Origin of the sequence: Streptomyces sp. NPDC006711, assembly GCF_042869775.1 — a bacterium.
GTDB lineage: Bacteria > Actinomycetota > Actinomycetes > Streptomycetales > Streptomycetaceae > Streptomyces.
On the sequence record NZ_JBIAGO010000034.1, the window covers coordinates 1 to 42,839 of the forward strand.

Annotated in this window: 29 protein-coding genes; 16 read left to right on the forward strand and 13 right to left on the reverse strand. The window is 69.1% G+C overall.

Annotation, left to right across the window (positions count from 1 at the left end; all coding sequences use genetic code 11):
- The 5 genes from ACFYM2_RS34150 to ACFYM2_RS34170 form a co-directional block, all read right to left on the reverse strand.
- Positions 1-2,901, reverse strand: a 2,901-nt coding sequence (locus ACFYM2_RS34150) for a hypothetical protein (protein ID WP_388841668.1), incomplete at its 3' end; no start/stop codon positions are given.
- A complete protein-coding gene (locus tag ACFYM2_RS34155; protein WP_388841671.1) occupies positions 2,898-4,175 on the reverse strand; it encodes a hypothetical protein in 1,278 nt (425 codons plus the stop codon). The genes ACFYM2_RS34155 and ACFYM2_RS34150, both read right to left, overlap by 4 nt.
- The gene (locus ACFYM2_RS34160) at positions 4,165-5,445 is read right to left on the reverse strand and encodes a hypothetical protein (protein WP_388841674.1); all 1,281 of its coding nucleotides are present in this window, start codon (positions 5,443-5,445) and stop codon (positions 4,165-4,167) included. Before ACFYM2_RS34160 ends, ACFYM2_RS34155 begins: the two co-directional genes overlap by 11 nt.
- Positions 5,438-6,808, reverse strand: coding sequence for a Wadjet anti-phage system protein JetD domain-containing protein (locus tag ACFYM2_RS34165; protein WP_388841677.1), 1,371 nt, complete (start codon positions 6,806-6,808; stop codon positions 5,438-5,440). The genes ACFYM2_RS34160 and ACFYM2_RS34165 overlap by 8 nt, the downstream gene beginning before the upstream one ends.
- A 648-nt stretch (positions 6,809-7,456) precedes the next feature.
- Positions 7,457-8,272, reverse strand: a complete 816-nt coding sequence (locus tag ACFYM2_RS34170; RefSeq protein ID WP_388841680.1) for an SAVMC3_10250 family protein — start codon at positions 8,270-8,272, stop codon at positions 7,457-7,459.
- An 81-nt stretch (positions 8,273-8,353) separates the two neighbouring features.
- Between ACFYM2_RS34170 and ACFYM2_RS34175 the strand changes: the two genes are divergently transcribed.
- Positions 8,354-8,728 (forward strand): hypothetical protein, encoded by a 375-nt coding sequence (locus tag ACFYM2_RS34175; RefSeq protein WP_388841684.1) that lies wholly within the window; start codon positions 8,354-8,356, stop codon positions 8,726-8,728.
- Between the two features lie 68 nt (positions 8,729-8,796).
- Here the strand turns inward: ACFYM2_RS34175 and ACFYM2_RS34180 are convergent, their stop codons facing one another.
- The 4 genes from ACFYM2_RS34180 to ACFYM2_RS34195 form a co-directional block, all read right to left on the reverse strand.
- Positions 8,797-9,948, reverse strand: coding sequence for an AAA family ATPase (locus ACFYM2_RS34180; RefSeq protein ID WP_388841687.1), 1,152 nt, complete (start codon positions 9,946-9,948; stop codon positions 8,797-8,799).
- A gap of 125 nt (positions 9,949-10,073) precedes the next feature.
- Positions 10,074-12,434, reverse strand: coding sequence for a transposase (locus ACFYM2_RS34185; RefSeq protein ID WP_388841690.1), 2,361 nt, complete (start codon positions 12,432-12,434; stop codon positions 10,074-10,076).
- Positions 12,435-12,452: 18 nt separating this feature from the next.
- Positions 12,453-13,211, reverse strand: a complete 759-nt coding sequence (locus ACFYM2_RS34190; protein WP_388841693.1) for a TnsA-like heteromeric transposase endonuclease subunit — start codon at positions 13,209-13,211, stop codon at positions 12,453-12,455.
- 408 nt (positions 13,212-13,619) lie between these two features.
- Complete coding sequence (locus ACFYM2_RS34195; RefSeq protein WP_388841696.1) at positions 13,620-14,630, reverse strand: hypothetical protein; 1,011 nt, start codon at positions 14,628-14,630, stop codon at positions 13,620-13,622.
- Between the two features lie 192 nt (positions 14,631-14,822).
- Here ACFYM2_RS34195 and ACFYM2_RS34200 point away from each other — a divergent pair, with 192 nt between their 5' ends.
- The 4 genes from ACFYM2_RS34200 (at position 14,823) to ACFYM2_RS34215 (ending at position 18,055) form a co-directional block, all read left to right on the forward strand.
- Entirely contained in the window at positions 14,823-15,086 is a 264-nt protein-coding gene (locus ACFYM2_RS34200) for a helix-turn-helix transcriptional regulator (protein ID WP_014043978.1), read from the forward strand.
- Between the two features lie 229 nt (positions 15,087-15,315).
- Positions 15,316-16,116, forward strand: coding sequence for a DUF6083 domain-containing protein (locus ACFYM2_RS34205; protein ID WP_388841700.1), 801 nt, complete (start codon positions 15,316-15,318; stop codon positions 16,114-16,116).
- Positions 16,113-16,568: a hypothetical protein gene (locus ACFYM2_RS34210; protein WP_388841703.1), complete on the forward strand. Its 456-nt coding sequence runs from the start codon at positions 16,113-16,115 to the stop codon at positions 16,566-16,568. The genes ACFYM2_RS34205 and ACFYM2_RS34210 overlap by 4 nt, the downstream gene beginning before the upstream one ends.
- Positions 16,565-18,055 carry a UvrD-helicase domain-containing protein gene (locus ACFYM2_RS34215; protein WP_388841706.1) on the forward strand — a complete coding sequence of 497 codons (1,491 nt, stop codon included), beginning with the start codon at positions 16,565-16,567 and terminating at the stop codon, positions 18,053-18,055. Before ACFYM2_RS34210 ends, ACFYM2_RS34215 begins: the two co-directional genes overlap by 4 nt.
- 110 nt (positions 18,056-18,165) lie before the next feature.
- Here ACFYM2_RS34215 and ACFYM2_RS34220 read toward each other — a convergent pair whose 3' ends face one another.
- Positions 18,166-22,068 (reverse strand): hypothetical protein, encoded by a 3,903-nt coding sequence (locus ACFYM2_RS34220; protein WP_388841709.1) that lies wholly within the window; start codon positions 22,066-22,068, stop codon positions 18,166-18,168.
- A 234-nt stretch (positions 22,069-22,302) separates the two neighbouring features.
- On the opposite strand from ACFYM2_RS34220, the gene ACFYM2_RS34225 reads away from it, so the two are divergent.
- The 5 genes from ACFYM2_RS34225 to ACFYM2_RS34245 all read left to right on the forward strand — a co-directional run bounded on the left by ACFYM2_RS34225 (position 22,303) and on the right by ACFYM2_RS34245 (position 26,378).
- On the forward strand, positions 22,303-22,704 hold the full coding sequence (locus ACFYM2_RS34225; RefSeq protein ID WP_388841712.1) for a hypothetical protein: 402 nt from the start codon (positions 22,303-22,305) through the stop codon (positions 22,702-22,704).
- A gap of 128 nt (positions 22,705-22,832) precedes the next feature.
- Positions 22,833-23,120 (forward strand): helix-turn-helix domain-containing protein, encoded by a 288-nt coding sequence (locus ACFYM2_RS34230; RefSeq protein WP_356865570.1) that lies wholly within the window; start codon positions 22,833-22,835, stop codon positions 23,118-23,120.
- Positions 23,117-24,673 (forward strand): helix-turn-helix domain-containing protein, encoded by a 1,557-nt coding sequence (locus ACFYM2_RS34235; RefSeq protein ID WP_388841715.1) that lies wholly within the window; start codon positions 23,117-23,119, stop codon positions 24,671-24,673. The genes ACFYM2_RS34230 and ACFYM2_RS34235 overlap by 4 nt, the downstream gene beginning before the upstream one ends.
- Positions 24,674-25,249 (forward strand): transcriptional regulator, encoded by a 576-nt coding sequence (locus tag ACFYM2_RS34240; RefSeq protein WP_388841718.1) that lies wholly within the window; start codon positions 24,674-24,676, stop codon positions 25,247-25,249.
- Positions 25,250-25,547: 298 nt separating this feature from the next.
- Entirely contained in the window at positions 25,548-26,378 is an 831-nt protein-coding gene (locus ACFYM2_RS34245) for a hypothetical protein (protein ID WP_388841721.1), read from the forward strand.
- Between the two features lie 41 nt (positions 26,379-26,419).
- Here ACFYM2_RS34245 and ACFYM2_RS34250 read toward each other — a convergent pair whose 3' ends face one another.
- Complete coding sequence (locus tag ACFYM2_RS34250; RefSeq protein ID WP_388841724.1) at positions 26,420-27,457, reverse strand: TniQ family protein; 1,038 nt, start codon at positions 27,455-27,457, stop codon at positions 26,420-26,422.
- A 176-nt stretch (positions 27,458-27,633) separates the two neighbouring features.
- Between ACFYM2_RS34250 and ACFYM2_RS34255 the strand changes: the two genes are divergently transcribed.
- From ACFYM2_RS34255 to ACFYM2_RS34265, 3 genes are all read left to right on the forward strand, one after another.
- The gene (locus tag ACFYM2_RS34255; protein ID WP_388841727.1) at positions 27,634-30,009 is read left to right on the forward strand and encodes a Helicase associated domain protein; all 2,376 of its coding nucleotides are present in this window, start codon (positions 27,634-27,636) and stop codon (positions 30,007-30,009) included.
- 48 nt (positions 30,010-30,057) lie between these two features.
- Positions 30,058-30,702 carry a hypothetical protein gene (locus ACFYM2_RS34260; protein ID WP_388841730.1) on the forward strand — a complete coding sequence of 215 codons (645 nt, stop codon included), beginning with the start codon at positions 30,058-30,060 and terminating at the stop codon, positions 30,700-30,702.
- Positions 30,703-30,858: 156 nt separating this feature from the next.
- On the forward strand, positions 30,859-33,297 hold the full coding sequence (locus ACFYM2_RS34265) for a Helicase associated domain protein (RefSeq protein ID WP_388841733.1): 2,439 nt from the start codon (positions 30,859-30,861) through the stop codon (positions 33,295-33,297).
- 303 nt (positions 33,298-33,600) lie between these two features.
- On the opposite strand, the gene ACFYM2_RS34270 is transcribed toward ACFYM2_RS34265, so the two are convergent.
- Positions 33,601-34,587, reverse strand: a complete 987-nt coding sequence (locus tag ACFYM2_RS34270) for a PIN domain-containing protein (protein ID WP_388841736.1) — start codon at positions 34,585-34,587, stop codon at positions 33,601-33,603.
- Positions 34,588-34,960: 373 nt separating this feature from the next.
- Between ACFYM2_RS34270 and ACFYM2_RS34275 the strand changes: the two genes are divergently transcribed.
- Both ACFYM2_RS34275 and ACFYM2_RS34280 read left to right on the forward strand, forming a co-directional pair.
- On the forward strand, positions 34,961-35,146 hold the full coding sequence (locus tag ACFYM2_RS34275) for a hypothetical protein (RefSeq protein WP_388841739.1): 186 nt from the start codon (positions 34,961-34,963) through the stop codon (positions 35,144-35,146).
- Between the two features lie 181 nt (positions 35,147-35,327).
- A complete protein-coding gene (locus ACFYM2_RS34280; RefSeq protein WP_388841742.1) occupies positions 35,328-39,593 on the forward strand; it encodes a hypothetical protein in 4,266 nt (1,421 codons plus the stop codon).
- A 69-nt stretch (positions 39,594-39,662) separates the two neighbouring features.
- Here ACFYM2_RS34280 and ACFYM2_RS34285 read toward each other — a convergent pair whose 3' ends face one another.
- Positions 39,663-39,833: a hypothetical protein gene (locus tag ACFYM2_RS34285; RefSeq protein WP_388841745.1), complete on the reverse strand. Its 171-nt coding sequence runs from the start codon at positions 39,831-39,833 to the stop codon at positions 39,663-39,665.
- 186 nt (positions 39,834-40,019) lie between these two features.
- On the opposite strand from ACFYM2_RS34285, the gene ACFYM2_RS34290 reads away from it, so the two are divergent.
- Entirely contained in the window at positions 40,020-42,251 is a 2,232-nt protein-coding gene (locus tag ACFYM2_RS34290; RefSeq protein WP_388841748.1) for a hypothetical protein, read from the forward strand.
- The last annotated feature ends 588 nt before the right edge of the window (positions 42,252-42,839 follow it).

The following is a 42,839-nucleotide window of genomic DNA, read 5'->3' on the forward strand; positions in this document are numbered from 1 at the left end:
TGAGTCTCCGAGTTCGTCGAGGATGAGGACGCGGCCCCGCGCGTCGGGTGCGGCCAGCAAGGCGGCCAGGACGAGATGGATGGAGAACAGCTTCTCCTGGGCGGTGTTGGTGGGCGCATCGTAGGCCAGCAAGGAGCCGCCGGGGTTGCGCTGCCACCGGGGCACGACATGGCAGATCCACTGGCCCTCGGCGCTCTCCGGCGCGCTTACGTTGTAGAGCAGGTCGGCTGCGTACCCATCTTTTTTGTGCAGCAGGTTGAGCTGGTTGCTGATGCGCTCCAGCGAACTGTGCACGCGTTCCTTGATGGACTCCTGGGTTTCTTCGAGGGCCTGGCGTGACTCCTCGACGAGGTCGTGGAGGTAGCTCTGTTCGTCCTCCCGCTCCCGTCTTTTCACCTCCACCTGCTCCCGAGCTCCTGCGTCCCGCTCCTCGTACTCATCCAGCCACGTCTTCAGCGCGGTCAGCGAGCCACGGAAGATGGTGTCGTGCGGATCGTGGGTGTGCGCCTCGTGATGGTGCAGGGCGTCGGCGATCTCCACGGTGGCCACACCGGTGGTTGCCGTGTCTGCGGCGAGCCTCGTCAGCGCCGCCGTCAGCCGGGACCGGCTCTCGCTGCGAAGGTCCGCACAGGTGCGGACCTCGGGCGGGCGCTCGGTGTCCCGCGGTACGACGGCGTAGGAGTTGATGCCGTCGGTCGGCTCCGCGCCGGGCTCATCCTCGGGCAGGCAGCTCCAGTTGAGCTCCTCCAAAGCCTCCTCCTCAGAGCCCGTCCAGATCATCCGTGCCCGGTCGGTGCTTGACCCTCTGCGGAGCTCCTCCAGCTTCTCCTTCCTCCGCGTCGCCTGCGCCCTGTCGTCCTTCAGCTTCCGCAGTTCGCCCTCGAGCTTGTCAGCGCGCTCCTTCGCGGTGAGGAACGCCGTCTGAGCCTCATGCGCTGTCTCGCTTGCCTCTTTGGCCAACGTACGCAGCCCGGGCAGCGCGGCAACGCACTGGGCGTGGGTGTCCTCGAGGTCGCGGATCTTGGGAACGAGCCGCTGTGCGAGCTCTTGGGCCTCGGCCCGTTTGATGTCCCGGCGCAGTTCGGCGATCCGGCGACGGTGCAGGTCGGCTGCGGTCTCCAGCGCAGCGCACTGGGCCCGGGCCTGGTCCCGCCGCCCTTCAAGGTGGGCGCAGATGTCCTTCTGGCCAGCGATCGGCTTCTCGAAGCCTCCGATGATGCGGACCCCCAGCCCAGACAGCCAGGCATGCGGAGGAACCGTCACCTCGGTGGCATCGGCCAGGGCATGCAGGAACGGCACCGCCAGGGGATCGGCGTCCAGGATGCCCTCGGGCAAGCCATCCGGGGCGCCGGAACCTGCCGCTTCCGGTTCGCTCGACGGCCCGCAGATGAGGATGGTCCCGGGCAGAGTGCTCACCGCACGGCTGGCATCCTCCAGGGCATCGGAGGCGACACACACCGCCTCCCTCCACGGCGCCAGGCGGGCCTCCCACTGAGACCGCGCCTCAGGACGGACGCGAGTGGTGGCCATCAGCCCCACCCTCCGGTGGGACGTTGCCCCCTCCAGGGCCCGCAACGCCGCCCCCGCCTGGCCGGTGCGCCCCTCCCGGGCCTCGGCGAGCTCTCCCTCCAGCACCCTGACACGTTCCTCGGCCAGCAGGAGTTCCGCCTTCACCTCGAGCTGACGTGCCTCCTGGCCGCTGACGTGCTGGGCGAGCTCGGTGGGGGAGGGGCCGGCGTAGTCCTCGGCCTGCTGCCGCGCCTGGCGGTGATCCTGCTGCGCCCGCTTCAAGTCGCCTCGAAGCAGTCCCACCTTCTCGTTGGCCTCCTCCACCTCCCGCTGATGCTCGTCGCTGCGCACCTGTGCGGAACGGGCCGATTGCCGGAGCTGGCCGATGTCGCGGGCTTTGGTGAGCTGGCCCTGCACTGCACCATGCCGCGCAGCCAGAGCTGCCAGATCATCCTCGACACGGGCGAGGCTGCTGCCGATCCGGCGCTCGTAGACAACGGCATCAAGGGTGGCGCGTGCCGATCCCAGGCGCCAGAAGCGGTGAGCCCGGCCGGCCTCCACCCGGGCCCGCTGCCGGGTTTCGACAGAGTGAAGGATGATTTCCTCTTCGTGCCAGGACTTCTCGGCGTCGGCCAGTTTGTCGGCCAGGTTCTTCTGCGTCCTAGCCAGATTCTTGCGGGCCTGTACGTCCGTGGCGAGCATGCCGGCCTTGCCGGTGAGATCGAGCAGCGCCTCCCCGATCTGCACGGGCGTGAAGGTGCCCGCATCCAGCTTCAGCAAAGAGGGCCGCGACCGCATACCGCCGCGGCTGATGATGTAGGCCAGCAGACGCGGGGCGCGGCCGTAGAGGACCTCCGCGTAGTCCGTGGCCCCCAGGGCTTTACCACCGAGCGCGCGGAAGAACCCTGGAGCCAGCTCGTGCTGGCTGCGATCGTCTCCGCCGAGTAGAAGGTGCACCCCTTCCTTGTGCCGTACCTCGATGTGCGGTGACTTGGCCGATACCTGCAGCCACACGGTGTGCGCGCTGCCCAGCGGATCCTCGGGTTCGGCGAAGACGCCCACCACATAGCCGATCGAAGCGGCCTCGTTCACCTCTGGCGATGCGCCGGCGGTGACGGGCTCGAACAGCAGCTTGGGTGCGTGCACGGAGCCACCGCCCGTCATGCGCCATTCCGGGTCTCCCAGCAAGAGGGCCAGGGCAGACAGGAAGCTGGTCTTTCCCGACTCATTGGAGTCCTTCGGCCCCCGCCCGGTCACCGCGACGAAGGTGCCGGGGACGATCGCCACCGGGTGGGAGGTCAAACGGGCAATGGAGAACGTCTGGACAGCGATCAGCTGACGGGTACCGATCACTCCCCGCTTGCCACGTGCACTAGGGATCTGCTGACTCACATGCGGTCCGTCTCTGTCGGGATCTCAGATAACTCGCCGTGAGACGCGGGGACTTCGAGGCCACGCCGCCGACGGATGGCGGCGGCCAGCTGCCCGCTGGGCCGACCGACCAGGATCAGGTCCTCCCAGAGCAGGTTGCTGCGGGCCTCGCTCATGCGCTCCAGCGCGGGGCCGGGCAGGTAACGGCCCGTGGTGGTCTCCGCGACCATGCCCGCCGCCCGCAGCCTGCGCAGCGCCGTCCTCATCGCGGCCTTGGAGATCCGCCGGTTGGAGGCGAGCTCCGCCAGGGTGACGGTGTGGGCTTCCCCCGTCCAACGGCTGTGCCGGTGCCGCCCCCGAGCTCTCGGAATCGCCACCGTGTGCAACAGGACCAGGGCCAGCACGGCCCGGTCCACCGCGGCGAGGGTCCCGACCTCCTCGGCCACCAGGGCATCGGCGAGCGGGTCACGAAACGCGGTGACCCAGTTGCCCTCCGCCGTCTGCAGCAGTTGCCGCCCGCACGGCAGCAAGGCCTGATCCACGGCGGCCCGTATCGCCGGATCAGCCAGCATCGGCAGCTCAGCCCGGGGCACCGGCCGACGAGCCGTCTCCAGTGTGGCGATCACTGACCGCACTACATATCCCTCGGACATCTCAAGCGCCGTTTCGGCGTCGGCCCGGACTTCATGCGCCGGCACCGCCGAATCCGGTCCCCCGCTCGCCTGCTCATCCGCCACGGGAGCTGGCAGCAGATGGTGTCCGCGACGCAGGCCCTCCACCACCACAGCAGGAAACGCCGCAACGGCTGCCCCCAGCCGTAGTTCGTCCCCGTCCACGGAGATCAGGCCGGCCTCCGGCAAGGTCCGCTCGAGTGCCCGCTCCACCGCTTCGCGGTCCGCGCCCAGTTGAGAACACAACGCCACAATGGCGGCACGCCTAAACGGCCCGCCCGGAAACGGCGCGCGCTCAGGCCGTGGCCACGCCGCGCGCAGGCACGCCGCCCACACCAGGGTCGGCACCGGCGACAAACCAATCCGAAACGCCGGCGACAGGCCGGCAGCCGGTGCTGTCTCACCGTCCCACCCCAAGACCAGCACATCGGCCAGCCGGCCCACCCCGTGCACGCGGATCACCCGGCGTCCGATCCGGGCGGCCGCTGCCGCGGCGGCAAACACCACGGGACCGGTCGTCTCGGCCGACGTCACTCCGGCGGCCCGCAACCGCCCCAGAAGCAACGCTGCTTGAAACGCTCTGTCCTCATCCGCCGCACGGATGGCGTCCTGTTCAGGAGCCATCCGAACCCCCATCGGACCTCTGAGCCACATTCTGACGCCGAAGATGCAGGGGATGCAGATAGGTGACGGAGGCCTCCGGATCGGCTAGCAAACCGTCCTCCACCACGACCGTATAGGGCTCGCCAGGATCGTCACTCAGCGCCAGCACATCAGTGATGATCGACGCAGCCGCAGGCCATCCCGCTTCGTACAGCGCCTGAGTGAGATCGACTTCCTCGTCTGCCGCCAACAACTCATCGGCCCGCAGCCGACGCCGCTCCCGTAGATGCGCGTGTGCATCCTCGGCCCACTGCAAAGGATCGTCCTCATCCTCGTCGTCGCCCTCGACCACGAGAGGCCGCACGCGTGCCCGCGAGCGCGGGGCGAACCCCTCCACTGTCTCCAGAAGCTGAGCCGGCTCGATCCACACTGCCGGCACGTCGGCGACCAGTGCCGTACCTACCTGCGACAGCAGCCCGACGTCACCCTGGACCGCGGCGTGGTCGTACTCCTTCACGGTCAGCACGTCAAAGTTCAGACTGCCGCCGCCCTGCTCAAGCACTTTGTCCGCGGCGGCCATGACCTGCAGACGGTAGAACTGCTCCGCCTCGATCAGAGCCGAACCAGCTTCCTCCAGCGCCCAGTCACCACTGAACCGGTCCGTGACCAGCTTGTTCAATTCCTTCACCTGGCGCGTGAACCCCTGATGATCATGCTGTCGATGGGACTCCATCAACTCAGCCGTCGTGCCGGTAGCGATCTGCCGCTGCAAATCCAGAGCGAAAACCCGCAGCGCGTTCCGGCACGACACCAGATAGTCCAGAGCCGCCTCGGGGTCGGGATTGCTGCGATCGAACACCGCCCTCGCCCGATCCAACAGCAAGATCAACTCATCAACACCCCCGTGCTCCGCCAGCCGTTCAGCCGCCAGAGCACCCGCCAGCCCTGCAGGCCGCACGACATACCGGTCCTGATGGGACTTCAGAAGATAGGGCTCAAGGAACCCCAGCCGGATCAGGACAGCCAAACGGTGTTCGATCAGCTCCTCCGGCCACCCCGAAGGATTGCCCTTCAATGCCTGCACGACCTCAGCCTTCGACAGCCCGTGCGCCCCGGCATGCTCGGCAAACACTTTCAAGATCGCAAGCGCCACCCGCGCCACCTCCGGATGCTGCGCCACAGCACCAGCATCCTCAGCAACGGGAGCCATGAACGCCCGCCAGTTGGCCAGCTGAACAGCCGCCGCCAGATCCTCCCGATCGCCGTCCCCGAACGCGAGCTGTTCACCCACCGGCCGGCACCGCCTCCAACAGCCCAACCAAGCGAGGCAGCACCTTCCGGTGCAACGGCTCCTGCTCACACGATTCGCCCGAGACCGCGATCTCCGCCGCCAGGGCCCGCAGTTCCACCGGCCCCTCCGCCGCCATCCTCTCCGCCAGCGCGCGCGCTTTCGGATACTGCTCCGGCTCCTGGTCCCGGTAGGGGCCGGCACGCCACATCTCCACTTCCATCCCCACCGGATGCACCTTGCGGTCCAAGCGCCGGGACAGATCATCGATGATGGCAATCCCATCGGCATCCAGGTCTCCCCAGATGGCCATCCGCTCCGGACGCATCCACTCCAGCAAGGCAACCAGCTTGTTGGTGACGTACCCCTTGCCCCAGATGCACAGCCACTGCGACGTGACCTCCGGTATCGCGCACACGCGTTCGAACGTGTCGGAGTTCTCAACCAAGAAGACGCCCCGCCCGCCGTGCTCGACTTCCCCCACCAGCCGCAGAGCGCCAGCAGGCAGAGCGATCCACGGCTTGGCCACCGCAGCGTCGGCAGCCACCGACCCCACCCGCCACCGCAAAGGCCCCCGCACCCGAATATCGACGTCAGCCTCATCGAGCGCCAGGTCAAAGCTCATCCCGACCAGGTTCTCGAAAGCCGCCTGCCGTGGAGGGGTCCACTTCTTCGACCCGCTCAACGCAAGGCCAGCCAACTCCTTGGCGGACAACCGCTCCCCGTCCCGGTACGCCGGCCACCACACAGACGCCGCGCGCACCGCCGCCTCATAGGCAGTCCACGCCTCGGTCGCGACCGCACTGTCCTGCGGCACCCTCAGCGGCGAACCCGCCGGACAGGCCTCCAGCAGCACCTGCTCCCGCTCCAACTCCGGTACCGGCGCCATCAACGCAAGCAGTTCCTTGCGTACCTCATCGGGATCCCGCCATCCGCGCAGCTCCTGCAACAGCTCATCCGCCTGCAATGCCCAGGAATGAGACAGGCGCCATGCCATCGGACCGGCGAGCTCGAGATCGTCATCAACCGCGCAACGCAGAACCACACCTCCGCACCGCACCAGCGCCAGAGCTACATCCCACGCCTTGTCTCCGAAACGGGACTCCACCGTGGCCCAAGAGCGCCGCTGCGCCGAGAGCGCCCACACCAGATGCCGACTATCCAAAGTCTCCGGAGGTTCATAAACCGGCTGCTCCCGCGCAGTCACCAGGTCGACTTCCCGAATGCGCAGCAAGCCCCGGCGATTACGCGGTGCACGGTTCATCCCCTCACGACGTACCGGCACGGACAGAGCATGTGTGCCCTCCGGCACTTCAGCCAGCGATACCCGGATGCGGCCTTCCGCTTCACTGAACAACAGAGCCATAGCGCCCGCCCCGGCACTCACATGCCCTCCCCAGAGACACATCGGATCTTGGACCCAGGCAGATCCACTCTGTCAGGAAGGCATACACAAGGCCTCTTGCGCCCCACAAACAGACAAAGTGAGTTCAATCCAACACCGGCCCAAAGTGGGCACAATGACGTACCGTCACCTGCTATTGGCTCTGCCTCACAGGCGGCCCGCGAGGAGAATCAACGCTGTACCTGTCACGGGCCAGGCACCGTCCGCATGCCGTCCCTCTGATTCCGGCCCTGGGCAGATTTGCATCTGGGAGGGTCGGAGCCAGGTCCGGCTAGCTGCCAGCACCGGGCTGATGTTCGACTGGTCCGACGACGAGGCAGTCCGGAGCACCCTCGATCGGCTCTTGGCGCACATCCGGCAGGACTTCCTCCTCGAACAGACGCCTGCTTCGCTAGTTTGTCATTATTCGCCCAGAGAAGTCGCTGCCCCCGAACCGCGTCACCCCTCACGCGGGAGTAGGCCCCCCCAGCATCTGCTCGATTCCTACCTTGCTGCGTGTCGGGAGCCTGAGCCGGACTGGTCACAGCATCGGGGTCGGGATCCTGGTGGGGGAGGAGTCTCCCTCCCCGCTCCGCGAAGCGGCCAGGGCCCGTTGCGCGCCTACATGAGTCATGCGCGACGGCGGCGCCAGCGTCCGAACCACCCCGTCGTGGGTGGCGCGGCCGAGGTCACCCCCGCTGACGGAGGCTGTAGCCCGGTCTCCACGTACAAGGGGGTCGCGACGATCAGCCGGTGCCGCAGGCGCTCCGGCGGAAAGTTGCACAGTACCCGTGCGTGCCCGCTCAGATAGCCAGCGGTCCGGTGGCTGGAGAGCATGGCGAACGCGGAACGAGCCGCGAACTCCTGGTCATTGATCCCGGTGGAGTCCAGCAGGCTCGGCAGCGACGTATCGTCGCGGGCCTCACGGGCGACCAGATCCGCTGCCAGATCGTGCAGCCAGTCCGAGCCGGACCCCATCCTGCTGGGCGGATGATCACGGTGGTCCCGCACGTGCTGGATCGACCCGCAGAGGAACAGTTGGGTATGGCTGCAGAATTCGTCGTCACGGTGCTGGCAGTGGCCTTCTTCCAGCGACCTCCAGGTGAAAACGCCGTGGTCGCGGAGCCCGAGATCTCTTGCCGCCGCGCCGTAAACGAAGCGTCCGCAGAACTCCAGCCAGGCGCCCGCGCCCAGCTCCTGGCACGTTGCTGGCTCTTGAATGTGCGCCGTGTTCTTCTCCCGAAGATGCCTCAGGACCTTCTCCAGCCGCTTGGCATCTTTCTCGGTGACCGTGGGTTCCACAGCGTTTCCCGGGCCAAGCGCGAGGCGGGCACTGATACCTAGTGCGCCAGCTTCCGCTTCCATGGACCGGCCGACCAGCCCGCTGCGAGGCGGCTCGTAGAAGTCGTCCAGCTTGGCTGCGGACAGATACTGTAGTTCCCGCACGGGCGCCCCACTCTCATGCCGTCCCATCGCTGTAGTGATGCCGGGTCCTTGTACCGGTGGACCGGGCCCAACTCCGGCATCATGCACCCCAAATTCGAGATCGGCATGGAACTGGGAAGCACCCAGGCATCCTCGCTGGTGGACCTGTGTACCCGGCTGCGCCAGGAAGGCTTTTTTGCCCAGGTCACCGTGGGGCCGGGACGCGCACCTGCCTCGCTCGTGCTCGTGGAGACCGCCGACGGGAAACGTCGCTTCGGCGAGCTGCGGTCCTGGCACACCACCAGGGACGGCCGCCGTGAAGCGGACGTGCTGTGCCGCCTCTCGGACGACGCTCCGCGGCTGGCCAGGGTCCGCGTCGATGAGAGCCGCATCCGGCTCCCTCCCGGGGTCGATTACGCCACCGTGCCGGCAGATGGCGCTCGGGCGGGCGGCGACGAAACCGGTTCCACCGGGTAGTGCATGACACGAGACGAACGGCCCGCTGCCTGCCCTGGCTCGTTTCAGGGGTCGAGGTCGGCCCGGGTTCATGGCTGGTTTGCGGCTGGTTGCCAGGGGCCGAGCTGGGCTGTCGCTGCTTTGAGCTCTTTCTCGGTGATGTTCTCGCTGCCGCTGTGGATCGCGATGACGGCGGCGGTGGAGATGACGTAGGTGAGGGCTTTGAAGTAGCCGCCGGTAAACTGGTGCAGTTGGGCGGCGTGCTTACTGAGGGCGTTTTCCTCGAGCCGGTACAGCCTCAAGTCGGCCTCGAAGCTGGCCAGTACGCGCCGGAACATCTCCTGTTCCTCGGCCTTGGGGCCCAGGGGCAGGGGGTGCAGCCAGGTCACGGGCAGCAGCGCGGTGGGGGAGGGCGAGGCGGGATCCGCGGGGCGGCCCGCCTGTTCGAGCCGTACCCGGTTCTCCGCGCTGACCCGGGTCAGGTCCTGGGCCAGGATGCGGGCCTGGTGCAGGAGGTGGCTGGCGCCGGTGCCGCAGAAGATGAGCGAGATGCCCAGCTTGTCGCGCAGGTAGTCGAAGTAGGGCAGCACGTTGGCCAGTTGCTGTGGCGAGGACCGGTCGATGTCGTCGACGAGCAGCAGACGGGTCTGCGCCGTCTCCAGGACGTAGTTGACCGACAGGGTCACGTCCTGGTGCCTGCGCATCTCCAGGACTTCCGTGAGGCTCTTCGGCTCGGGGTTGAGACCCAGGTAGGAGCCGATCTCCCAGATCCAGTTCACCTTCAGCTCCGGGTCCGCGGGGGTGGTGATGTGCACCACCGGGATCGTGTTGGGCTGCCGGCCGTTCGTGGCGACTTCGATCTCCTGCTGGGCGGTGCGTCCGATCGCTCGCAGCAGGCAGGTCTTGCCGGTGCCTGCGGGCCCGTCGATGACATGGTCCATCAGGCCCTCACGGCTCCCGCTGTTGCGGTGGACCGCCTCGACGACCGTCTTCTGCATGTGCGTCATCGCGTCGGTGGGGACCATCCGCAGGTGCCGGTGGTAGGCGATGGCCTGTTCGTCCGTCTTCCTATCCTCGGCGGGACTGTCGCCTGGCGCCAGGACGGGCGGGTTCACCTCCTCGTCGACGAAGTGGGTCCAGCCGGTGAGCTGGAACAGCGGCAGAGGCCGCATCGGGGTGTCCCTGAGCTGCTGGCGCAGGCGGGCTTCACGCTTATCACGCAGTTCGACGGATGCCTTCATCACGCTTCTCCCTCGTCACGGTTCCTGCCTCGACGCCGGCAGACCGGCACCGGGCCGGAGGACGCGTCCGCCCGCACGGGGGCCGGACTGCGGCTGCGTCGTTCACGGCCCCTTCCTCAGGGCGCCTACACATCCCATACGTCGTTCTCGGCCTCGTCATCGTCCGGATCGGAGTCGTCGAGGAGCTCTGCGTCGACGACCTCGTCTACAGATGCCGGTGCTTCGGCCGTGAGGGCCTGCGGCCCGCTGCCGCTGCCGTCGCCGTCGTCGGGGAAGAGCGCTGCGAGCGGATGCGGAGCCAGCCCGCTGCCCGAAGTCGGCCCCACGTCGTCGCTGCCCGCGGGCAGCAACGACGTGGCGGGCGCAGAGGGGGGTGCCGTGGGGGAGATGGGCAGCGCCGGGTAGGGCCGCAGGGTCGACAGGTCGAACTCCTCCAGACCTGCGTACGGGTCCTGGGACGGCTGCTCCGTCTCCAACTCCAGCCCCTGGAAAGGCGGTTCGGCCCCAGTGCGCTTCGGTGGCGGTCTGCGACTGCGACGACGCCGGTCGCGCTGCGCCAGGGACAGGGCGATCGCCTCCTCGTCCTGCTTGCTGCCGCCGGCCGCCAGGTGCTGCTCGGCGTGTTCCTGCCACATGTCCGCGGTCCACGGATCGTGCAGCAGGTGCCGCAGCCGGAAATCGCAGGTCACCCAGGTGTCGGCCGTGTGGTCGTACAGCCACACCCGCTCGGGACGGTAGGGGTTGAAGCGGCATTCCCACTGCTTCTCCCGGCCGGGCAGCTTCGAGTCGCCGCGCAGGACGATCTCCCGGTAGTGGGCGGCGTCCTGCGCGACGGGCTGATAGGTCCGATAGTCGATCATGAATCCGCCCTTGCCGGGGATGACCCACTGCCGCAGCAGGAAGAAGCGGTTCTGGGCGGGGGAGAGCGGCACCGCCCGGTAGCCGCTGCGGGCCACCTGGACCGCATACATCTCGTTGGGCGACAGCACGACGTGGGGACGGAACGGGTCACGCAGCCCCGCGTCGGGGGTCTGCTGGTACTCCAGTGCCACCCACTCCTGGGCCATCTGCTGGAGCTCGGCAATCGTGTACAGCGGCATCCGGTCGATGCCGCGGCCGCGTTTCTTGTGGCTGCGGCCCTGCCAGCCGTGCGTCACGTGCTGACTGAAGCGGTGCGCGAGGGTGACGAAGAAGTGCTCGGGGAGCGGCTTGTCGGTCGGGGTCTTCTTGCGCGCCGGGCGGCGGGCGATGCGCAGCCGGTCGCAGACCTCGGTGAAGTGCTCGCTCACATAGGGGCTGCCCTGATCGTAAATGATCAGCTCGGGGCGGATGACCGGGCGGGCGGCGGCGGCCTCGGTGAACCGCTCGTCCGCCGCCCTAAGCGCCCCGAACGGCAGACTGGAGGCGGCGGCCGCACTCAGCGGGTCCCAGCCGGGCATCACCGGCCAGGGCGCGAGAGCCTGGGCCAGCATCAGGGTCAAGTCGATCGCCCGGGTCGCCTGGCCCGCCTGCCCGCTCTCGGCGTCCCGGGGACGGCTGGGCGTGATCATCAGCGCGCACGCGCTGTGGTTGGCCACATCGATGAGCGTGGTCAGCTCCGTGGCGGTGGGCCGGCCGTCGTCGCCGCGGGCCAGAATCCGCAGCGGCGTGGTGTCTGCCTGGGTCACCTGTCCCGGCCGCAGCACGACTTCGCGCCCGCCATGGGGCAGCGGCGGCGTGGAGGCCAGAGCGGCCCGGGCTCGTGTCGGCTGGCCCAGGGCATCGGCCAGGCCGGACTCCTTCATCCGCAGGTAGAAGGTGGAACGGGAGGGCAGCAGAGCCGCCACGGCAGCCGAGCCGAGTTCCTCGGCGTACCGCGAGTGCAGCAGGTCCTCGACTTCCTCGCGGATCACGTCGATGGTCACGTCCGACGCGTGTGCGCGCCGGGCCACCACCTCCTGCATGGCGGTCAGACACCGCGGGTCGGTGAAGCCCCCCGGGCGTTTGTCCCGCGGCCCGGGCAGCAGGACGACCGGGTTCTCTCCGGCCGCCTTCCACTTGCGCCGCTTGTCGGCGAGGGTGTGGGCGGAGCAGCGGACGCCGTCGGCGGCCAGCCGCGCCGACATCGCGGCGCACCGCTGGGCCAGCGTCGTGCCCGGCCCGAATCCCCGCGCATGCTCGCTTCGGCCCGGCGCCAGACCGGTGTCGATCTCCACCATGCGTGCCTGCCACAGCGCGGCCTCCTCCTCCTGCCCCTCCGGCCGGCCCCACCCGCCGAGAGCCGCCCCACCCGCGGCCGGTGCCGCACCGCCACTGAGGACAGCGAAGTCCTCCGCGCCCACCAGCCACCGGAACGACACCGCCCGGGGCGCCTCGGCGCCGTTCCGAGGCACCAGCGTGACCAGCGGTCCCTGCCACTCCGCCACCTCCCATTCGCGCCTGTGCCAGCGCACCAGCGCCCCGATGGACAGCGACCCCGCAGACCGGCCCTCGTCTGCTCCCGGCATGTGCCCCCTCCTGGTCGTTCAGGCCGTCCAGGCCACGGCGTCGGGCAGCAGCGGATACGCGGCATCGAACAGCAGCCGCCGCTGCCAAAGCATCCGGTAGGCGAGGTCCAGCCCGGTCATCTCGTCCAGCCCGCTGGCCGCCACCCCCGCCCGCAGACCGGACGGCGCCCTGAACGCCTCCAGCAGCGCCCGCCCCAGGCCCTCCTCGTCGCCCACGGCAAACCGGTAACCGGCCAGCCAGCCCAGGTTCCGCGCGCGCAGCCCCGACGGTTCACGCACCTGCCGCACCCGCCACCCGGCCGCCTGCGCCACCTCCTGAAGCACCTCGAGTCTCACCGCGGGCAGGCTCTCCTGTCGGGGCGGCTTCAGCACCAGCACCTCACGCTCGCCCTCGGCCGTGCGCGCCACGAAGTCGGGGCGCCAGCGGCGAAGGCGTCCTCCGGCCCGCCACCGCAGTTCCACCGGGCCGGCGCTGAACGCCGCCCAGGCCGGCTCGAAGTCCAGCTCTATCGCCAGCCGCCACTGCCGCAGGCTGCCGCACACCACGGTCTGCTCCCGGGTCGCCACCGGCCAGTAGGTGATGATGCCCTTGCGGCCCCGGTAGGGCACCGGTTCGCTCACCGGCCCGAACTCCTCCAGTGCCACGCCCCGAAGCCCGGCCGCGCTGCGCAGGCGCACCGGCCCGTAGGGCTCGCGGTACAAAACCACGACACCCTGCCCCGCCTTCGGCACGGCCTCGCCTTCCATCAGGCCGCCGGGACCCTCCGCCGCGTTCACGCTGCCCACCCCTTGCCGTGCCGCCGCAGGGTCCCGCATACCTGTCCGGTCGGCAGCCCCTTTGGGCCCAGTCCCTGACCTACACCGGCCGCCCCACGAAACCCGCCCGCCGTCGACTGCCCCCGCACCGGCACGGGTTGGCAGGAGCCGGACAGCCAAGCTCCCGTCACCTGTTCACCCGCCCCTGCCTCTTTCGGTGATGACTGCTGCCGTAGCCCGGCATGCCCATGCTGCTCCGCTCCGCGCTGCGAGGACTTTCCCGCCTGCCGGATACACCTGAAAGGGTGAACAAGTCGGCGGCAACGAAGGACGCCGGGCGCTGCCCGGTCGCCATCCCGCGCGGCGGCTCGGCTGCTTAACTCGCCTGCCAAGAAGCCGACTTCGGCCCGCTGGACGACTTCTGCCCGATCAGGAGTGCCCGGGCAGCTCCCACCGCACCTCGTCACCGTCGTGATGGAGGCGCCAGGTGGTCACGAGACGGGCGCGGACCAACTGGTCGAGGAGGTCCTCCAACTGCTGAGGCGGCTGCCCGCACTGGCGGGCGAGAGCATCGAGCTCACCCCCGCCCGCCCCAGCGGTGCTGTGGGCGGCCAGTGCCAGTGCGGCCAGCCGTAGAGCGGAGGGCAGGGCGGGCGAGAGGATCAGCGGGGCGGGGCGCAGCGCCCATTGGGCGGCGCGGACGCGCGCGGTGCGTCCGGGATCCTGGTGGAGGACGGGGGCATCGAGCAACTGCGCCTGGATGGGAGAGCATCTGCGTCTGAAGCGGTGCAGCCAGCCGGCGTGTTCCAGCTCCAGCCACAGCTCTGCGCGGCCGTGCAGCCGCATGCCGCGCAGGAAGCCGTGGGGCAGGCGGATCTGCCCCTGGCGGTCAGCACGCAGTGCGCACTGCAGGGCGAGCAGCCGGGCCGCGGGGGAGGAGAAACGCGGCAGTGCTGTGGCGAGGTAGGTGAGCATTTCGCGTACGCGTTGCTGCTCTGCCGGGCCGAATGGCGGTGCGATGCGCGCAGAGCGCGACGTACTGGAGTGCGTCGGGGTGCGGTCGGCGCGGAGCAGGGTGGGCGGTACGACGGCGGTGCGGCTCATCGCCGCCGCGCAGGCGGCGCAGGCATCGGCCAGTCGCCAGGTACGGCCGCCGCGGTCGCAGGTCAGGGCGAGCAGAACGGGCCCCGCACAGCCGCGGTGGCGGGGGTGCCAGCGGCAGCCCAGCGCCCGGCACTGGCAGGTGCGCAGATGCCCGGGCAACGCGTCGGCGCGAGCATGGCGGGCCAGATGAGTGAGGGCGGCCGAGCGGGCGGAGACGGCCTGCAGGACGGGGCTGTGCGTGCAGCGGGGGCAGGCCAGTGCCGGTCCGCCCGTCTGCGGGCGCAGGCGCACGGTCCAGATGCGCTGCACCGTGGCGTGTGTGCTGGCAAGCCGCATCGGCTCGTTGTCCCTCCGCTCTGGTCTGCGCCGGCGTCGCGCGGTGGTCTCCCGGTGCGCACGCGGGAGCCGCCCGCACCGTAGTGCAGATTCCTGCACTCGCGCAGAAGTGGGGGCCCGGTGCGCTCACCTGCACTGATAGTGCAGAAATCCGCACTGACAGGGCAGGTGTCTGCACCGTCGGATGGTGGAGTGACGATCTTGCCCCCCGACCCGGACCGCGACGCCCTGCGTGTGACGCTGGCACGGTTGAGGAATGAGCGCGGGTGGACCTTCGACGAACTCGCCGGCCGCAGCGGCCTGGCCCGGCGCACGCTGATCGACCTCGAACACGGCCGAGCCGCCGGCACCGTCACCACCTGGCATGCCCTCGCGCACGCCTTCGACGTCCCCATCGAGCAGCTGCTCGGCTCACTCTGTGAAGGCCACACCCCGCCCGGATCCAAAGGCGCCTGACTCCGGTCGCGCCAGGCCTGAAGCGCGGCATAAATCACCCGAACCGGCGAGCACGCATAGAACGCACACTCGCAGAACCGCGTCACCGTTCGATACCGCTGGGCCGGCCGGGGGACTGCCGGCCCGCCTGCCCCGCCTCCGGCAGGGGGCGCCTGGCACGGTCCTCGCCATGCGCCCCAACACCGCCCCCACCGGCTGCCACTGAGACGGTAGCCCCCGCACCGCACCGGTGCGCCGTCCGCTGCGGGTGGCCACCACCAGCCCCAGCCGCCTGCTGCGCGCCGGCCAGAGCCGCCGCTGCCACCAATGCGGCAACCGCATCGACCTTTACCCACGTACGGACGGTCGGCCCATCGCCCTGCATCCCGCCGAACTCGCCACTGCCCAGGTCCCCGCCCCCTGCCGCTGGCACCTGAGTTCCGGCATCGCCCACCCGCACGACGACGGCCGTACCTGGTGCCGCATTCCGCACGCCGTGCTCTGCCCGCAGCGCACCCCCATCTGCCGGCTCAGCCGGCCTCTTGAGTCGGCCCGCCGCCAACTCGCCGTACGGACCCGCCGCCTGATCGACACCGGCGCCTTCACGCCCACGGCTTCCCCCACCACAACAGCGCCCACCGGCACCGGCTCCCCCGACCACCCGGTCGTACGCATGCTGCTGTGCCTCTACCTCGCCGACGGCCCCGTGGAGGCCGTCCGCTGCGTAGCCCAGACGAACCACCGCCGCCGCTGCCCCCGCCCCGTCCTCGACCCGGACGGCCCGGCCGGATCCTGGAGCCTGCTGCCTGTCGGCCCCCGGCGCGGCGAGCTTGCTCTGCCCGAACAGACGATGGCCGTCTACGACCTCAGCCGGCTGCCTCACGCCGAACAACGACGCTGGCGCATCCAGCGCTGCTCCGCGCACGCCGTCCCCCACGGCACCGCCGATCTGGCACTGGCTGGATGGCAGGTCTTTGATCCCCTTCTGCACGCCGAGCACGTGCGTACCGATCTGCCCTATCCACCGGCACACGACAGCAGAGAGCGGTGATGATGCCGCACCACGCCCTGGAAGCCGAACTCCGCGAAGCCGTCCGCGTGCTGCCGCTCGCCACCAACCACGACACCACCCGCCTCATGACCCTCGTACGCGCCAAAACCCCCCACCGCGCCGTGCACCGGCTGCGCCAACGCCTCGCCGCACGGCTTCCCGTGGACGTGATCATCACCCACTACCCGGATGCCGCAGGACAGGTCCTGCTCAACCTCGCCTTCCCACCCGCCGTCCATGCTGCGATCTGCCAGGCTGCCCATGAAGCGGGGCAGAGCCCGGAAATCTTCGTGAAGCTGGCCCTGCACCGCGCGCTGGCCCAGCACGCCAGCGACGAGGCCCACCGGCTCGACCGGGCCGTGCAGCAACTGCTCGCCCACACCACGGCCGCACACCTCCTGGCAGCCGTCGGCCACGCCCTGACCCGCACCCCCGGAGCAGCCCCCGCATGAACCCGACCGACGAACAGACGGCAGCGGCCGACGCCTTCCATGCCGGCCAGCACCTCGCCCTGCAGGCCGGCGCCGGCACGGGCAAGACCACCACCCTGGCCCTGCTCGCCCGCACCACTACACGCCGCGGCCGCTACCTCGCCTACAACCGGGCCATCGCCCAGGACGCCCGCACCCGCTTCCCCAACACCGTGCAGTGCAAAACCGCCCACGCCCTGGCCTACGCGGCCGTCGGCCACCGCTACACCCACCGCCTGAACGCACCCCGCCGCCCCGCCTGGCAGACCGGACAGACGCTCGGCATCAACAAAGCCGTCCGCATCGGCGACCGCGAGGTGACGCAACGAGCCCTCTCCAACGCCACCCTGCGCACCGTCGCCCGCTTCTGCCACACCGCCGACGAAGCCATCACCCCCCATCACGTGCCCCGGCTGCGCGGCCTGGACGACACCGACCTCCACACCCAACTCGCCGCCCACATCGTGCCGTTCGCCCACAAGGCGTGGGCCGACCTGCAACACCCCGACGACGGCGCCGTCCGCTTCGACCACGACCACTACCTGAAGATCTGGGCCCTCACCCGGCCGCGCATCTACGCCGACTTCCTGCTGCTGGATGAAGCCCAGGACACCAACCCCGTCGTCGAACAGATCTTCCTCGCCCAGCGCGACCACGCCCAGCTGGTCATGGTCGGCGACTCCGCCCAGGCCATCTACCACTGGCGCGGCGCCAAGGACATCATGACCGGCTTCGACGGCACCCAGCTCGCCCTGTCCCAGTCCTTCCGCTTCGGCCCCGACCTCGCCGCCGAAGCCAACCGCTGGCTGCACCTGGCCGACGCGCCGATCCGCCTCACCGGCACCCCCGCCGTGCCCACCGAACTCGGCCTCGTCACACAGCCGGACGCCGTCCTGTGCCGCACCAACGTGGGCGCCATGGCCCAGGTCATGACCCACATGGCAGCCGGACACCGGGTCGCCCTGGCCGGGGGAGGAGACAGCCTGCACGCCCTGGCCCTCGCGGCCCGCCACCTCAAGGAAGGCCGCCGCACCCACCATCCCGAACTGCTCCTCTTCCCCTGCTGGGGCGACCTGCGGGACTACGCCGCCCACGACCCCGCCGGCCGCGACCTCCAGCCCCTGGTCAACCTCGTCGACACCCACGGCGCCGACGCCATCCTCGCCGCCATCACCCAACTCGCCCCCGAACCGCACGCACACGTCACCGTCTCCACCGCCCACAAGGCCAAGGGACGCGAATGGCCCAGCGTCCTCATCGCCGAGGACTTCGCCCGATCCCCGAACGACACCGCCGACGACCCGGCAGGAAGCACACCGGCGCCCGCCCCCGACCCCGTCGACGACGCCGAAGCCCGCCTCGCCTACGTCGCCGTCACCCGCACCCGCCGACGTCTCGACCTGGGAGGCCTGTCCTGGATCGACGAGCATCCGGAAGGAGTCCTGGCCAGGTCTCGGTCGCTGCAGTGATCACGCCCTGCGGGCTCTGGCGGTCGGTGGTTCGCCTGGAGGAGTGCAGGGCGGAGCGGCGGGCGCGACAACTACAGGCGGGACGCAGGACCGCACCGACCCAGGATGGTTCAGGTGCGGTATCCGCGGTCGAAGTCGGCTTCCCGCCGACGCTCTTCCTCTTCGAGGACGTCGAGGCTGTGCAGGGCGTCGGCGGCGAAAGCGCGGACAGCGGCGGTCGGGTCTGTGCGCAGCGGGGACAATGCCTCCCGGCGGGGCTGAAGTGCATCAGGAAGATCGGTTGTCATACCGGGCAGGACGACACCCGCCAGCAGGGCGTCTTTAGTGGCTGCGTCGACGCCTGCGGACAGAAGCACCGAGATGATCTCTGCCCACAGCGGATCCTGCCATGAGTGCTGGACGGCGGCCGCGGCCTGCCGACGCTGGGCTGGTGCCCCGGACGCCCACTGCCGCAGGATGTCGGCCCAGGCCGAAGTTCCGTTACCGAGCACCGTCAGAACCCCAGCGGCCGTCAGATCGACACGGGCACTGACTCCCGCCGCAGCGCGGGCTTCCCCCATCCTCCGTTGGAAGGCGATGACGAGCCGTTCGCGCGCCGACGGAGGGAGCTTCTCGAGTGACCGCTTCCAAGCGAGCGGGAGGCCGGATCTGCCGTCGACGGCCAGCAGCTGCCCGGATGCGACGGCGGCGAACTCCTCCGGCAGGGAGGAGGCGATCTCGGCGGCACCGTAGGCCGTGTCCTCGTCGAAGTCGACGGTCGCGGCAATCTGATCGGACTCGCTGAACCGACGGCGCAGCCCATCCGCGTACTTCGCGGCGACGGCGGTATCGATGCGAAGGCTGCTTTTGCGCGCCTCCTGGAGCAAGAAACCGATCACCTCGAGCGTGGTGGGAAGAGCCGGGGCAGGGCACTGCTCCGCCAGCAAGGCAAGGACGGCCATGCGTTGGGCGAGCGGCTGATTGCACGCGACCAAATGCCACGTCAGGCTCCCCGCCAAGCGGGCCGCGCCCTCACCCCCTGCCGCCGAGGCAGCCTGCAGGATCAAGTCGAACAGGCGGGGCTCGCGCGCTGGGTGCTCGTGGGCGAAAGACAGCGCCGCAGCGGCCAGACGCGGATCGCCCACCCGTTCCTCCATCCAGGACCACACGGCATCGGGGTGACGCTGTGCGAGTCCCGCCAGCAGAGCATCTTCGCCGGCCATCGGCGCCTGGGCTATCCGCTCGAACGCCGGCTGGGGATCCGGGGCCGCAGCTCCGACCGCCCGAGTGAAGGCAGGAAGCGCGCTGACTGCTACGCCCGTGACATTCGGGCCGGTCTCCTCCAGCAGCCGGAGCGCCTCCGGCAGATCCATCTCGATGCCGAGTTGCTGTGCGGCGCGCTGCTGATCTTCAAGCGCCTCACGCCAGGGAGCGTGGCTGCGCAGTGGCTGCAGCACAAGGAGACGGCCAAGTCGGGTGTCCGCGAGTGCCACGGCTGCCACCCCATCCCCGGCTTCCGCTGCTCCGGCAAGGGAACAAGGCCGGGGGTCAGGTCCCAGCACAGCCTGGGCTGCGCTGCGCCTCACCGCCACAGGAAGCGAGTCCCACCGCGCGGCGATCTGTTCGCCGAACTCTCCCGCCGCGATGTCCAATACGGCGACCGCATGGCTGGCCAGGGGCACGCCGGAGAACGCCATCGGCCGCGCTCCTTCGCCCCGCAACTGACCGGGCAGGGAGACGAGCGTGTGCAGTACGGGCAAGCCTTCACCACTGCGCATTGTGGGTTCGTCCAGCAGCGGGGCGAGCAGCATGAGCGCCTCGCGCAACAGGGTGAGGGTTTCGGGGCGGTCAGGCAGCACAGTGGCGTGCAGGGAGATGGTGCTCGCTGACTCGGGTGTGCCGCCAGTGCTCTCCACAGTCAGGCGCAGCAGCGGCTGGAGGGCTCCCAGAAGCACGCGCGCCAGGCTGAGGGGGCCACGGATGGCGCTCTCCCCAGCGTCCAGCTCCTGCGGAGGGTAGGCAGCCCGGTCCCGGTGCCACCGGGCGATGACCCGCAGGACCTCGCGACGCCGCTCAAACAGTGCGTCAAACTGCTGCGGCAGGGCGTGGGTCGGCGCGGAGCACCACTGCCCGATGGCACGCAGAACCCCCTCGCGCCGGTCAGAGTTTTCCACGTGGAGGGCCGGTTCCATCAACCAGGCCACATCGAGCAGCAGGCTGACCGGACTGGGTACCGCATCGAGCCCGATGCGGTGGGCGAGCTGAGCGAACCGCTCGCCCAAGTGCTGCAGACCGTACCGGTAGTGGGCAACCGGGTCTCCGCCGTCCAGCAAGCGGGGTGCAGGATCCGGCGGCCACCGCTTCACCAACATCTCGTGCAGGTCCGCGAAGATAGTGGGGGCGGCCACGGCCACTTCACCGGCCAGTCCGACCACAGTCGCCCACTCGCCCAGATGCGCCTCGGACGGCAGCAGCGCGCGGACAGCCGCAGCCAGCCGAGCACCCACCACATGGTCTGCCCGGTCGTGTGCTGCCTGGGCCAGGACGTTCAGCTGAGGACCGAGCCGGGACGCACCGAATTCCAGGTGTCGGCCAGCGGACGTGACGGACTGCCCGTCCAGCTCGAGCCCGGCCATTCCCGCCACTGCTTGCAGCACCCGGTCCACGTCCAGCCGGACCCGGGCGTGAGGATCGAGCGCGTCGGCGAGGAGAACCGGGGCAAGCAGGGCAGGGCGCACCGAGTACGGCGAAGAATCGGCCAGCCCGGCATCGGCCAGCTCATCCAGCAGGACGGACAACCGGTGCGGCTCCGGCGGAAGCGTCGACACCGCACCAGCCAGCACGGCGAGATCCTCCCCACTGGTGACCGTGCCCAGCACCGCCAGCGCCACCGCCGCGGCCCGGTGCTCCTGTGCGGGGTCGTCGGCCGGTAGACGCCTCCCGACGGTGACCCGCAGCAGATCGGCCGCGCTCGGCCAGTCGAACCGGTTTGCGGCAAGCCCCGCTTCACAGGCTGCATGAGCGATGAGCGGGTTGCCCTGAGCCATATTGATGACGGTTTCACGGAAGGCCGGATTCGTGATCCCCCGCCCGGTGACAAGCGCGTCGATGCCTCCTCTGTCCAGGGAACGAAGCGGGACGACAGCACCGCCCCAGCGTTCGATGTTCCAGCGCTGCAGCACCCCCAGGTGACGGCCGGGCCGCACCGTCAGGACAAGACGCACGCGGTCGAAACGGCCGTCGTGCAGGAGCGCGGGAAGTCCGCTCAGATCCGGGGCGCGGTCGGCATCGTCAATGAGAACAACCAGGGGAGCATCGACCGGTGCTTCCGTGAACGCGCCGGCCTCCAACGACACACCGGTGGGCGCGACGAGAACCGCAGACACCGACTTCGACGCCTCGATCGCCAGACGGGTTTTTCCGACCCCACCCGCACCCTCCACCACCACGACCCGCGCTGCCGGATTCGTGTCAGCCAATGCCGCTCTGAGCGCCTGCATCTCCGCCTCGCGTCCCACCAAGGGCGCGGTCATCCCGGGCACCGACACGGACAGGGCGTCGATGTACTGCGCCCACGTCGACAGCCTGCGCGGAGCCCGCGGAAGCACACCGAGCTCGAGCTCGGCCACCCACCGCAAGCCGTCTGTTTCCAGTTCGGTGACCAGTTCGGCCAGAGTGACGATTTCCACATCAACGCCGTACTCTGTGCGTGCTTTCTGTCTCCACCTCTCCTTGGTGATCTCGTTGGTCGAGCGGTTCATCACGTAGATCGCTTTGGCCCGCCTGCTGTGCTTGGCGTTCTTCACCAGCTCGGACTTCAGCTTGTCCGTCCACCGTTGCTGCAGACTCGCCCACAGCACGACTTGGTCGTTCTCGCCGAACAAGGGACGGCCGAACGCATCCCGACCCACATCCCCCGTGGAACTGGTGATTCGCAGTTGCGGAAAACGAACCCGCAGCACATGCAACGCCACCCGCTCGAAGACCTGATCGTTCTCGAGCTCCTGCAGGGCGGCTCTCGCAGTCTCGTACACGGGTGACTCCGCAAACGTAAGAGGGCTGTACGCACGGCCACCTCTGCCGCACCGCAACGCCATCATCGCGCCACAACGGCACAGGCGTAACCCGGACGCCAACCTGGGCACCATGCGGACAGCCACCCAGCATCAGCCCGGGTGACGCACCGGAATCCCTGTCACCCACCGCATGCAGAACGGCCGCACCGGCCGCCCGCTGTCCACAGACGGCCCCGGGCAGGCTCTGAGGCCATGAACACCAGTTCGCCGGGCATCGCCCGCACCAACAGGAAGGCGCCGCGCTGCGAGCGCCATGATGCCTTCCTCCATCCGGAGGAGCAGGCCGAGTTGGCCGCGCGGTTCCCGGCCGGCTACCAGGCGCAGATGGCATTCCTCCTGGCCGCCTACACCCGCAACGCGTCCGTGGTCGCCGCGCTCTTGGGCACCCGCGCACGTACGGTGCACCGTCACTGCCGCGGGTGGTCGCTGCCTCCCGGGCCCCGGCTGCGCCGGGCCCTGCGCCGCCGTGTCCTGGACCTCGTGTGCCCGCGGTGTCTGTCCGACCGCGCGGTCGAAGAGGCACGTCAGGCGAGGCGGGACGCCCGGCGCGCGGCCCGCCGGATTCCGCGTGAACAAGACGGTCCGTATCGCTGACCTGCAGGCCTGAGGAGAGACCCGTAGCAAGGGCCCGCGCGAGCAGGGTGATGAAGCTTCTGTGCATCATTGAAAGCAATTCGCTGATATTCATGCGTAATTTGCATCGACTCGGATACAATGAGGGCGTGGGATTGACCTTGGAAGAGTCGTTGCGGCTGACGGTGGCCGCGTTGATGCAGGTGACGGGTGACTCGCAGCGGTCGGTCGCGGCAGTGCTGGGGCTGACGCAGACGCAGGTGTCGCGCCGGCAGTCGGGTGCCGTTTCGTGGAGCCTGCGCGACGTGGATGTCCTGGCCGAGCACTACGGCATCGGCGCCCTGGACCTGCTTGCGGGTCCGACCAGAGCATGCGAGGCGCTGCCCGCCGACCGGCACCGTTCCGTCCGGGCCGAGACGAAGGGGGCGAGCCGGTGAGTGACTTCGACGCGATCGACTCGCTCCTCGACGCCGTCGGCCCGCAGGCCGAACTCCCGCCCTGCCAGGTACGCCGCGAGCTGCGGGAGCGAGCCCGGCTGTCCAAGGCGCAGGTAGCCCGTGCGCTCGGGGTGAGCCCGTCCACCCTCAGTGGATGGGAGAACGGCCGGGACCCGGCCGGTGAGGTCCGCACCAAGTACGCGTATCTGCTGGACGGGCTGAACGCCAAGCTCACCACCGAGACCGAAACCACCACGGCGGAGCCGGTTGAGGAGCCGTCCGCGGCATCAGGCACTGCTGCGGCGGCCGTCGCCTCTACGCCGTCGACGGAACCCGGCCAGGACGAGGACGAGGTGGAGTCGCTCGCCGTGCCCGAGCCGTGTGTGCTGTGCGGGCGTCCGGCCCAGCAGCGTGTGGCGGGGTTCGCTCAGCATCTGGACCCCTCCGGCTGCCAGGCAGCCCCTGCACAAACCCCGAAGCCCTCGCCCACCGCGCCATCTGCCCGGGCCCAAGTGCCGCGTACGGCCCGCCCGCCCCGTCCGGCCGGCGGTAAAGACACGGTCCCGCGCGGGTGGGAGTTCCAGGAGCCATCCGGGCCGGCCGGCTTGATCCACGAAGCGGTGCACGCCGTGCTCGCCGAGCACCAGGGCGATGTTGAGGCCGCGAGCGCCGTACTGCTGAAGCGGGCGATCCCGGACGCGATGCGCCTGCTGGACGAGACCCGTAAGGGCGCCCGCTACGACGTGATCGCCCACCCCTGGATCCCCGACATCCTCAAGAAGCAGTCCTCCAGGGGCGCCGACCAGATCTGGGAGGCCCGCCCCAAGTGGACGCGGACCGAACTGCCGCCCGGGAAGCACGAGGTCACCGCGCTCGACATCAACGGTGCCTACCTCTCGGCCCTCAAGACCCACCTCCCGCTCGGCCAGCTGGAACACTCCACGGGCTTCGCACACGACCGGCGCCGCGCCGGAGTCCACCTGATCACCCCGCCCGCCTGGGAGCACGACGCGGTGCTGCCCAACCCGATCGGCCAGCGCGACGAACCAGGACCCCTGTGGGTCACCGAACCGACCCTGCGCCTGCTGCTGCGCCTGTCCGGCCCGAAGCACCGCCTGTGCGAGCCGCCCGAGATCCACGAGTCCTACACCTCGGGCGCCACCGAGAACCTCCTGGAGAAGTTCCGGATCGCCCTCAAGGACGCCCGCGACACCGCGATCGCTGACGGCGACGGGCTGACGCTGGAGTACGTGAAGGCGATGTACTCCAAGTTCGTCTCCACGATGGGGGAGTCGAACTACAACCGGGAGCTCTACCGCCCGGACTGGATGCACATCATCCGCTCCCAGGCCTTCGCCAACCTCTGGATGAAGGCACTCAAGGCCTACGACGCGGGACTGCCCGTCGTGCGGGCGATGGGCACCGACGAGCTCCACGTCATCGGAGACTGGCGCCGTGTCTTCCCTGAAGGCCGCGGTGTTACCGAGGTCAAGGTCAAAGACACGTACACCGCCGGAACCGATGCCGAAGCCAGCACGGGGGAGATGCAGTAGATGCCGGAGAAGAACATCGACTTCGGGAAGTTCGGCGCGAGCGGGATCAAGGGCAGCGAAGCCGTCGCTCGCCAGCTCGACTGGCTCGCCGCTCACATCGCCACCCCGGTGACCGCCAGGCGTGGCCTGATGGCACGCCTGTACTACCTGACGACGTCGGACAGGGCCTGGCAGGCGGCCAAGGACGCCGGACTGACCGTGAGCGACCGGACGCTGAAGGCATGGATGCAGGGCACCCGCCGTCCCTCGAAGGCCAACCTGGAACGCATCGACACCGCCTACCGGGCGGTGCGGCGCCGCAACGTCGCCCGCCACCTCACCGCCCGCCTCAACCGCAAGGGCCGCGGCACTCGCGTGGAGATCCACCCCCTCGACCAGTCCGGCGTGCCGCGCCCGCTCCAGCGGGTCGTGGCACACCGGACGATGAACGTGCGCCGCTGGGACAAGATCGTCGCGTCCTGGGCGGCCAGCGACCACCAGGGCCTGGACGACGCCTGGACCGCCGATGTCCTGCCCGACCTGGGCTCCCAGTGGGGCCAGTACGAGTACGTCAAAAACATCGGCTTCGCCGCGTAGCAGCCTGCGCCCGGCAAAAGGGGTCTCCAGCACCCGCCGCCCTGACGTCCGGCGGTGCTCACCGGCGCGGGGTGGAGCAACTCGGTAGCTCGCCGGGCTCATAGCCCAGAGGTCTTCTCCGAACTACCGCTCGAAGCAGCGAGAAGCGCTGCTTGCGGCCGCCTCTGGATCTACCCTTGGTTCCAGGACCGGCCGAGGCAACCTCGGCGCTCGCCGCTTCTGGAGGGCTATGCCAACGGCAACACCCATTCCGCTATCGCCCGACGTCATCGAATACGTACGGGGTGTCTTTTTCGACGTGAACGAACGCGTAACGGCGAGGCTCGACCGCATGCCGACCGTGCATGAGGAGACCCTCGACTTCGCATTCGTAGACGCAGTCGCCGAAGCGCAGGGCCCTCATCTGTTGCCATCCGGTACCCTCGTCGATATTGATGTTCACTTTGTTGGCGGTGGCCGACATTGGGATCGGTGGGAAGTTGCCGATATCGGCTTCATCGTCACTTTCCGACTCGATAACACTCTCCTACGTACCAAGGTGGTGCTACTGCAGAGCAAGCGCCTCTATCCCAGGGAATCTGAATTTATCGAGGATGAAGGGATCACTCGCCCTGGCGGTTTCGGATCGCTGATGCGCCCTTCGCTCCCCGCCTCTCTGGGGTCACGTACGTTTCGGTTTGACGAGGCTTGCCGATACAAAGCCCTTCGGGTGGGCGACACCCAGTGGCAAGCGATTTCGCACTATGAAAAAGAGTACAATCTCCCCGTTCGTTATCTGCTGTATCACCCTCACTCGATACCGACGCAAGCATCCATCCCGGTAGCTATCCCGCTGGAGCGTCCGATTGCTCCACCAGATGTGGGGGCGCGCGTACTCTCAGGAGAGGCCCTTCGGCTACTTACTCGTGAATTTTCACGGAATTATGCCCCTTCTTATGGGGAGCTGCGAGATGGGCACGGACAAGTGGGCTATCGTCTTCCCGAATTCGTGGTTGACAGAGTGCTATCTTGTCTCGATGGCTACGTAGTCGACGACGCAACGGAAAATGAGGGACTGCGACGCGTCTTCAGTCAGCGAGGTGCCCCCATTGCTGCGGCGGTGCGCATGGACATCAACCTGCCCGGATAATCTCAGAACCATACGGTTCTGAGCCCCCGCTCGGATGTGGCCTACATGTCGGCGGCTGCCATGCCCAACTGCCAGGTCAGGCACGAGCGTTGGCTCACCGGACCGGTCTGGGACGCGATTCGGCCGTGCCCCACCCCAAGCACCAGCCCGCTTCCGCCCGCCGGACCGGACGGCGCGGGCAGCCCCCTATGGTGGCGCCCCAGCCACATCAGCAGCGCCTGACGCCCTTCAGTCACGTCCACTCCCCACCCGGCCATCAACTGCTCCACGCCCGCAAGCCATCGGGACCGGTCCGCCGCGTCCCGCCGCCCCGCCCGTTCGAAGTCCACCATGGCGTGCGCAAGTTCCGCGGCCTCCGGGTAGATCACCAGCGGGGCCGCCCGCATCTCCCGCGCGTCCAGCCCAGTCGTCCAGGCCCGCCGCACCCAGCACACGGTGTCCGGCATTCGCGTCCACCAGTACACCGCCACCTGGAAGGCATCGGCGAACAACTCCTCGCCGGCCGGCCCCCACCGTTCGGCCAGCTGCTGCCGCACCTGGTGCGCCGTCACCGTCTCGGGCAGCTCGGCCAGCTGCACGAAGTCCGGACCGCGGCCGCGGGAGTCGTCCGACCAGTAACCGTGTCGCACGCAGACCTGCCAGCTGTCCGGCGACACCAGCCACACCGTCTCACCGACACCCAGGGCATCAGCGCACAGCGGGCAGTACCGCACGAGGTGCCCCGCCACAGGCTCCCAGCGCCACCTCCACTGCGCCGCCTCTTCGCCTGGCAGCAGGTGCTCCGCGCCCAGGCTGGGCAGATCCTGCTGCAGAAGACCAGCCGCACGGTCAGCAAGGACAGCCAGATAGCGCAGCCCCGCCTCGTTCACATACATTTCGGTGGACTGCGGGTACTTCTCCACCCGCTCGGGATACGCGGATGCCTCGCCCTGCCCGACGCGGTCGAGGAAAGCAGCCAGGCTCAGGCCGTTGGCGTGCGCGAGCCGGTTCACGAACGACCCCGTCGACTCACCCGCCACCGGCCCCACACGCAGCGGCAGCGGCCAGCGAGGCCCGTACAGACCGGGAACGTCCAGCACCGCTGCCCTTCCGCCGAAGCCGTCACCAAGAATCACCGTGACCGGCCCGCCAGCAGGCGGTCAAGAACACCGACACTCGTTCAGGTGAACCACGGCGAACGCCCAGCCACGGCCTCGCACACTCCTTCCACCCTGTGAACCAGGCGCCTGTGCACACCGTCACCCGGGGGAGGACCATGGCCACGACGACACGCATCCGCCCGGACACGACCGCCCCCGCCCCCGCGACCGCCTCGCGCCTGAAGACCCGCCTGCGCGGAGGCCAGCAAATCGCCGTCGACACCTCCGCGAGCAGCTTCATCGAGGGCTACCGCCGTGTCAGCGTCTACATGGCCACCGGCACCGGAAAGACCCTGGTGGCCCTGCACGTCGTCCAGGAAACCGCACCCGAAGGCGCCTCCCTGGTGGCAGTCCCCTCCCTGCGACTCCTTGAGCAGACCGCCGCGAAATGGCACAGCGAAGGACGTCCCGGCCGCTACCTCGGTGTCTGTTCCTCAAGCCACCCGGCAGACCCGTACCTGGCTGGCGTCCTCACCATGGTCAACACCGCCGACGACCTGGCCTGGCAGGCAGCCGACACCCCAGGACCGCTCAACGTGTTCTGCACCTACGACTCCCTGGACAAGGTCGTCGAAGCCCACCGCGACTTCCACCTGCCCCGCTGGGACGTCGTGGTCGCCGACGAAGCCCACCGCACCGCCGGTGACTACGACAAGCCCTGGGCCCGCATCCACCACGACGACAAGCTGCCCGCCCGCCACCGTCTCTACATGACCGCGACGCCCCGTGTCTTCGACGAGAAGAAAGCCCGCGAAAAGGGCATCAACGCGGACACCGTCATCGCCTCCATGGACGACGTGAGCATCTACGGGCCCGTCGTCTACCGCATCTCCCTGAGAGAGGCGATCGACGAGGGGCTCCTCGCCGACTACCGCATCGCCGGCGTCGTGATCAGAGACGAAGACCTGCGGGGCCTCCTCAACCGGCTCCCCGCACACACCTGGACCGGCGAAGCCTTGCGCGCCGCAGCCGCCCAAGTCGCCCTGCTGGTCGCCCAGCACCGCTACGACCTGCGCCGCACGCTGACCTTCCACCCCTGCATCGCCGCCGCGGACGTCTTCGCCGAAACACTCCACGAGACCGCGGCCCTCATGCCCCCGGCCTACCACACGCCCATGCAGGTCGGCACCGTCAGCTCCAGGCAGACCCCCTTCGAACGCCACAAGAACTACACCGACTTCGCCTCCGCGCCCCTCAACACCCCCGCCTCACAGCAGCCGCCCCGCCGGGCCGTCCTCACCAACTGCCGCTGCTGCGCCGAAGGCGTCGACATCCCCGCCATCGACTCCCTGCTCTTCGCCCACCCCAAGACCAGCAGCATCGACATCATCCAGTCCATCGGACGCGCACTGCGCCAGACCCCAGGCGACAACAAGATCTCCACCATCGTCATCCCCATCTACATGGCACCTGGCGAAACCCTCGAGGAAGCCGTCAAGAAAACCGCCTTCCACCTGATCTACCGGGTCCTCATCGACCTCGACGTCTACGACGAGCACACCTTCCACCTCGTCGACCACTTCCGGTACCCGGGCGACCCCACCGCCATCCCCCAGATCGCCCCGCGCCCGGAACGTGCCGACGAGATCATCCCGATCCTCGACCTGAACGATGTCATGGCCCCCAACCGCGTATGGGAGGCCGCCTTCGAGGTCGCCACAGACTTCTACCTCCAAAACGGCCACCTCGACGTCCCCAGCCGCTGCCTCCACGACGGCCGCTTCTACCTCGGCTGGTGGATCGGCGCACAGCGCTCCATGTGCAAGAACGGCCTGCTCCTGCCCGAACGCATCGCAGCACTGGACACCCTCGGCATGATCTGGGAGCACCCCCCGCACAGCATCGAGCGCAAACTCCTCATCGCCCGCGACTACGTCGCCCGCCACGGACACCTCGCACCCCGGTGGGCCGAACACCACCAAGGCATGCACCTGGGCCGCTGGCTCGCCGACAGCCGAAAGGAAGCCAACAGCCGCCGCCTGCCCCACTGCTACCAGCGGGCCCTGAACGAGATCTACCCCTGGTGGAACGCCAAAGGCAGACCCGAATGGAAACGCACCTACGCCCGCGCCCACGCGGCCGCACGCGACAACACCCTGGTCTTCCCCGGACCGCACCAACTCACCGGCGCCGCCCCTGTGCTGACCCAATGGCTGGCCGAGCAGATCGACAACCTCGACAAGCTCGAGGACTACCAGCGCCACCTCATGGGCGACCTCCCCATCGAGCACCCCCTGGCCCTCCTGCTGCGCCGCCCGCGCGGCGCTTCCCAACGGGCCTTCGCCCGAGGATTGAAGGCCGCCTACGCCTACCGCTGCCGCCACCATCACCTGGACGTTCCCTACAACTACACCTGCGAAGACGGCTTCGCCTTGGGAAGGTGGCTCGCGGAGAAACGGCGATTTCCGCAGGCCCTCTCGCGAGAACAACTGGACGCCCTGGAAGCCCTCGACATGCGCTGGATCTCACGCCACCGGCACCGCACACCCTGAACCGCCGACCAACCGGCAGACCACGGGACCACGGCGCTCCGCCCCCGCATGAACAGCTGCATCGGATCCTCCCGGCAGCGCCCGCCGCCCGTCCAACAGACCCGCAACCCGAGCCCGGCTGACATCACCAGACGTACCGCAGCCCAAACCACGAAAGAACCGAACGACCTCAACCAGGAGTACGGCATCATGACGACGCCGCCCCACTCGCCCGGCCGGCTGCCTGCCTTCAACATCGGCCTCACCCACGTCACACTCCCCACCTCACAGGTACAGGTCAACCGCCTGACAGAACTCATCAACGAAGTCACTCTGGGCACCGACGTGATCGTGATCGTGGTGAGCCCCGCCACCCACCTGGCCGACACCGACGTCGATCCAAGCCGCTTCATCTGGCCGACCTGGCAGGGAGACACCATCCCCGAGGCCCACCAGAAGTGGAAGGCCGTCTTTGCTACCCAGGACCGCACCTTCAGGGGCATCTACTACGAGGGCCCCACCCTTGAAGAGACGCAGACCTTCCGCGTCCCAGCCACCGTTCTGTCCGACGCGATGTGGAAGATGACCCAGAACGAGCAGCCCTGCGCGATCCTGTGCACCGGCCTCACCGGAGACCCCTCTGCAGCCGAAATCACGACCGCCCTAAAAGAAGGAAGGCTCCAAGCAGTCCTGGTAGAAGCCCTGTTCGCCTAACCCCAGACCAGCCCCACGACATCCCCTAACGTTGCACGGACACGACCCGCAACCACCGACCCGGCCCACTCCTCCCGCAACACCACTCAGCGAAGGACACCCGACACGATGGATCCCGCCGGCCACCGCTCCATCGCGCACTGAGGATCTTGTTTCATGCCCTCCGAGGAGCCCATCGCCGAGATCACCGCCGTCACCGCCTCCCGCACCCGCCCCGCCCGGCACGCACTACGCCCGGACCAGCAGCGGGCCGTCGACAGCGCGGCACGTCACCTCGCGCGCGCACACAGCCGCGGGCACATGGTGTCGGCCTGCGGCACAGGAAAAACACTCACCGCGCTACGGACCGCCGAGGCCCTCGACGCCCGACACCTGCTGATCGCCGTGCCGAGCCTAGACCTCATCTCGCAGTGGGCCCAGGCAGCCCGCAACGACGGACGCCCAGAGCCGATGATGGCCGTCTCGTCCCTGGCTGCGGCCAAGCACCCGGTCCTGGCCGGAGCAGGCGTCCACAGCACCAACTCCCCGGAGTTCCTGGCGACCTGGCTGGCCCGGCACGAGCACGCCACCGTCCTCGTCACCCTCGACTCCCTCCCGAAGATCGAGCAAACCCTGCACACCCGCGCTCCCGTCCCTATTTTCGACCTCGTGATCGTCGACGAAGCACACCGCACCGCGGGAAGCTGGGACAAGGATTGGACCGTCCTGCACGACCACACCCGCATCCGAGCCGACCGCCGCCTCTACCTGACCGCCACCCCCTACGAATGGGACCCACCGCGCCTGACGGAAGCACCCACCACCCGCCCTCAGCCCAAGCGCACCGCAGTCACCGCCCCCGCCTGGGACGCCCCCGCTCTCGTGGCCTCCATGGCCGACACCAAAACCTTCGGCCCACGCCTGCACACCTACTCGCACGCCGACGCCATCGACGACGGCGTCCTCGCCGACTACCAACTGGTCGTCCCCACCATCACCGACACCCACCTGCGCACCGTCCTCGCCACCCCCGACGTCCACTCCGGCTTCGGACCGGCCGCCCGCCGTACCACCGCACTGCACTTGGCGGTCCTCAAGGCGATGACCGAACACGACCTCCATCACGTGATCGTGTACTTCCAGCAGGTCGCCGACGCCACCGACTTCGCCCGCCAGTTCCCCCACACACTGCGCACCCTCACCGACGACCAGCGCCCCCCGTGGGCGGACGACCTGGTCGTCCAGTCGATCAACGGCACCCACAGCCCCGGCCAGCGCCACGACATCCTCACGGACTTCGCCGGCGCAGACCGCGCCGTCCTGACCAACGCCCAGGTCCTGGGGGAGGGCGTCGACCTGCCCGCCGTCGACGCCGTCGTCTTCGCCGACCGCACCGCCAGCGTCCGCCGCATCGTCCAGGCCCTCGGCCGCGCCCTGCGTAAACCCCCCACCCAGGCCACGAAGACCGCCAGCCTCGTCGTCCCCGCCTACATCCCCCGCGGCGCCGACCCCACCGACCTCCTGGGCACCCCCTACGAAGCTCTCTGGCTCGTCACCGCAGCCCTACGCCACCACGACCAGACCATCGCCGCCCGCGCTCCCCGCACCACCACCAAACGCCGCCTCGAACACAGCACCCGCACACTCCTGGCCCGCCGCTTCCGTTTCGACTTCACCCTTGACCCCGACAGCATCGCCCGGGCCATGGACCTGATCGCCTGGCCCGCCGACGCCGCTGCTCTCTCCGCCCCCCGCCGGGCGGGCCTGGCGGCCGCGACCCGCTTCCATGCCGAACACCGCCACCTGCGCGTGCCCGCCGACTATGAGGACGCCTACGGATACCGGCTCGGCGCCTTCGTCACCGGCCAGCGCACCGCCCGCAGGCAGGGTCTCCTCACCGACGACTGGGTCGCCGAACTCGATGCGCTCGACATGATCTGGGACGACCACGAAGCCGCCTGGCAGGGCAACCTCACCACCGTCACCGCCTTCCACGCCGAGCACGGCCACCTCGCCATCCCCGAACACCTGCCCGGAGGCCGCTTCCTCGTCGTCCAGCGCGCCCTCGCCCGCGAGAACCGCCTTGACCCGGGCCGCCTCGCTCGGCTCGCCGCCCTCGACCCCGACTGGACCCTCCCGCACGGCCCCGACTGGCACCGCAAATACCACCTCCTGCGACGCCACATCGAAGCCGGCTACAGCCCAGGCACGCTGCACCGCGGCACAGTGATCGACGACGTGAAGATGGGAAGCTGGCTGCACCGCCAGCTCTCCATCTGGGACCGCCTCGCCCCCGCCCAACGCGACCTCCTCACCCGCCTGCAGCTGACCCCCGCCACCCCCCTGCCGCCCGTGAAGCGGGCGAGCCCGCCCGCGGCGAAGCGGATCCGCCGTTCCTTCGAACAGAACGCGCAGCTCCTGCGGCTCTTCGTCGAGCACTGGAACCGCCCGCCCGGCGCACGGGAATGGATCGACGTCGACGAAGAACGCATCATGATCGGACCGTGGCTGTGCAAAGCCCGCACACGACGCAACACCCACCAACTCACTCAGGAACAGGACGACTTGATGGCGCAGATCCTCCAGGCGGACTGGACCGCCCCCACAACCGAGTAACAGCGCCCGGCCCGAAGCCGACGACTACCCCGTTCGAGCACGAGCTTCCCGTGCAAGGCATGGAAGGAAGGCCGGGCTGAGGGGCAGCGCACAGGAACAGAACCACAAGCCGACACCTGCGGTCACTGACAGGCTCCGCGACCGCACGACGGACCGCCCGCCCGGCTCGTGACGGTCAACACGTCGAGACCCGCATGACGCCGAGCGAACGCGAGCCTCTGACCGCCGGCGAGGGCACAACGTCTTCGCCGACCGCACCCGGCGCCACCTGCCCGTTGCGGCACACCGCCCTACATACCCCACCTACGCCGACGGCGGAGCGGTGATCTGCATGTTCCTTCTGCCGAGCTGCCATCGGCCGGGCGCTGCCTGGTGGAAGGCGGGGAAGCGGTGCAACAGCCGCCGCAGCCCCTCCATCTGCCGACGGTGCGGTTCCTGCACCGAAGCCGGGAGCGCGGCGAGGATGTCGGTGCGTGTCATCGGCTCAGGCGAACGGGCGAGCAGACGCGCGACCCGCGACAACAGGTCATCCCCACCAGTGCCACGCCGCGCCTGGGCCCATTCACGCCCGTGCACCTCGTGCTGGACGAACGGCTCGCCCAGGATCTTGAAGGCCTCCGCTCCGAACCGGACGAGCTTTGTGCGGGTATCGCTGGAGAACCGGCTGCGGTTGCGGTACGCGTAGACGCCGGCGGCGGTGACCGCCGCTGCGGCGGCCACCGGGTGGGCCCGTGCGATCCGGACCGCTCCGGCCAGGCCGTATCCGGCTGCCACGATGGTGGCGGTGCTGCCCTCCATGCCCGCCTCCGCTCTGCCGATCCTCCCCAGCACACCTCGTACCGCTTCCCAGTTCGGGACGGCGACACCCTGGCGGATCAGGTCACGGTCAGATGCAAAGAGGACGACGGGGGCGAGTACGCCGGCAAGCTGGAGGATGCCGACGTCACTCAGGTCCTCGTGGGCGAGCTTGTCGGCGGCCGGCGTCATGGGCAGCCCGTTCACGCAGACGACGTGCAGCACAGGCACGTACTGCTGCCACCACAGCCGCTCTGCCCGGACGAGATCGAAGCTGCCGCCCTCACGCTTGCGGTCGGCCAGCACCCGGGGCACCTCCGCCCACACGTAGTGCGGGATGAACCCGCGCAGCGTCCCGTGCTGCATTCCGGCGAGGATCGAGGACGGCTGCCCCCGCTTCAGCGCCGCGGTGATGTCCTGGGTGAGCACCGAGGTGTCGAAGACTCCGGGCCGGAAGCCGCCGGGCAACGGCAGGGGATAGGCACTGCTATACATGACGGGAGCGTAGGCCCTTCACAGGGCCCTGGCTCACAGGTTTTCCGCGATGGCAGCACCCAACCGGGGCGCGATGTCAGTGGGGCAGGCCATCATCGGAGAATGCCCCAGAAGAAGCCCCTCCCGCCGACCTACCAAGACCGCCTCCTTGAGCAGCTCGGCGCGCTGGAGCGGGATTCTACGGTTACGGCGGGCTGAAGCTGATCCGCCGCTCGGACCTGCGGCAGATGGGCGAGGCCGTCGACGTGCTGGCCACGCTGCCGGCCGATGCGAGTTCACCGCCGACACCGCCCGGATCAACCAGTCCCCGTATCACGCCTGGAAGGCGGGTTTCCGCGAGTGCGCGATGCTCTCGCGCGGCAGCGGGTGCGGAATGGACGACGCCGAAGCGGCCGAGCGGATCGCCGTCTGGACCGGTGGCGAGGGTGAGTTCGCCCAGTTCGCCGCTTGGAGATACGCGGAGAATGTCGTAACTAGGAGGATTCCCCGGCTTTGGGGGAGGGGGGAATGCTTGATCGTTGATCTTGTGAAGTGGTTCGTGTTCTGCCTTCCGGGGTGAGCGTGTGCTGTTGGTGGGGCGGCGGCTGTCGCGTCCCAGCGCGGAGGGAACCTTGTGATCACGCGGTGGCAGGGGGGAAGCGGATAGGGGCTCTGGCGCGCGTGCAGCCACTGCACGCCCCCGGGAGCGAGGCAAGGTGGACGAAGTCGGCGTTGTCAGTGGTGCCTGGGACAGTGGGGGTATGCCCAGCGATGCGGAGCGAGTCTTCGAAGACGCGGTGAGGACCGGCCGCGAGAACGCCCATACCGTGGAAATGGCCCGGCGTCACTGTCTGAACATGACGTTCACCGAGTTCGGTGGCCGGGGGTGGGCTGAGGGAACCACCGGGTTGCCGATCAACATGCGGCAGGTGGGCTGTCTGGTGGCTCATGGCGGTGCCAGCGGGAATCTGGCCTGGATCGCCGGAGAGTTCTATGCGGAGCACTGCGTGGGGTGTGTTCATCGCCGTCCCACGGGGGATGTGCCGAATCTTGCCACGATGATGGAGGAGCAGAAGGAAGCCGCAGCCAGGGCCGAGGAGGCCGAGCGTGCTGAAACGGCACGCCGGCGCCACGAGTGGGAGCAGCGTGTCGAGCACCGCCGTGGTGCGCAGACGTCCTCGGATACGGCGATGGCGAGTGCTCTCGACGATATCGGGGTCCTGGACCGGGAGCCTGGTGTCGAGCGGGACGGCGAGGCATTCGATGGTGCGCTGCGGCGGTTGACCGCGCTGGCGGAGCGGGCACCGGAGACCTTCAGCGTCGCGGTGATCGAGCTGGCCCTGGTGCTGGTGGCCGAGGTGCGCCTCTCGGCGTTGCTGACGCCGCTGCGTCATGTGGCCCGCGTCCGTGGCGAGTACGCCGCGGACGTCTTGGAGGCGGCTCTGAATGCCTTGAGGCGCGGCCCTGTTGAGGAGGCCGGCCGCTGTGTGACCGACCTGCTGACCCCCAACGACGCCGGTCGGCTCGACGAGGCAGTGATCCGGTCCCTGGTGTATCTGGCCGAGCCGCGGACCCGGCGTTTCGGGGTCTACGAAGGCGGAACCGGAGACGCGAGTGCTCTGCGCGCGGCGGCGGGAGCGGCCCCCAGGGCCGTGGCCGCGGTGCTCGCCGGCATGCTGCCCGCTCCCCGGCCGCCCGAGTCGCTTGTGCTGCCTGCCGGAGTGGGGCCGACACCCCGGACGCCAAGCGAGGCCGAGACCGATCGGCGCGCTGCCGCGGCCGCCGTGAGGGCTCTGGCGTTCACACACGCGGACGTGGCGGGCCAGCTGGTGCCGCCCATGCTGCTGAACCTGGGCGTCGACGACGGCCATCACGACGACCCCGCGCCGGTGGGCACCATCCAGCAGGCCCTGGCCGCACTGCTCGTCTTGGAGGTGGGCGATGTCCCTGCCCACCTCGAGCGGGCCGGCCGAGCCGCCGCGGACACCGTGCGCAGGCGCCTGTTCGGGGCCCTGGAACAAGCAGGCCGCCTCATCGACCCCGAGGACAGGTTCCGGACCGCCAGCGATCCCCAGCCCGATGAGAGCCGGCAGCGGGCCGTCTTCGAATACCTGCTCTCCACCTGCCTGACCCGTATCGGAGGCGACTGGGGCGACGACGTACGCGTCCCGGCCGCAATCCTGACCGAACAGCTGGCCCAAACCCACCCCGCCTGGGCCCAGCCGCACCTCACCGCTCTGCTGGGCACGGCCCTGACCGCCATCGACACCCTGGAGTCGGCGGACACCGCCCCCGCCCCGCTCCTGGCCACCCCCGAAACAGCTTCGCCGGAGCTGCGGTTCCTCGACCGGATGACCTACCGCCAGTCGCTCGCCTCCAGCATTGGCAGACTCCTCGACGCTCTCGAACACATCGCCGCCCTCGACGCGACGGCCGTGAGCAGCGCAGTCATCGACACCATCGCCGACGAACGCGACAGCCAGCGCCAGCAGGTCATCGTGGCCCAACTGCTGCCGCTGCTGGGAAAACTCGGCCGACGCCACGGCGACCACCCCGGCCTCCTGCGGCTGCTCCTCCCCCTGCTGTACACCTACGTCGTCGACTCCGACGTCGCCTCCCGGTCGGCCGCGCTGAGCGCCTGGGCGCAGATCGGCGCAGCCCACCGTCTGCCCTCCAGCCTGTCCGACCTCCTGCCGGCCCTGCTCGCCGATCCCTACCTCGGTGTCATCGACGGTGTTCTAGATACCGCCATGAGGCTGGAATGGAGCCCCCAGGACACCGCCGCGCTGCTGGCCTACGCCCTGTTTGTCTGCGAACACGTCGACGCCGACCGATTCCCGGACACCGTCAAGAAAGCCATGGCCGCCGCCTCCAGGCTCTCCCGGAGCAGCGAAACCCTCAGGGCCCGCACGGAACAGACGATTCTCGGGCGCGCCGCCGACCTGGACCGCTACCACCTGCGCGACGCCCTGAGCCGTGACTGGCTGCCCCAGACCGTCACCACCGTGGCCATGGCAACACTGCGCCTGCGCCAGGTACGCGACCCGGCGATCAACGACCGTTTCAACGCTCACGACAACCGGGAACTGTGCGCGCTGCTGGAGTGCGGGCCGGGCCTGGCCGGCCTGCCGGTTGCGGACCTGCGCGCGGCCGCCCTGGAACTCGGGCCGCACGGTGTGCCCGGCGCGGCCGAATACGCCGAAGTCGCCTGGCGGGCAGCCCGCCCCTCTGACGCCGCAGCCGTGATGAATACTGTCCTCGACCGGCTCCCGGACCAGCCCGCTTTCGCCGTCCACCGGGCGATGGCTTCGCTGGTCGCCGCTGCGGCCGCGTTCGACGCAGCCGCAGCGGCCCGGGGCGACACGGGTGCGGCCGCGCTTGCGCTGACGCACGCCGCTCAAGCCATCACAGGGGAGGGCCGCGCCCATGCTCTGGCGGAACAGGCCCGCATCCGTGTCACAGTCCGCAGCCTTCTCGCGGGCCGTGAACTGGTGCCGGTCGGCGGCCCGGACCAGTACGACGCAGACCAGCGCCGCAGCCGTTGCGGCGACGACCCGGCCGCGCTGCGCGCCCGCGCAACCCGGCTGCACACCGCGGCCAAGACGCTCACCGACCAGGCTCAGGAGGTGACGGCCACCGCTGCCTACGTGCGGTGCTTCGCCAAGCTCTGTGAGGTGGCCGCCTTCCTGATCAAGCTCGACGCGGCCGAACTCGACGCCGACACGACCGAGATGACCGCACTTGCCACCGCGGCCCGGCGGCGCGCAGCCGCCCTCACCGCAGAGCTTCAAGAGCGGTTCACGGACACTGACCCGCTGGCCGGAGAGCTGACGGCCGCCCTGGAACGGGTGCAGGCTCTCACCGGCGCCGACGGTGTCGCGGACCTCCTCGCCGACTGGGCCGCTCTGCCCCTGCCGCTGGTGATCGCCCACGGCCCGCGCCGCACACGCCGCGCCTCCCGCGCCACGGCCGCAGACAACGCCCAACCTGCCGGGCCCGCGGAGGACGAATCGACCGTCGCCGTCGCCCTGGCCAGCGTCGACGGACGCCTTATCACCGGCCCGCAGGTCCTGCGCCCCTCGACGGTCTATGAACTCCGCCTGGACGTACGCACCGGCCCCTGGCCGGAGTGGGCCGAGACTCTCGAGGCCGAACTCCTCAGCCATCTCACCCCCAGCGAGGCGGAAACGCCCTCCTACTTCTGGCCGCGCCCACCGCGCCCGGACGACCCGGTGACATTGAGCGCCACCGGCACGCTCATCCTCCGCTTCGGCCTCCCCGCCGGCAGCCCGGCCCCACCGTTCTCGGTCAATCTGCGCTGGCGCGGCAGCCGGGACGGCAAACCGGTCACCCAGAACCTCGACGTCGCCGGACACCGCCAGATCCGCTGCCGACCCTTCGACGCCTCACGCGACTTCCTGACCAACTTCCCCGTCTTCGACGAACGGCTGCTCGCCCTCTACGAACGTCTCCACCACGCTGGCTATGACGAAGACCAGCTCCAGGCCTTCTGCCGCCTGTTCACCGCCATCTGCCGCACCGGGCTCACCATGACGTGGAACAAGCAGTACAAACGCGGCAGCCACGTGACCGAACGCAAATTCCACGACGACCTCTACAAGGAACTGCTGGCAGAGCCGGAACTCGGCGGCCGCCTGGAGCGCGGCAGCCCCCTCGCGCTCGGCTACCTCGATGTCCGCCACGACGGCATCACCGCCGAACTGAAGGTGGAACGCAAAACCCCGGTCACCGAGCAGAGCGCCCCCAAGTACATGGGGCAGCCCACCCAGTACGCAGCCGCCGACGGCGCACGCCTGTCGATCCTGTGCATCCTGGACATGAGCCGCAAGACATCCCCCGTCGGCGTCCCGGAGAACTACCTCTTCACCCTCCAGCCGGCGCTCCACGGCCTGACCAACCCCGAGGCGCCGTCCCTCGTCGCGGCCATCGTCGTCAACGGCAACCTGCCGACCCCCAGCACCTGGTCGCGCCGCAGAACACCCACACAGCCCGACTCCTCGCCCTGAATACGCCCGGCACTGCCTTAGGAAAGTCGGGCGATCAGAAGGCCATCAGGGCGGCGGGTTTTACTGACGCTAGCGGCCTTCCTCTTCGGCCGGCGGGTCCACTGATGACTGCGCGGCCGCCGCCCAGTCCTCAGGGTGCGAGACCGGCAGCAGCCGAAACTGCTGTGCATGCGTGCTGTCGTACGGGGTGGCGGCCGCCTTCATCCGGGTGTGGTCGTTGATGAGCAGCATCTCGATCACGCGTGCGGCCGTTTGCAGGTCGTCCGCAGAGCGAGAAGGGAGCCGGGGCGAAGCGGTTTCTGCTCGTGGAGCAGACGCATACTCCCCACAGCTCCCCGGGGCCAGAACCTGAGGATGAGAGATCCGGCGATCTGCAAGCCTTTAGGCTTCCTTCCGCAGACGAGAACATGCCGGGCTGGGGGGAACGTGGCAAAGACCGCGCAGCTGTCGTCGTTGAGCGAGCAGCTGGTTGGCATCGGTTTCGAGCGACTTGGCCAGAGGACGCCGACCGTGCTGAGCAGTTCTGTATTCGCGGGGGAGTTGCCCTTCGGCGCGCCGAAGGGCTGGAAGAGCGTGCGCGAGCCGTCATGGGAACAACTGGCCACGCGCTCCGAAGAGATCCTTGCCGAGGGGCCGCTGCTTCTGGTGCCGACGTGGGAGCGCGAGGCGACACCGGACAAGCGCCGTCCAGCGCGTCCCTCCGACTACTTTGCCGAGGTTCTGGCCGCGTGCGTTCCGCCGTCATCTGACGCCGTGATGGCAGTGCTGCTGCCGGCGCAGGCGTGGGAGTCCGATCAGCCCTGGTACGCCGAGATGCGAACGAAGGTGGCCGAGCGCTGGGACACCCAGCTCGTCGTCTACAGCCCGGGCGCGCTGACCCAGCTTCACTGGAGCGCGACATCGGTCCTCGTCTTCCTGCGGGCCCGGGCACAGACCAGACCGGTGCTCAAGGTCTTCCAGGTCCCGCGCCGCTCCGATGACGCAGACGTCGTCAAGGACTTCGAGCGACTGCTGGCCCGTCAGGGCGGCAGGACAGAACACGGCTACGTGCTACGGGAACCGCCCGGCCCGCACCAGGGCCTGTACTTTGACCGCTTTGACCCACACGTTCTTCAACGCCGCGAGGACCTGGCCGGCTTCGGCGCGGTCAACGCGCTCGGTGATCTCTTCACTTTCCACCGCACCGCTTTCAGCGAGGCGGCCCTGAAGAGACACAACCAGCTGACGTCACCGAAGGACCCCAGCGCTGTACGCATGGTCAAGCCGCGTGACATCGGCCGAGACGGCACCATCGCCCCGCCGTCGGAGGAGACCCTGTGGGCGAGCATTCCCCCAGAACTGCAACTCGCCGCCGGGGACCTCGTGATCCGCCGCATGGTCGCCCCGGTCACGGTCCCCCCGTACGGCTTCTTCACCGCCGAAGTCACCGACGAACACCTCCCTGCCGCCGCATCCGACCACGTGGTGGTCCTACGGCCCATCAAGCCGCTCTCCAGGCCGCAGACCCGCCTGATCACCATGTTCCTGCGCACCCCGCTCGCTCTGACGCTGGCCGGGCCACGACTGGCCATCACCAGCATGGAAACGCTGTTCAAGCTGCCTGTTCCGCAGCCCGATGAGGCGCTGACCAAAGCCCTTGACGAACTGACGTCCGCCAAGCAGCAGTTCAAACGGTGGGAGCAAGAAGCCGACTCCGTGATCGAGTCCGTCTTCCTGGAAAAGACCGCGGCCCTGGCACGCGTCCGCGTCATCGACTCCGGCCGCGCCCTGCGGCTACGCGTCGAAGCAGCCTCACTGCTCGACGACCTCGGCCACAGCGTCCGCACCCGCTTCCCCTACCCGATCGCCTACCGCTGGCGCGAGACCGAAGCCCGGATCAGCGCCGGTGACGACCACGCCGCCTACGCCGCGATCCTGGACACCGCCGAGGAACTCCTCTGCTACGTCGCCCAACTCGTCCTCGCCCTCACCCACGCCCGGCAGATCACGCTCGGGGCGGTGACGGCGATCCGGGACAAGCTCGCCGGCGGACGCAGCGGCCCGGGTTTCGGCGACTGGGCCAACGTACTCAACGAAGCCGCGACCAGCCGGCAGCTCAACAACCTCCCCGAAGCCCACCCCCTCAACGACATCCGGACCCTGCTGGCGCACCAGGACGCCGAGAAAGCCCGCCAAGCCCTCAGCGAGCGCCGCAACAACCAGGCCCACCTGCGGCGCGTCGACCCGATCGACCTGCCCCACGCCATCGACGTCGCGTTCGCCGACCTGACCCTCCTGGTCGAACGGGCCAGATTCCTCGCTGACCTGGCCCTGCTGGAAATCACCAATGTCCGTTGGGACGCTTTTGCCCGCACGGCGCACGTGGAATACCGGGAACTGGCCGGAGACCACCCCGTCGTCCCCACCCGCACCACGACCTACCCCAGCAACGACCTGGAGACGAACAGCCTCTACCTCCGCGACACCGACGGCGCACTGCACCTGCTGCGCCCGTTCCTGATCGGCCGAGACTGCCCAACCTGCCGCACCTGGTCCACTTTCCACGCCGACCGCGCCCCCAAGGACGCCGTGATCTTCAAGAGCCTCGAACACGGCCACACGCTCAACGACACGTCTCCCGACACCCGCCGCCTGCTGGGGCAGATCGGCCTGACGTGAAGTGCTGTGCATCACGAACGCCCTAGTGAGAATGCCCCAAGGCGGACAGCAGGCCAGCGAGCTCGTCCCGACGCTCGGTCAAGTGCCGCTGCAGAGCGGCAAGCTGAGTCACCGTGGACAGTTGCCGTACTTGTCCGACAGGCGCAACCAGCCCGGCCCCTCAGAGCATCAACGGATCGTTTGTCCGGAGACTGGCGTACCCATCGTGATCGCTTCGCGGCATCGAGAGCAGGATGACGAGTTCTCATAAACTCGAATAGTTTTTTGCTTCCTAATGAAGCCATCCGAGGACCCGTCACCTCTTTCAAGCGCCGGGATCCCCCTGACACGTAGCCAGCCAGAAGGTGTCCCGCGGAGCGGGGCATCTTCTCTGATATACCGTCACAGTCCCATGAGCTGAAGAGAATCAACGAGACAAGGTGCGAGAGGAACACCGATCGCGGAGCGATCGGGTTCCTCTCGCACCGACCTATCACCGCGCTCCACGGAGTGGAGTGCCCGGCCCACGGAGTGGGCCGGGCAGCTGCGGAGCAGCTGCCTCCCGCTGCGTAGCAGCGGCGCGTCGTGTCTGCGGAGCAGACCGCGCGC

What these genes read in the sequence shown, in the direction of transcription:
- ACFYM2_RS34185 (WP_388841690.1), bottom strand. Translation starts at nt 12,434, where the DNA reads ATGCCGGGAGCAGACGAGGGCCGGTCTGCGGGGTCGCTGTCCATCGGG.
- ACFYM2_RS34265 (WP_388841733.1), top strand. Translation starts at nt 30,859, where the DNA reads ATGCCCTCCGAGGAGCCCATCGCCGAGATCACCGCCGTCACCGCCTCC.
- ACFYM2_RS34275 (WP_388841739.1), top strand. Translation starts at nt 34,961, where the DNA reads ATGGACGACGCCGAAGCGGCCGAGCGGATCGCCGTCTGGACCGGTGGC.
- ACFYM2_RS34155 (WP_388841671.1), bottom strand. Translation starts at nt 4,175, where the DNA reads ATGGCTCCTGAACAGGACGCCATCCGTGCGGCGGATGAGGACAGAGCG.
- ACFYM2_RS34215 (WP_388841706.1), top strand. Translation starts at nt 16,565, where the DNA reads ATGAACCCGACCGACGAACAGACGGCAGCGGCCGACGCCTTCCATGCC.
- ACFYM2_RS34240 (WP_388841718.1), top strand. Translation starts at nt 24,674, where the DNA reads ATGCCGGAGAAGAACATCGACTTCGGGAAGTTCGGCGCGAGCGGGATC.
- ACFYM2_RS34175 (WP_388841684.1), top strand. Translation starts at nt 8,354, where the DNA reads ATGCACCCCAAATTCGAGATCGGCATGGAACTGGGAAGCACCCAGGCA.
- ACFYM2_RS34280 (WP_388841742.1), top strand. Translation starts at nt 35,328, where the DNA reads ATGCCCAGCGATGCGGAGCGAGTCTTCGAAGACGCGGTGAGGACCGGC.
- ACFYM2_RS34180 (WP_388841687.1), bottom strand. Translation starts at nt 9,948, where the DNA reads ATGAAGGCATCCGTCGAACTGCGTGATAAGCGTGAAGCCCGCCTGCGC.
- ACFYM2_RS34195 (WP_388841696.1), bottom strand. Translation starts at nt 14,630, where the DNA reads ATGCGGCTTGCCAGCACACACGCCACGGTGCAGCGCATCTGGACCGTG.
- ACFYM2_RS34260 (WP_388841730.1), top strand. Translation starts at nt 30,058, where the DNA reads ATGAACAGCTGCATCGGATCCTCCCGGCAGCGCCCGCCGCCCGTCCAA.
- ACFYM2_RS34165 (WP_388841677.1), bottom strand. Translation starts at nt 6,808, where the DNA reads ATGGCTCTGTTGTTCAGTGAAGCGGAAGGCCGCATCCGGGTATCGCTG.
- ACFYM2_RS34270 (WP_388841736.1), bottom strand. Translation starts at nt 34,587, where the DNA reads ATGTATAGCAGTGCCTATCCCCTGCCGTTGCCCGGCGGCTTCCGGCCC.
- ACFYM2_RS34225 (WP_388841712.1), top strand. Translation starts at nt 22,303, where the DNA reads ATGAACACCAGTTCGCCGGGCATCGCCCGCACCAACAGGAAGGCGCCG.
- ACFYM2_RS34255 (WP_388841727.1), top strand. Translation starts at nt 27,634, where the DNA reads ATGGCCACGACGACACGCATCCGCCCGGACACGACCGCCCCCGCCCCC.